General features: G+C 72.5%; 56 protein-coding genes (2 of these 56 running past the window's edge). 30 read left to right on the top strand and 26 right to left on the bottom strand.

Going from position 1 to position 55,866, the window contains the following annotated elements; translation table 11 throughout:
• Both ACPPVX_RS04640 and ACPPVX_RS04635 read left to right on the top strand, forming a co-directional pair.
• Nucleotides 1–1,263 carry the 3' portion of an aldehyde dehydrogenase gene (locus ACPPVX_RS04640; RefSeq protein WP_426573723.1) on the top strand. The gene continues 174 nt to the left of window position 1, outside the view, so the window shows 1,263 of its 1,437 coding nt (coding positions 175–1,437); its start codon lies beyond the left edge, outside the window; its stop codon occupies nt 1,261–1,263.
• 168 nt (nt 1,264–1,431) lie between these two features.
• Nucleotides 1,432–2,640 carry a cytochrome P450 gene (locus ACPPVX_RS04635; protein ID WP_426573722.1) on the top strand — a complete coding sequence of 403 codons (1,209 nt, stop codon included), beginning with the start codon at nt 1,432–1,434 and terminating at the stop codon, nt 2,638–2,640.
• 40 nt (nt 2,641–2,680) lie between these two features.
• On the opposite strand, the gene ACPPVX_RS04630 is transcribed toward ACPPVX_RS04635, so the two are convergent.
• On the bottom strand, nt 2,681–3,748 hold the full coding sequence (locus ACPPVX_RS04630; protein WP_426573721.1) for a phosphotransferase family protein: 1,068 nt from the start codon (nt 3,746–3,748) through the stop codon (nt 2,681–2,683).
• 62 nt (nt 3,749–3,810) lie between these two features.
• Here ACPPVX_RS04630 and ACPPVX_RS04625 point away from each other — a divergent pair, with 62 nt between their 5' ends.
• Together ACPPVX_RS04625 and ACPPVX_RS04620 are read left to right on the top strand one after the other, a co-directional pair.
• A complete protein-coding gene (locus tag ACPPVX_RS04625; protein WP_426573720.1) occupies nt 3,811–4,626 on the top strand; it encodes a hypothetical protein in 816 nt (271 codons plus the stop codon).
• The gene (locus ACPPVX_RS04620; RefSeq protein ID WP_426573719.1) at nt 4,623–6,107 is read left to right on the top strand and encodes an acetyl-CoA synthetase; all 1,485 of its coding nucleotides are present in this window, start codon (nt 4,623–4,625) and stop codon (nt 6,105–6,107) included. Before ACPPVX_RS04625 ends, ACPPVX_RS04620 begins: the two co-directional genes overlap by 4 nt.
• A gap of 15 nt (nt 6,108–6,122) precedes the next feature.
• On the opposite strand, the gene ACPPVX_RS04615 is transcribed toward ACPPVX_RS04620, so the two are convergent.
• Nucleotides 6,123–6,533, bottom strand: coding sequence for a VOC family protein (locus tag ACPPVX_RS04615; protein WP_426573718.1), 411 nt, complete (start codon nt 6,531–6,533; stop codon nt 6,123–6,125).
• 175 nt (nt 6,534–6,708) lie between these two features.
• Here ACPPVX_RS04615 and ACPPVX_RS04610 point away from each other — a divergent pair, with 175 nt between their 5' ends.
• The gene (locus ACPPVX_RS04610; RefSeq protein WP_426573717.1) at nt 6,709–7,686 is read left to right on the top strand and encodes a TauD/TfdA dioxygenase family protein; all 978 of its coding nucleotides are present in this window, start codon (nt 6,709–6,711) and stop codon (nt 7,684–7,686) included.
• Nucleotides 7,687–7,722: 36 nt separating this feature from the next.
• Here ACPPVX_RS04610 and ACPPVX_RS04605 read toward each other — a convergent pair whose 3' ends face one another.
• Genes ACPPVX_RS04605 through ACPPVX_RS04590 form a run of 4 tightly spaced genes read right to left on the bottom strand, consistent with a single transcriptional unit; the run spans nt 7,723 to nt 11,433 of the window.
• Complete coding sequence (locus tag ACPPVX_RS04605; protein WP_426573716.1) at nt 7,723–8,604, bottom strand: TauD/TfdA dioxygenase family protein; 882 nt, start codon at nt 8,602–8,604, stop codon at nt 7,723–7,725.
• Complete coding sequence (locus ACPPVX_RS04600) at nt 8,601–9,410, bottom strand: ABC transporter ATP-binding protein (RefSeq protein WP_426573715.1); 810 nt, start codon at nt 9,408–9,410, stop codon at nt 8,601–8,603. Before ACPPVX_RS04600 ends, ACPPVX_RS04605 begins: the two co-directional genes overlap by 4 nt.
• The gene (locus ACPPVX_RS04595) at nt 9,407–10,354 is read right to left on the bottom strand and encodes an ABC transporter permease (protein WP_426573714.1); all 948 of its coding nucleotides are present in this window, start codon (nt 10,352–10,354) and stop codon (nt 9,407–9,409) included. The genes ACPPVX_RS04600 and ACPPVX_RS04595 overlap by 4 nt, the downstream gene beginning before the upstream one ends.
• Complete coding sequence (locus ACPPVX_RS04590) at nt 10,351–11,433, bottom strand: ABC transporter substrate-binding protein (RefSeq protein WP_426573713.1); 1,083 nt, start codon at nt 11,431–11,433, stop codon at nt 10,351–10,353. The genes ACPPVX_RS04595 and ACPPVX_RS04590 overlap by 4 nt, the downstream gene beginning before the upstream one ends.
• A 233-nt stretch (nt 11,434–11,666) precedes the next feature.
• Between ACPPVX_RS04590 and ACPPVX_RS04585 the strand changes: the two genes are divergently transcribed.
• The 3 genes from ACPPVX_RS04585 (at nt 11,667) to ACPPVX_RS04575 (ending at nt 14,378) form a co-directional block, all read left to right on the top strand.
• Nucleotides 11,667–12,836 carry an LLM class flavin-dependent oxidoreductase gene (locus ACPPVX_RS04585; RefSeq protein WP_426573712.1) on the top strand — a complete coding sequence of 390 codons (1,170 nt, stop codon included), beginning with the start codon at nt 11,667–11,669 and terminating at the stop codon, nt 12,834–12,836.
• Nucleotides 12,837–12,942: 106 nt separating this feature from the next.
• Complete coding sequence (locus ACPPVX_RS04580) at nt 12,943–13,494, top strand: NAD(P)H-dependent oxidoreductase (RefSeq protein ID WP_426573711.1); 552 nt, start codon at nt 12,943–12,945, stop codon at nt 13,492–13,494.
• Nucleotides 13,495–13,544: 50 nt separating this feature from the next.
• Nucleotides 13,545–14,378, top strand: coding sequence for an LCCL domain-containing protein (locus tag ACPPVX_RS04575; RefSeq protein ID WP_426573710.1), 834 nt, complete (start codon nt 13,545–13,547; stop codon nt 14,376–14,378).
• Nucleotides 14,379–14,441: 63 nt separating this feature from the next.
• Here ACPPVX_RS04575 and ACPPVX_RS04570 read toward each other — a convergent pair whose 3' ends face one another.
• The gene (locus ACPPVX_RS04570) at nt 14,442–14,636 is read right to left on the bottom strand and encodes a ferredoxin (RefSeq protein ID WP_426573709.1); all 195 of its coding nucleotides are present in this window, start codon (nt 14,634–14,636) and stop codon (nt 14,442–14,444) included.
• A complete protein-coding gene (locus tag ACPPVX_RS04565) occupies nt 14,636–15,856 on the bottom strand; it encodes a cytochrome P450 (RefSeq protein WP_426573708.1) in 1,221 nt (406 codons plus the stop codon). Before ACPPVX_RS04565 ends, ACPPVX_RS04570 begins: the two co-directional genes overlap by 1 nt.
• A 138-nt stretch (nt 15,857–15,994) precedes the next feature.
• On the opposite strand from ACPPVX_RS04565, the gene ACPPVX_RS04560 reads away from it, so the two are divergent.
• Nucleotides 15,995–16,705 carry an acetoacetate decarboxylase family protein gene (locus ACPPVX_RS04560; protein WP_426573707.1) on the top strand — a complete coding sequence of 237 codons (711 nt, stop codon included), beginning with the start codon at nt 15,995–15,997 and terminating at the stop codon, nt 16,703–16,705.
• A gap of 117 nt (nt 16,706–16,822) precedes the next feature.
• Here ACPPVX_RS04560 and ACPPVX_RS04555 read toward each other — a convergent pair whose 3' ends face one another.
• From ACPPVX_RS04555 to ACPPVX_RS04510, 10 genes are all read right to left on the bottom strand, one after another.
• On the bottom strand, nt 16,823–17,764 hold the full coding sequence (locus tag ACPPVX_RS04555; RefSeq protein ID WP_426573706.1) for a hypothetical protein: 942 nt from the start codon (nt 17,762–17,764) through the stop codon (nt 16,823–16,825).
• Nucleotides 17,761–19,443, bottom strand: coding sequence for a DUF885 domain-containing protein (locus tag ACPPVX_RS04550; RefSeq protein ID WP_426573705.1), 1,683 nt, complete (start codon nt 19,441–19,443; stop codon nt 17,761–17,763). Before ACPPVX_RS04550 ends, ACPPVX_RS04555 begins: the two co-directional genes overlap by 4 nt.
• A gap of 197 nt (nt 19,444–19,640) precedes the next feature.
• Nucleotides 19,641–20,255 carry a TetR/AcrR family transcriptional regulator gene (locus ACPPVX_RS04545; protein WP_426573704.1) on the bottom strand — a complete coding sequence of 205 codons (615 nt, stop codon included), beginning with the start codon at nt 20,253–20,255 and terminating at the stop codon, nt 19,641–19,643.
• Entirely contained in the window at nt 20,252–21,358 is a 1,107-nt protein-coding gene (locus tag ACPPVX_RS04540) for a Zn-dependent alcohol dehydrogenase (protein WP_426573703.1), read from the bottom strand. The genes ACPPVX_RS04545 and ACPPVX_RS04540 overlap by 4 nt, the downstream gene beginning before the upstream one ends.
• An 82-nt stretch (nt 21,359–21,440) precedes the next feature.
• A complete protein-coding gene (locus ACPPVX_RS04535) occupies nt 21,441–22,196 on the bottom strand; it encodes an alpha/beta fold hydrolase (protein WP_426573702.1) in 756 nt (251 codons plus the stop codon).
• Nucleotides 22,197–22,198: 2 nt separating this feature from the next.
• Nucleotides 22,199–22,483, bottom strand: a complete 285-nt coding sequence (locus ACPPVX_RS04530) for a hypothetical protein (protein WP_426573701.1) — start codon at nt 22,481–22,483, stop codon at nt 22,199–22,201.
• Between the two features lie 39 nt (nt 22,484–22,522).
• The gene (gene folP / locus ACPPVX_RS04525; RefSeq protein ID WP_426573700.1) at nt 22,523–23,452 is read right to left on the bottom strand and encodes a dihydropteroate synthase; all 930 of its coding nucleotides are present in this window, start codon (nt 23,450–23,452) and stop codon (nt 22,523–22,525) included.
• A 76-nt stretch (nt 23,453–23,528) separates the two neighbouring features.
• Nucleotides 23,529–23,690, bottom strand: a complete 162-nt coding sequence (locus ACPPVX_RS04520; protein ID WP_426573699.1) for a hypothetical protein — start codon at nt 23,688–23,690, stop codon at nt 23,529–23,531.
• A gap of 306 nt (nt 23,691–23,996) precedes the next feature.
• On the bottom strand, nt 23,997–25,007 hold the full coding sequence (locus ACPPVX_RS04515) for a hypothetical protein (RefSeq protein WP_426573698.1): 1,011 nt from the start codon (nt 25,005–25,007) through the stop codon (nt 23,997–23,999).
• Between the two features lie 83 nt (nt 25,008–25,090).
• On the bottom strand, nt 25,091–25,480 hold the full coding sequence (locus tag ACPPVX_RS04510; RefSeq protein ID WP_426573697.1) for a hypothetical protein: 390 nt from the start codon (nt 25,478–25,480) through the stop codon (nt 25,091–25,093).
• Between the two features lie 81 nt (nt 25,481–25,561).
• On the opposite strand from ACPPVX_RS04510, the gene mrdA reads away from it, so the two are divergent.
• Both mrdA and ACPPVX_RS04500 read left to right on the top strand, forming a co-directional pair.
• Nucleotides 25,562–27,595 (top strand): penicillin-binding protein 2, encoded by a 2,034-nt coding sequence (gene mrdA, locus ACPPVX_RS04505; RefSeq protein WP_426573696.1) that lies wholly within the window; start codon nt 25,562–25,564, stop codon nt 27,593–27,595.
• 44 nt (nt 27,596–27,639) lie between these two features.
• Nucleotides 27,640–28,056, top strand: coding sequence for a PPOX class F420-dependent oxidoreductase (locus ACPPVX_RS04500; protein WP_426573695.1), 417 nt, complete (start codon nt 27,640–27,642; stop codon nt 28,054–28,056).
• Nucleotides 28,057–28,144: 88 nt separating this feature from the next.
• On the opposite strand, the gene ACPPVX_RS04495 is transcribed toward ACPPVX_RS04500, so the two are convergent.
• Nucleotides 28,145–29,683: a xylulokinase gene (locus ACPPVX_RS04495; protein ID WP_426573694.1), complete on the bottom strand. Its 1,539-nt coding sequence runs from the start codon at nt 29,681–29,683 to the stop codon at nt 28,145–28,147.
• Between the two features lie 246 nt (nt 29,684–29,929).
• Here ACPPVX_RS04495 and ACPPVX_RS04490 point away from each other — a divergent pair, with 246 nt between their 5' ends.
• From ACPPVX_RS04490 to ACPPVX_RS04470, 5 genes are read left to right on the top strand one after another with little or no spacing between them, the layout of a single operon-like run.
• Nucleotides 29,930–30,940 (top strand): endonuclease/exonuclease/phosphatase family protein, encoded by a 1,011-nt coding sequence (locus ACPPVX_RS04490; protein WP_426573693.1) that lies wholly within the window; start codon nt 29,930–29,932, stop codon nt 30,938–30,940.
• Nucleotides 30,941–30,983: 43 nt separating this feature from the next.
• A complete protein-coding gene (locus ACPPVX_RS04485) occupies nt 30,984–31,964 on the top strand; it encodes an AAA family ATPase (RefSeq protein WP_426573692.1) in 981 nt (326 codons plus the stop codon).
• Nucleotides 31,961–32,908 (top strand): DUF58 domain-containing protein, encoded by a 948-nt coding sequence (locus ACPPVX_RS04480; RefSeq protein ID WP_426573691.1) that lies wholly within the window; start codon nt 31,961–31,963, stop codon nt 32,906–32,908. Before ACPPVX_RS04485 ends, ACPPVX_RS04480 begins: the two co-directional genes overlap by 4 nt.
• Nucleotides 32,905–34,743 (top strand): transglutaminaseTgpA domain-containing protein, encoded by a 1,839-nt coding sequence (locus ACPPVX_RS04475; RefSeq protein WP_426573690.1) that lies wholly within the window; start codon nt 32,905–32,907, stop codon nt 34,741–34,743. The genes ACPPVX_RS04480 and ACPPVX_RS04475 overlap by 4 nt, the downstream gene beginning before the upstream one ends.
• Nucleotides 34,744–34,776: 33 nt before the next feature.
• The gene (locus ACPPVX_RS04470; protein WP_426573689.1) at nt 34,777–35,529 is read left to right on the top strand and encodes an enoyl-CoA hydratase; all 753 of its coding nucleotides are present in this window, start codon (nt 34,777–34,779) and stop codon (nt 35,527–35,529) included.
• A gap of 10 nt (nt 35,530–35,539) precedes the next feature.
• On the opposite strand, the gene ACPPVX_RS04465 is transcribed toward ACPPVX_RS04470, so the two are convergent.
• The gene (locus ACPPVX_RS04465; protein WP_426573688.1) at nt 35,540–36,577 is read right to left on the bottom strand and encodes a class E sortase; all 1,038 of its coding nucleotides are present in this window, start codon (nt 36,575–36,577) and stop codon (nt 35,540–35,542) included.
• Nucleotides 36,578–36,692: 115 nt separating this feature from the next.
• On the opposite strand from ACPPVX_RS04465, the gene ccmA reads away from it, so the two are divergent.
• Genes ccmA through ACPPVX_RS04420 form a run of 9 tightly spaced genes read left to right on the top strand, consistent with a single transcriptional unit; the run spans nt 36,693 to nt 43,532 of the window.
• Nucleotides 36,693–37,355, top strand: coding sequence for a heme ABC exporter ATP-binding protein CcmA (ccmA, locus tag ACPPVX_RS04460; RefSeq protein ID WP_426573687.1), 663 nt, complete (start codon nt 36,693–36,695; stop codon nt 37,353–37,355).
• Nucleotides 37,348–38,043: a heme exporter protein CcmB gene (locus tag ACPPVX_RS04455; RefSeq protein WP_426573686.1), complete on the top strand. Its 696-nt coding sequence runs from the start codon at nt 37,348–37,350 to the stop codon at nt 38,041–38,043. The genes ccmA and ACPPVX_RS04455 overlap by 8 nt, the downstream gene beginning before the upstream one ends.
• Complete coding sequence (gene ccsA, locus ACPPVX_RS04450) at nt 38,040–38,831, top strand: cytochrome c biogenesis protein CcsA (protein WP_426573685.1); 792 nt, start codon at nt 38,040–38,042, stop codon at nt 38,829–38,831. Before ACPPVX_RS04455 ends, ccsA begins: the two co-directional genes overlap by 4 nt.
• On the top strand, nt 38,828–38,986 hold the full coding sequence (locus ACPPVX_RS04445) for a hypothetical protein (RefSeq protein WP_426573684.1): 159 nt from the start codon (nt 38,828–38,830) through the stop codon (nt 38,984–38,986). Before ccsA ends, ACPPVX_RS04445 begins: the two co-directional genes overlap by 4 nt.
• Complete coding sequence (locus ACPPVX_RS04440; RefSeq protein WP_426573683.1) at nt 38,983–39,504, top strand: cytochrome c maturation protein CcmE; 522 nt, start codon at nt 38,983–38,985, stop codon at nt 39,502–39,504. The genes ACPPVX_RS04445 and ACPPVX_RS04440 overlap by 4 nt, the downstream gene beginning before the upstream one ends.
• Complete coding sequence (locus ACPPVX_RS04435) at nt 39,501–41,519, top strand: heme lyase CcmF/NrfE family subunit (RefSeq protein ID WP_426573682.1); 2,019 nt, start codon at nt 39,501–39,503, stop codon at nt 41,517–41,519. Before ACPPVX_RS04440 ends, ACPPVX_RS04435 begins: the two co-directional genes overlap by 4 nt.
• Nucleotides 41,516–42,088, top strand: coding sequence for a TlpA family protein disulfide reductase (locus ACPPVX_RS04430; RefSeq protein WP_426573681.1), 573 nt, complete (start codon nt 41,516–41,518; stop codon nt 42,086–42,088). The genes ACPPVX_RS04435 and ACPPVX_RS04430 overlap by 4 nt, the downstream gene beginning before the upstream one ends.
• The gene (locus ACPPVX_RS04425; RefSeq protein WP_426573680.1) at nt 42,085–42,579 is read left to right on the top strand and encodes a cytochrome c-type biogenesis protein; all 495 of its coding nucleotides are present in this window, start codon (nt 42,085–42,087) and stop codon (nt 42,577–42,579) included. Before ACPPVX_RS04430 ends, ACPPVX_RS04425 begins: the two co-directional genes overlap by 4 nt.
• Entirely contained in the window at nt 42,576–43,532 is a 957-nt protein-coding gene (locus tag ACPPVX_RS04420) for a tetratricopeptide repeat protein (RefSeq protein ID WP_426573679.1), read from the top strand. Before ACPPVX_RS04425 ends, ACPPVX_RS04420 begins: the two co-directional genes overlap by 4 nt.
• A gap of 97 nt (nt 43,533–43,629) precedes the next feature.
• Here ACPPVX_RS04420 and ACPPVX_RS04415 read toward each other — a convergent pair whose 3' ends face one another.
• The 6 genes from ACPPVX_RS04415 to ACPPVX_RS04390 form a co-directional block, all read right to left on the bottom strand.
• Complete coding sequence (locus ACPPVX_RS04415) at nt 43,630–44,478, bottom strand: SCO6745 family protein (RefSeq protein WP_426573678.1); 849 nt, start codon at nt 44,476–44,478, stop codon at nt 43,630–43,632.
• A 14-nt stretch (nt 44,479–44,492) separates the two neighbouring features.
• Entirely contained in the window at nt 44,493–44,972 is a 480-nt protein-coding gene (locus ACPPVX_RS04410; RefSeq protein WP_426573677.1) for a SixA phosphatase family protein, read from the bottom strand.
• A gap of 28 nt (nt 44,973–45,000) precedes the next feature.
• Complete coding sequence (locus ACPPVX_RS04405; protein WP_426573676.1) at nt 45,001–46,167, bottom strand: cysteine desulfurase family protein; 1,167 nt, start codon at nt 46,165–46,167, stop codon at nt 45,001–45,003.
• Between the two features lie 155 nt (nt 46,168–46,322).
• A complete protein-coding gene (locus ACPPVX_RS04400) occupies nt 46,323–48,077 on the bottom strand; it encodes an N-acyl-D-amino-acid deacylase family protein (RefSeq protein ID WP_426573675.1) in 1,755 nt (584 codons plus the stop codon).
• Between the two features lie 69 nt (nt 48,078–48,146).
• Complete coding sequence (locus ACPPVX_RS04395; protein ID WP_426573674.1) at nt 48,147–49,211, bottom strand: class E sortase; 1,065 nt, start codon at nt 49,209–49,211, stop codon at nt 48,147–48,149.
• A 5-nt stretch (nt 49,212–49,216) separates the two neighbouring features.
• On the bottom strand, nt 49,217–51,271 hold the full coding sequence (locus ACPPVX_RS04390) for a hypothetical protein (protein ID WP_426573673.1): 2,055 nt from the start codon (nt 51,269–51,271) through the stop codon (nt 49,217–49,219).
• Nucleotides 51,272–51,366: 95 nt separating this feature from the next.
• On the opposite strand from ACPPVX_RS04390, the gene ACPPVX_RS04385 reads away from it, so the two are divergent.
• The 5 genes from ACPPVX_RS04385 to ACPPVX_RS04365 form a co-directional block, all read left to right on the top strand.
• A complete protein-coding gene (locus ACPPVX_RS04385; RefSeq protein ID WP_426573672.1) occupies nt 51,367–52,515 on the top strand; it encodes a substrate-binding domain-containing protein in 1,149 nt (382 codons plus the stop codon).
• 93 nt (nt 52,516–52,608) lie between these two features.
• On the top strand, nt 52,609–53,601 hold the full coding sequence (gene pstC, locus ACPPVX_RS04380) for a phosphate ABC transporter permease subunit PstC (RefSeq protein ID WP_426573671.1): 993 nt from the start codon (nt 52,609–52,611) through the stop codon (nt 53,599–53,601).
• A complete protein-coding gene (pstA, locus tag ACPPVX_RS04375; protein WP_426573670.1) occupies nt 53,598–54,773 on the top strand; it encodes a phosphate ABC transporter permease PstA in 1,176 nt (391 codons plus the stop codon). Before pstC ends, pstA begins: the two co-directional genes overlap by 4 nt.
• A gap of 5 nt (nt 54,774–54,778) precedes the next feature.
• Entirely contained in the window at nt 54,779–55,594 is an 816-nt protein-coding gene (locus ACPPVX_RS04370; RefSeq protein WP_426574990.1) for a phosphate ABC transporter ATP-binding protein, read from the top strand.
• Nucleotides 55,591–55,866: the start of a substrate-binding domain-containing protein gene (locus ACPPVX_RS04365; RefSeq protein ID WP_426573669.1), read on the top strand. Its footprint extends 1,329 nt past the window's final position; 276 of the gene's 1,605 nt are visible here — the first part of the coding sequence; the start codon lies at nt 55,591–55,593; the stop codon falls past the right edge of the window. Before ACPPVX_RS04370 ends, ACPPVX_RS04365 begins: the two co-directional genes overlap by 4 nt.

Genomic DNA, 55,866 nt, shown 5'->3' with positions numbered 1-55,866 from the left:
GACTGGTCGACCCAGCCGCTTGAGGAGCGCATCGCCGCGGTCGAGCGGATCATCGCAGCCTTCGCCGCGCGCAGCGACGACCTGGCCCAGGCGATCACGTCCGAGGTCGGCTGCACGTCGGGCTTCGCCCGCGTCGGCCAGGTCGGTGCCCCGCTCGACATCATGCAGTCGTTCGTAGACCTCGCCCGCACGTTCCCCTGGGAGGAGCAGCGCCCCGGGCGCTACCTGCCGTTCATCCTGCGGCGCGAGCCGGTGGGCGTGGTGGCGGCGATCGTCCCGTGGAACGTGCCGCAGGTCCTGATCGCCACCAAGCTCGTGCCCGCCCTCCTGGCCGGCTGCACCGTGGTGGTGAAGGCGGCGCCCGAGGCCGGGCTCGACGCCGCGATCCTCGCCGAGGTGCTGGTGGCGGCCGATCTTCCGCCCGGCGTGGTGTCGGTCCTCACGGGCGGCCCGGCGGCCGGCGCCGCGCTCGTCGCCCACCCCGGCATCGACAAGGTGGCGTTCACCGGATCGGCGGCGACGGGGCGCGCCATCGCCGCGGAGTGCGGCCGCCAGCTCAAGCGGGTGGGCCTCGAGCTCGGCGGCAAGTCCGCCACCATCGTCCTCGACGACGCCGACCTCGACGCCTTCCGCGCCGGCCTCCGGTACACCTCGTTCATGAACAACGGCCAGGCCTGCGCCGCCCAGACGCGGGTGCTCGCCCCGGCCTCCCAGTACGGCGAGATCGTCGACGCGGTGGCCGGCGTCGCCGCCGGGTTGAAGGTCGGCGACCCCTTCACCAAGGGGACCGCCATCGGTCCGATGGTGAGCGCCCGCCAGCGCGACCGGGTCCGCGGCTACATCGACCTCGGCGTGCAGGAGGGGGCCCGCCTCGTGACCGGGGGGTCGTCGGCCCCCGACGACCAGCCCGTGGGGTGGTTCGTCCGGCCGACGGTGTTCGCCGACGTCACCAACGACATGCGCATCGCCCGGGAGGAGATCTTCGGACCGGTGCTCGTGGTCATCCCCTACGACGATCAGGACGACGCCATCCGCATCGCCAACGACTCCGAGTACGGCCTGGCCGGATCGGTCTGGACCACCAGCCCCGACCGTGCGCTCGCCGTCGCCCGGCGGGTGCGCACCGGTGCGTTCGGGATCAACGGGTACGCGCCCGACACCGAGATGCCCTTCGGCGGCTACAAGGCCTCGGGCATCGGCCGCGAATGGGGCGAGGCCGGCCTCGACGAGTACGTCGAGCTCAAGGGCATCAACGGCATCTGACCCGCCGGCGGGCTACGGGTGCGGGAGGTGGGGGACGATGACCGAGCGGACGACCTCGCCGTCGGCCATGGCCCGCGACGGGCGCTTGACGGCAAGTCGAACACCGTACGAAACTCCGGGGCGACCAGCAAGGACCCGTCCTCGCCGGATCCGATCCGAGGAGCACCGATGGCCACCGCTGAGCTCGACGACCTGCAGCTCGACCTGACCAGACCCGGGTTCTACCTGCGTCCCGACTACTTCGAGATCCTGGCCGCCCTCCGCGCCGCCGGGCCGGCGCACCGCACCGTCGACGGCAGCTGGGCCGTCACCCGGTACGACGACATCCGCGCCATCAGCCGCGATCCGGCCCGGTTCGTGTCGAGCCGCGGCGTGCTGATCAACGACCCGATGCGCAACGACGGGAGCGCCGTGCCGAACACGTTCTCGATCCTGCACCTCGACCCTCCGGTCCACGCCACCTACCGCCGCGTGGTGAACCGCCAGTTCACCCCGCGAGCCGCCGCCCGCCTGGAGGGCACCGTGCGCGCCGCGGTCGACGAGGCCCTCGACCGGGTCGATCCCACCGTCGAGCTCGACGCGGTCGACGAGCTGGCCTCCACCGTCCCGATCGCGGTGATCGCCGAGCTGTTCGGCGTGGGCGACGCCGACCGCGACCTCTTCCGCCGCTGGTCCGACGCGGTCATCGCGACCCCCGACGCTGCCGGCGATCCGCTGGCGGCCGGGGCCGACGAGCTCGGCCAGATGGCCGACGTCCTGCTGGCCCACATCGACTCGCCCGCCGGCGACGGCAACGACCTGCTCGCCATCTTGAAGAACGCCGACCTCGACGGCCGGCCGCTCAACCGCTTCGAGATCATGGGGTTCTGCATGACCCTGCTGGTGGCGGGCAACGAGACCACCCGCACGCTCATCTCGGGCGGCATGGAGGCCCTCCACGACCACCCCGACCAGCGCGCCGCCCTGGCCGACGACGCCGACCTGCTCCCCGGTGCGGTCGAGGAGATGCTCCGGTGGGTGACCCCGATCCAGGCGTTCGGGCGCACCGCGGTGGTCGACGTCGATCTGGGTGGCACCACCGTCGGTGCCGGCGAGTTCGTGGTCCTGCTCTACGCCTCGGGCAACCGCGACGAGGCCGCGTTCGGCCCCACCGCCGACCGGTTCGACATCCGTCGCGACAGCACCCCGACCCACGTGGCGTTCGGATTCGGTGAGCACCTGTGCCTCGGCGCCGCCCTGGCGCGGCTCGAGGCCCGGCTGTTCTTCGAGGGCCTGCTCGCCCGCTTCCCGGACTACGAGCTGACCGGCCCGGTCGAGCGCACCCGTTCCACGCTCATCAACGGCGCCGCCCGGATGCCGGTCCGGCTGCGTCCCTGACGGCCCGTCCGCCCCGGGGGCGCCGGTGGGTGCGGGGCCCTCAGCGCGCCGATGCCGGGTGGGCGGCGATCCAGCCCTCGACGATGGCGACCATCGGGTTGGCCTCGCCCGGCGGGAGCGGGTAGCTGACGCCGGCCGCCGCCGAGATCTTGGCCTGGCGGACGTTGATGCAGATCGAGCGCAGCACGCCGAAGATCTCGTGCCAGGCCGGGTCCTGCAGCGGGCGGCCCAGCGCCTCCTCGAGGTCACGGGCCACCTCCTCGGGCGGCGCGAACCCGGGCAGCGGGCCCTGCTGCACCAGCGCCCACAGCACCCGCTCGAGGCCCAGGAACCAGCCGAGGTCCATCTCCGCGGGGCCGATCGTCGCCAGCTCCCAGTCGAGCACCGCGATCGGGTGCCGCTCGTCGTCGAACACCAGGTTCTCGAGGCGGGGGTCGCCCCAGACCAGCGAGGGCGGCGCCACGTCGGCGGGGGCGTGGGCGCGGCACCACGCCAGGATCGCTTCGATGCGCGGCAGCGGCTCGCCGTCGGCGGCCCAGGCCAGGTAGGCGGCCCAGGTGTCGAGCTGGTCCTGCACCCGTCCCTTCCCGTTGCCCAGCAGCTCGTCGAGGCCGACGGCGGCCCAGTCGACGGCGTGGATGGAGGCGAGCACGCGGACCATCTCGCGCTGGGCATCGCGACGCTGCGCCTCGGTGGCCTCGGTGAGCCAGGGGTCGAACAGCGAGGCCGGGCCGGGGATCTGGCCGTCGACGAACGGCATGACGATGAAGGGCACGCCGAGCCAGCGGTCGTCCTCCTCGAGCACGATCGGCCCGGCGGTGGGGATGCCCGCCATCGCGGCCGCCGTCTGGATGCGGGCCTGCAGGCCGAAGTCGTGGTCCGGGAACGACGACGACAGCGGTGGCAGGCGCACCACCAGCCGGGGTCCGGGCGACCCGTCCGCGTTGGGGTGGCAGCGCACGATGATCGTCTCGTTGGAGAGCCCGGCCTTCGGGTGGACGAGCTCGTCGATGCCGGCCGCCACCACGTCGGGCCGGTGCTCGGCGCACCACGCCAGCAGGCCGGATCGCACCTCGGCGAGCTCACGCCGCCCTCCGCTGGTGGTCATCCCGGGGTCCTCCTCGTCGAACTCTGACACTGTACTAATCGGCGTCTAGGGTGGTGAGGGCCATGGTGCAACCTGGATCGCCACCCGGAGCCTCCTCGGCCGGACGTCCGTCCGACGGCGTCGATGCGATCGGCGCCTGCGGTGCGGGCGACGTGGTCGCCGCGGTCCTCTCGCTCTCGGAGGCATCGTCCACGGGCGACGATGCCGGCTACCTCGACTGGCACCTGCACGACCACCTGCCCGAGCAGCACCGCCTCGCCGGCCTGCGCCACGGGGCCCGGTTCGCGTCCACGCCGGAGTGCCGGGCCGCCCGCCTGGCCGAGGGCGGCGAGCTCGACGCGGTCGACCACGTCGTCACCTACCTGTTCGCCCCGCCCGTCGACGTCGCGCTCGACGCGTTCTTCGCCCTGGGGGCGGCCCTGCGCGGTGCGGGCCGCATGCCGGTCTCGCTCCCGTCGGTGCAGGTCGGGGCCTGGTGGGTCGACGCCGCGGTGGCGTCGCCCGCCGCGCTGGTCGGCGCGGCCGTGGTGCCGTGGCGCCCGGCCACCGGGATCCTGCTCGTGGTCGAGCAGGTCGCTGCCGACGCGCCGGCGCCAGGGCTGGCGGCGCTGGTCGACGTGCCCGGCGTGGCGGGCGCCTGGTCGCTGCGGGGGAGCGGCTCGTGCCGGGCGCCCCTCGCCGACACCTCGGGGTACGAGATCACCCTCGCCTACCTCGACGCGCCGCCGCCCGAGGTGGCCGAGCGCGCCGCGCCGGTGCTGCGGGCGCGTTGGGCGCAGGGGTCTCGGACACCGGTCCTCGCCGCTCCGTTCCACACCGTCGACCCGGCCGCCATAGGGCGCTTCCTGCCGAACCAGAGCGCGGAGATCGCTTCGTGACCACCGATCCCCGATCCACCTGCATCATCGGCGTCGCCCAGGGGATCGTCCGCCCCGACGACGGCCCGTCGCCCGAGCCGCTCGACCTCTGGGCCGATGTCGTCACCCGGGCCTTCGCCGACACCGGGGCCGACGGCGTCGGGGCCCGGGTCGACGGGCTGCAGGTCGTGTTCTGCCAGAGCTGGGACTACGACGACCCGACCGGGCGCCTGGCCGCCCGGCTCGGCATCGCCCCGCGCCTGCGTCGCTACTCCGGCATCGGCGGCACCACCCCGCAGCTCCTCGTCGACCAGGCGGCCGCCCGCCTCGCCGCCGGCCAGACCTCGGTCGAGGTGGTCTGCATGGGTGAGGCCATCGCCACCGTCAAGAGGTCGTACCTGGCGGGCGGTCCGCCGGCCTGGAGCTACCCGCCCCCGGTGAAGGTCCGCTTCCCGTTCGAGGCTCCCGCACCCGCCGGCGAGAAGGCCCACAAGATCCGTGATGCGTGGCTCACGTTCGCCCTGCGCGACGTGGCCCGGCGCGCCGCCGCCGGCGTCGACCCCGCCCGCTACCAGGCCGACCTCGCCGTCATGATGAGCCGGCTCACCGAGGTGGCCGCCACCAACCCGTACGCCTGGTTCCCGTTCGAGCAGGACGCCGCCCAGGTGGGCGAGGTCCGCGCCGACAACCGCTACGTGGCCGAGCCCTACACCAAGCGCATGTGCTCGATGCTCGACGTCGACCTGTCGGCCGCCGTGGTGGTCACCACCCACGAGGTGGCCGATGAGCTCGGCGTGCCCGCCGATCGGCGGGTGTACCTCCACGCGTCGGCGTACGGCGAGGACCCGCTGGCCATCGCTGCCCACCCCGACCTGGCCCGCTCCGAAGCCCTGCCGCTCGTGACCGGGCGTGCCTTCGGCGATGCCGGCGTGGGGATCGACGACGTCGCCCACCTCGATCTCTACAGCTGCTTCCCGGCCAGCCTCGGGTTCGCCAAGGACGCGCTCGGCCTCGCCGACGACGATCCCCGGCCGCTCACCGTCACCGGTGGCCTGCCCTACGCCGGCGGCGCCGGCAGCGGGTACCTGGTCAACGCCCTCGCCGCCATGACCACCACCCTGCGCGACGACGCCGGGTCGACCGGGCTCGTCACCGGCATCGGCATGCACCTGACCAAGCACATCGCCGCGGTGTACTCCACCCGACCGCCCGCCTCCGGCACGCGCACCGCCGACCTCGGGGCCGTGTGCGAGGCCCCGGTCCAGATCGTCGATCAGCACGAGGGCGAGGCCACGGTGGCCGCCACGGCCGTCGTCCACGGCCGCGACGGCGAGCCCGCCTGGGCCCCGGTCATCGTCGACGTGGCGCCCGGCGTGCGGACCTACGCGATCAGCACCGATCCGTCGTGGCTCCTGCGGGCCGGCACCGACGAGGTGGTCGGAACCACCGTCGGCGTCCTCACCGACCCCCGCGGCTTCAACCTGGTGCACCCGATCGACTGACCGGGCGCACCGCGGTCAGCGCCGGGCCGCCACCAGCTCGAGCAGCTGGCCGTCGGGGTCCCGGACGAGCACGGCCGCCTTCACGTCGGTGTCGCGGAGCACCTCGCCGCCGAGCTCGACGATGCGCTCGCACGTCTCGGCCAGGTCGGTCACCGTGAACGAGATGTGGGTGAGGCCGGGCTCGGTCATCGACCGCTCCCGGTACGGGGCGTTGCCCTCGCGGTCGAAGTGGAGCAGCTCCAGCACGAACGAGCCGCTCCCGAGGTAGACAGCGGTGAGGTGCGGGTCGGCGACCTGCAGGAGCGTGCCGGTCACCCCATCGGGGGGTGACAGCTCGCGCAAGCGCTCGAAGCCGAAGGCGCCGACGTAGAAGCGCTCGGCGCGCTCCAGGTCGGTGACGCAGATCCCGAGGTGCGACACGGTCATCGGGCGAGCGTACGGCGCCGGCCGCTCGCCGGCCGCGACCAGCCCGACGGCATGGTGCGGGCAGAACGGTGTAGTCGGCACACGGTCGTGCCCCCCACCTGGCCGGTCGTCGGGCAGCGCCGTTGCGCCGCCCCTAGCGTTGGCCCATGGCCCGCACCGCAGCAACGGATCCCCGATGAGCACCACGGTCCCCGAGGCCGAGGCGTCGACCACCGCCGCGCCCTACGGCGCCGCGCCGATGAAGGCGGTGCGGGTGCACTTCCCCGGGCGCGACGTGACCGTCGGCCCACTCGGTCACCTGGCGGCCGAACGGCACCGGCTGGCCGAGCTGACCTGGGAGCACTTCGACGCCGCGCCGCAGAGCGCCACCATCGGCGCCGAGATCAGCGGCATCGACCTGCGCGCCGACCTCTCCGATGCCGTGATCGCGGAGCTGCGCCGGGCGCTGTGCGACTACAAGGTCCTCTTCTTCCGCGACCAGGCCGTGACGCCCGCCGAGCACGTGGCGTTCGCCCGCCGGTTCGGCCCGCTCGAGCTCCACCCCTTCATCACCGGTCACGACGAGCACCCCGAGCTGGTGCGCTTCGCCAAGTCGGCCGACGTGGGCGGGTACGAGAACGGCTGGCACAGCGATGTGAGCTGGCGCGAGTGCCCGTCGATGGGGGCCATCCTCCACGCCACCCAGGTGCCGCCCACCGGCGGCGACACCCTGTTCGCCGACATGTACGCGGCCTACGAGGGCCTGGACGACGACGTGAAGGAGCAGATCGACGGGCTCACCGCCGTGCACGACTTCGTCCAGGTGTTCGGCCGCACGCTCGACGACGAGGCCCGCGAGAAGATGCGCGCCGAGTACCCGCCCGTGGAGCACCCCGTGGTCCGCACCCACCCGGAGACCGGGCGCAAGCTGCTCTACGTCAACCACTTCTTCGTCCGCCACATCGTGGGGATCGAGGCGGACGAGAGCGACCGCCTGCTGATCCAGCTGTGCCGCGAGGCCGCGCAGGTGGAGTACCAGTGCCGGTTCCGCTGGACCCCCGACGCCGTCGCCTTCTGGGACAACCGCGCCGTGCAGCACTACGCCTCGTCCGACTACTGGCCCGACGTGCGGATCATGGAGCGCGCCAGCGTCGTCGGCGACCGCCCGCACTGATCGCCGTCCCAGCGGAACCGCAGGCAGCCGCCTGGGTCAGCGGGGCTCGTCGCCGCGGAGGGTGACGCGCTGGATGACGCGGTGAGCGTCGCCGAAGTCTCCGGTGACCGCGTGCTGGGTGGAGCGGTTGTCCCAGAAGCCGATGTCGCCCGCGCCCCAGTGGTAGCGGACCGTGTACTCGGGCTTCACCGAGTGGGCGTAGAGGTAGGCGAGCAGGGCATCGCTCTCGTTGAGGGTGAGCTCCTTGATCCGGGAGGTGAAGCCCGGGTTCACGAAGAGGATCTCCTCGCCGCTCTCGGGATGGGTGCGCACGACGGGGTGCTCGACGGGCTCCAGCGCCGTGAAGGTCTCGCCCTCCCACCGGCCTTCGCCCACGAGGTCGAGGATGCCCTGGAACTGGTCCTTGCCGTCGTGGACCGCGGTGAGCGTGCGCAGGAGCCCCTGGAGGGCCGGGCTGAGCCCGGCGAAGGCGGCGATCTGGTCGGAGAACAACGTGTCGCCGCCGTACTCCGGGACCACCACGGCCCGCAGGATCGAGCCGAGCGGCGGGCGCTTCACGAACGTCACGTCGGTGTGCCAGGCCACGCCCCGCTCGTAGGTGGCCACGTCGCCGTAGGTGGCGTAGAGCTGGCCGGCGGCGGTGTAGTCGATCTCGAAGACCTCGGGGTTGCCGGCCACGCCGGGGATGACCGGGTGCCCTTCGGTGGGCTCGCCGAAGAGGCGGGCGAACGCCAGGTGCTCGGCCGGATCGAGGTGCTGGCCGGGGAAGAACACCACCCGGCGCTCGATCCACACCTGGCGGATGGCGGCGACGGTGTCGGCGTCGAGGTGGCGCACGTCGACGCCGCGGATCTCCGCGCCGATGGTGCCGGACAGGTTGCGCACGTCGAGGTCGACGCGCGGCGTGGTGAGGGTCATGGCTGGATCTCCTGGAGGGGTTGGTGGGAGGCGGGGGCCGGATCGGCGGAACGGGTGCGGTGGGAGCCCTCGGCGGCCTCGTCCACGCCCAGCTCGACGAGCAGGCGGGAGCGGAGGGCGATGACCTCGGCGTGGCTTCGCAGCCGGGGGCTCGGTGCGTCGACGGTGGCGTCGAGCGAGAAGCGGCCGTCGGTCAGCACCAGGACGCGGTCGGCCAGGAGCACGGCCTCGTCGACGTCATGGGTGACCAGCAGGACCGCGGGCGCGTGGCGGGCGTGGAGCTGCTGGACCAGGGCGTGCATGCGGATGCGGGTCAGGGCGTCGAGCGCCCCGAACGGCTCGTCGAGCAGCAGCAGCTTGGGCGACCGGACCAGGGCACGGGCCAGGGCGGCGCGCTGGGCCTCGCCGCCCGACAGCGTCTTGGGCCAGTCGCCCTCGTGCCCGCCGAGCCCGACCTCGTCCAGCGCGGCGCGCCCGGCGACGGCGGCATCGGCCCCCGACCCGTCGAGACCGAGGGTGACGTTGTCGAGCACCTTGGCCCACGGCAGCAGGCGGGGGTCCTGGAACACGACCGACCGGGCGACCGGGACGGTGATCTCGCCGGTGACCCCGCGATCGAGTCCCGCCAGCGCCCGCAGCAGCGTGCTCTTGCCCGAGCCGCTGCGCCCGAGCAGGGCCACGAACTCCCCAGGTCGCAGGTCGAGGTCGAGGCCGCGCAGCACCTCGCGCTCGCCGAAGGTGCGGCGGACGACGCGGATCGACACCACGGTGCCGTCGGCGGTGAGGGCCTCGCTCGTGGTGCTCATCGGCCCGGCTGCCAATCGAGGAGGCGGCGTTCGACGAGCCGCACGGCGCCGTCGGTCAGGAGGCCGAGGGTGGCGTAGATGAACAGGCCGAGGATCAGCACGTCGGTGTGGCCGAAGAGCGACGCGTCCGACATCACCTTGCCGAGCCCGCTGGTGGCGTTGATGGTCTCGGCGAACACCAGGAGGAGCCACGCGATCGCCACCGACATGCGCAGGCCGACGAGGAAACCGGGGAGGGCGCCGGGCAGCACGACCTTGCGGATGAGCTGGCGCTTGGAGAGGCCGACCACGTCGGCCAGCTCCCGGTACCCCGGGTTCAGGCTCTTGATGGCCGTCGTGGTGTTGATGTAGATCGGGAAGGCCACGCCGAGCACGATCATCGTGACCTTCACGGTCTCGCCCACGCCGAGCCACACCACCAGCAGCGGCTGGAGGGCGATGATCGGCACGAAGCGGAAGGCCGAGATGTTGGTGTCGATCAGGTCGTCGCCCAAGCGGGAGAGCCCGGCCACGAGGGCCAGCGCGGTGCCGATCGGCACGCCGACCGCCAGGCCCCAGCCGACCCGCTGGATCGACGCCCACAGCGCCGCCGGCAGGGTGCCGTCGCGCCACAGGTCGATGCCCACGGTGATGACCGTGCCCGGCTTGGGCAGGGTGTTGGTGCTGATCCAGCCGACGTTGGTGGCCAGCGCCCAGCCACCGACGATGAGCAGCACGCCGAGCAGGCGCTCGACGCCGCGGGGGATGCCCCAGCGGCGCTGGGCGTCCTCGTCGCGGCGGCCCGTGGGGAGGGCGACCAGCTCGACGCCGGTCTGGCCGTACCGGCCGTTGGGCTCGGGCTCGGGGTCGCGGGTGGTGGGGGGCACCGGGTCGGGCGCGCCTCCGGGTGCGTGGGCCAGGCGGTGGCTCGGGCCGGCCACCGCGTCTCGCAGGGTGCCGGTCATGAGCCCTGCGCCTCGGCGACGATGTCGTTGAACCGGCCGTCGAACTCCGGCCCCACGTCGATCTTGTTCGGGATCTGGCCGGCGGCGACGAACTGGTCGGCCAGCTGCTGCTGGGGCTCGAGCACCTTGCCCGGGAGCGGGAAGAAGGTGGTGTCGCCGTTGCCGCCGTTGACCAGCTCGGTCGCCCGGTCCGGCGTGAGCCCGTACTGCTTCACGAACACCGCGGTGGCCAGGGCGGCCTTGTGGTCGTTGAGGTACTGGAACGCCTTGACCAGGCGCCCGGTGTAGTCGGCGAGGGCGGCGGTCTTGCCGGCGTCGTCGAGCGTGGCCTGGGCGGCGATGAGGAACGATGCCCGGTCGGTGATGGCGCTGGGGCTGATGCCCACCGTGGCCTTGGGGTGGTCGGCCAGGAACAGGCTGATGAGCGGCTCGGTGGTCACGCCAGCATCGGCAGAGCCGCCGGCGAGGGTGGCGTTGATCTGCGTGATCGGCACGTCGACCGTGGTGATGTCGTCGAGGGTCAGCCCGGCCTCGTCGAGGCCACCAAGCACGGCGGCCTCGGCCGAGGTGCCTCGCTGGTAGGCCACCTTCTTGCCCTTCAGGTCGGCCCAGCTCTTGACGGAGCCGTCGACGCTGATGACGCCGCCGAGTCCCTTCTCGGGGGCCCAGCCCGCCACCGCCGTGATGTCCTGCCCAGAGGCCTGGGCGAAGATGAGCGGCGTGCTGGCCACGAAGCCGGCGTCGACGGATCCGCCCTTGAACGCCTGCAGCATCGGTGGCCCGCCCACGAACGAGGCGTAGTCGACCTTGTAGTCGAGGCCCTGGTCCTGCCCGGACACCTCGAGCACCGTCTTGAGGTAGTCGAGCTGGTCGCCGATGTGCAGCGTGGTCCCGGCGGGGATGGTGGCGGGCACGGTCACCTGGGCAGCCGTGGTGGTGGGGTCGTCGGTCCCCGCGTCAGCGCGGGTCGAGGCGTCGGAGCTGCTGCAGGCGCTGAGGAGGCCTATGGCGAGCGCACCCACGAGGAGCAGCGCGGAGGCAGAGCGGGAGGGGCGGGCGAGGGGAAGGGGGCGGTGCAAGGAACTATCTCTCTATTCACGATGGGATTGGTCGGGTTTTATCGGGACCAAGACCGGAACGCAAGCGCCAGGTGTCACACGGTGGCGCCGTCGGGCGCTGGCCCCAACGGTTCACCGGCGACCGGACAGCCCTCGTGACCTGCGGTTCTCCCTGGTAAGGCCCTCGGGTGGTGGTTCAACTGTTCAAACCGATAGAAATACTAGGAATAGGCCCCTCGACTCGGAGCACTGCCATGCCGCTCGACCTCCACTGGTTCCTCCCCACCGCCGGCGACAGCCGCGACGTGGTGGGGTTCGGCCCCACCGTGTCCCGGCGCGAGCCGGATGTCGACTACCTGGCGCAGGTGGCCCGCGTGGCCGAGCGCGTCGGGTTCGACGCCGTCCTCACGCCCACCGGCACCTTCTGCGAGGACGCCTGGCTCAGCACCGCGGCCCTGATCCGCGAGACCACGCGGCTCCGGTTCCTGGTGGCGTTCCGGCCCGGGCTCATCTCGCCCACGCTCGCCGCGCAGCAGGCCGCCACCTTCCAGCGCCTCAGCGGGGGCCGGCTCCTGCTCAACGTGGTCACCGGCGGCAGCGCCGTCGAGCAGCGCCGCTTCGGCGACCACCTCGACCACGACCGCCGCTACGACCGGTGCGACGAGTTCCTCACCGTGCTGAAGGGGGCGTGGGGCGGGAAGCCGTTCGACTTCACCGGCGAGCACTACCAGGTCGAGAACGCCATGGTGGCCAAGGCGCCGGATCCGCAGCCGGCCATCTTCTTCGGCGGCTCCTCCGACGCCGGAACGAGGGTGGCGGCCCGGCACGCCGACGTCTGGCTGATGTGGGGCGAGCCGCCCGCCTCGGCTGCCGCCGAGATCGCCAAGGTGCGGGCCCAGGCCGAGGCGCTGGGGCGCGAGGTGAAGTTCGGGATCCGCCTCCACACCATCACCCGCGACACCTCGAAGGCGGCGTGGACCGAGGCGGAGCGCCTCCTGGAGAACATGCCCGACGACGTCATCGCCCGGGCCCAGGAGCTGGTGGCCGGCCAGAGCGACTCGATCGGCCAGGCCCGCATGACGGCCCTCCACGGCGGCGACCGCAACGACCTGCTCATCGCGCCCAACCTGTGGGCCGGCTTCGGCCTGGTGCGCGGGGGAGCCGGGACGGCCCTGGTCGGCAGCCACGAGGAGGTGGCCGAGCGCCTCGCCGAGTACCACGAGATCGGCTTCGACCACGTCATCCTCTCGGGCCAGCCCCACCTCGAGGAGGCGTACTGGTTCGGCGAGGGCGTCATCCCGAAGCTGCGCGCCGCGGGCATCGCGGCCGAGCCGGGGCTCCCCATCCCGAGCGCCGGGCCGCTCGCTGCCGACCCGCGCACCGGTCGGTCGGCCCCCGCGGGCTCGCTCACCTCGGCCAGCTGATGGCCGTCGCCCCGCCCCCCGGCGAACTTCCTGTAGCTGCCGTTGCCGGGCAACGGTTCGCACAGGAAGTTCGAGGGCTGGCGGGGACGCGCGCAAGGATCACCGCATGACCGGAGCACCAGCGTCCCCGTTGCGAACCGTCGTCGTGAACGGGAGTCCGTCGCACCCGTCGCGCAGCCGCACGCTCGCCGAGCACGTCGTCGGCCTCCTCGAGGACGGGCGATCCGGCGGCGCCCGGTTCGTCGACCTCGCCGAGCTCGATCCGGCTGCCCTGCTGGCCCTGGGCTCGGACCCGGGGGTCGACGAGGCGGTCGCTGCGGTGGCCGACGCCCAGATCCTCGTGGTGGCCACCCCGGTGTACCGGGCCACCTACACCGCGCTCACCAAGACCATCTTCGACCTGCAGCCCCAGGGCGCCCTCGCCGGCAGCGTGGTCATCCCCATCGCGACCGGGTACGGGGCCGACCACCGCCTGGCGATCGACCACGGGCTGCGGCCGCTGGTGGCCTCGCTCGACGGCTGGACCACGCCCACCGGCATCTACGCCACCCGCGCCGACCTCGCCGATGACGGCACGATCGCCGAGGCCGTCCGGGCTGCGGCGAGGCGCGCCGTCGACGAGGCCGTGGCGCTGGCGGCCGCGTTGGCACCTCGCTGACCAGGGGAGATCACCCAAACCTCGCAGGTGCGAGGCATAGGCTCCCGCCCATGCTGAACCACCCCGAACCCGGTCGTGCCCGTCCCTTCGTGCGGCTGGCGGTGCTCGGCGCTGCGGCCGCCATGCTCCTGGCCGGGTGCGGCAAGTCGGGCGGCGACGACTCCTCGACCACCACCACCGCTGCGAAGGCCGCCGTCACGACCACCACCGCGGCCGCCACCACCACCGCCGCCGACGGGGGAGGCGGTGCCAGCGACCCGTGGGCGGCGGACGCCAAGCAGTACCGCGGCAAGGACGGCCAGACCTTCGACTTCGACTGCCCGGCGGGCGGCGAGGCCAACACCATCTGGGGCACCGAGACCTACACCGACGACTCGTCGGTGTGCACCGCGGGGGTGCAGGTCGGCCTCATCACGTTCGACGAGGGCGGCAAGGTCACCATCGAGATCGCAGCCGGCCAGGACAGCTACGACGCGGGGACCGCCAACGACGTGACCTCCGTGGCGTACGCCTCGTGGGACGGCAGCTTCACCTTCCCCGATGCCCCTCCCGGCAGCGGCACGTTCGAGGCCTCGACCGCCACCTGGTCCGTGACGGCCCAGTCGCTCCAGCTCGCGGAGGGCGACACCCGGGACGTGGTGTGCTCGAAGGCCGGCGAGCTCGGCTCGGTGTGGGGCACCGACACCTACACCGCCGACTCGTCGATCTGCACCGCGGCGGTGCACCAGGGCCTCATCACCCAGGCCGCCGGCGGTGGCGTCCGGATCAAGGTGACGGCGGGTGCGGACTCCTACGAGGGCACCACGGCGCACGGGATCACGTCGAACAGCTACGGATCGTTCGCGCTGAGCTACACGTTCCCCGACGACCAGCCCCAGAACTGATCCGGGGCGCCGGGTCCGTCCGCTCGGCCTCGGGGCCAGGCGGCGGGCCCACCCTCGGGCCGGTCAGGCCTCGACGGTGATCGCGTACTCGGGGCAGTTGTCGGCGGCGAGCTGGGCGGTGGCCACCTGGTCGTCGGTGAGCTCGCCGGACACCAGGACGACGGCGTAGCCCTCGTCGTCGGCGTCGAAGAGCTCGCCGGCCAGGGCGTAGCAGCGGCCGTGCCCCTGGCACTTGTCGCGATCGAAGACGATGTGCATCAGGCCTCCACGGTGCGAAGGATGCGGACGGGCAGTTCGCGCGGGCCGCGCACCTGGCCCGTCGACCAGCGGACCGTAGCCGGATCGGAGAGCTCGAAGTCCGGGATCCGCTTCATCCACTCGTCGACGGCGACGGTGAGCTCCATGCGGGCCAGGTTGGACCCGACGCAGCGGTGGATGCCGAGGCCGAAGGCCACGTGCCGGTTGCGCTGGCGGTCGATCACGAACTCGTCGGCGTCGTCGAACGCTTCGGGGTCTCGGTTGGCGGACGGGAAGGGGAGCAGGACCCAGTCGCGCTCGGCCACGGGGCAGCCGCCGATCTCGGTGTCGGTGGCGGCGATGCGGGCCATGGTGACCGGCGCGTAGAACCGGAGGAACTCCTCGATGGCGAAGGGCAGGACCTCGGGGTCGTCGATCAGGCGCCGGCGGTCGTCGGGGTGCTGGGCGAGGTGCCAGAGGCTGGCGCCGATGGCCGACCAGGTGGTGTCGATGCCGGCGATGATCAGCAGACCGATCGTGCCGAAGATCTGGGCGTCGGGCAGCGGCTCGCCGTCGACCTCGATCGACATGAGGTAGCCGATCAGGTCGTCTTGGGGCGGCTGGTCGCGCCGGGCCTTGAGCGTCTGCTCGATGTAGTAGATCAGCGTGTCCTCGGGCGACACCGTGCCCGAGTACTCGCCCGGCTTCTCGATGATGCGGTGGATGAAGAGGCGGAACCGGTCGCCGTCTTCGCGGGGGACGCCGAGCATGTGGGCGATCACCCGGACGGGGATGTGCTGTGCGTACTGGACCGCGGCGTCGGCCATGGTGGCCCCCGATGCCAGGAGCTCGTCGAGGAGCTCGCGGCAGGTCTCCCGCGTGGCCTCCTCCAGCTTGTCGATGGCCTTCGGGGCGAACGCCGGAAGCAAGATGCGGCGGGAGTCGTGGTGGAACGGGGGGTCGGCGGTGATGGGCGGGGCGTAGCCCATGGGGGCCAGGCCCTGGGGCTTGAAGATGCTGACGATCACGCCCTCGGAGCTGAAGCTCTCGGTGTCGTTGGCGATGGCGGAGATGTCGTCGTGGCGGGTGGGCATCCACACGCCGCCGTGGGCCTCGCCGTGGGCGACCGGGCACCGACCCCGCAGGTCGTCCCAGATCTCCGGGGCTGCCTGGGCGTAGTCGTCGGAGGTGTGGTCGAAGTCGATGGCCCAGTCACGCGTGGGCTGCTGCAGATCGGTCATGTTGGGTTCCCCTGGAGGCCTGGTTCGTCCGGGCCGACACCTTCGATAATAGTCGTTATCGCGTCGCCGCTCGACCCATGTGACGGACGACCTCGGCCGGCGGTGCTTCACTGGTGCGACCCGAGCGAGGAGCGAGCAGTGAGCGAGACCATGGAACCCACGGTGTGGGGCGACATCGACGGCCAGACGATCACCTTCCCCATGGAGGTGACCGACTTCGACGCCGCCACCTTCGTGTTCTCCGTGCCCGCGGCCGCCGCGCAGGCGCTGCTGCCGGGCGCCGACTTCGAGGTCATCGAGATGGTCGAAGGGGTGGCGCAGCTGGTGGTGGCGTTCTGCGACTACCACGAGAACCCGTGGGGCGACTACCTCGAGATCAACCTCGGGTTCCTGGCCCGGCCGAAGGGCGCGGGCGACGAGGTGCTGGGGTCGTTCGTGTACCGGATGCCGGTCGACCAGGAGTTCACCTGCAAGGCCGGCAACCAGGTCATGGGCTTCCCCAAGACGGTGAACGACCTGACCGTGTCGAACCGGGACGGCCGCATCCGCTTCGGGATCGACGTCGACGGGCGCACCGAGTTCGCCCTGTCCTTCACCGAGCCCCGCGAGACCGGCGAGGCCACCCGCGTCGAGACCGGGAGCTACTCGTACCTCGACGGCGAGCCCCACGAGACCCCCCTGTCGATGGACATGGGCTCGGGGGCCATCGACGTGGGCACCGTCGAGATCGAGCTCGGCGGGGGCCTCCTCGCCTCGGAGCTGAGCACCCTCGGCCTGCCCGCCCGGCCCGACTTCGGCTCCTGGGGCACCCACCTCACCGCCACCTTCCAGCTCGGCCACCCGATCTAGGCGGTCCCCGGCTCGAGCACCGGACCGGTTGCGAGCCCCGGGCGGTCCAGCGCACCGATGGTCCTGAACAACCCGACCGGCTGACCGGCTGCACGCCACCCGATCCGGGCGGCGCGGTCAGCCGGCGGTGTCGGCGCTGTGCCGCAGGGCGCGGCGGCGGGAGCGGGCGACCAGCAGGTACGCCACCATCACCACGACGGCGGCGGCCACCGCCACCCAGGCCACCGCGGGCGGGCTGCCGTCGTCGACGGGGGGCGGTCGGGGGGCGGCGGGCGCAGGCGCATCGGCCACGGCTGCCTCCAGCACGGCGGTGGTGGTCGCCACCGGCTTCGTCGTCGTGGTCGTCGGCGGGTCGGTCGTGGTGGTGGGCGGGGTCGTGGTGGTGGTGGTCGGCGCCGCGGTCGTGGTGGTGGGCTTGGGGCCCAGCTCCCGCTCGGCCTGGGCCACCTGGTCGGCCACCAGCGTGGCCATCAGGTCGGCGCCCTGGCCGTTGAGGTGCAGCCCGTCCGACGACATCGCGTCCGGGTGCTGGTTGGCGATCGCGTTCCAATCGCCGATGCGGAGGTTGGGGTACTGCGCCGGGAGGGTGGCGAGGAAGCGGTTGACGTCGGCGTAGTACGGCCGGGCCTCGTGGATGGTGAGGAACACCACCCGCGGGACGCCCTTCACCTCGTCGAGGATCTGGCGCATCGCCGGCTGGTACACGCCGGGGCTGCCGCCGTCGTTGTGCCCGATCAGCACGACGACCACGTCCCAGTCGGTGCCGTGCTGGGCGACCACGTCGGCGGCCTGGTGGGTGCTGCGGTTCACCATGGCGTCGACCGTGACGTCGCGGCCCGGGAGGTGGGCGGTGTCCTGGGGGGCGGCGCCGAGCATGACCGAATCGCCGACGATCAGGACCCGCGTCGGCCGGTCGGGCGGGAACGAGCGGACCGAGTGCGCGGACGCCGAGCCGCTCGACGCGCCCGCGGGGGCCACCAGGCCCGCCAGCACCCCGAGCGCGCCGACCACGAGGGTGGCCGTGAGCGCGAGGAGCCGCCGGGTGGAGGGTGCGGTCACGCGCCGGTCCAGGCGTCGACGCGCTCGGCGAGCACGGCGAGGCTGACGGTGGCGGCTGACAGCACCACGTCGTGGAACCCGGGGAGGGTGAACGCATCGCCCAACCGGGCCTCGGCGTCGGCCCGCAGGCGGAGGATCTCGCGCTGGCCGACCTTGTAGGCGAGCGCCTGGCCGGGCATGCCGATGTAGCGGTCGATCTCGGTGACGATCTCGTCGCGGCTCACGGGCGCGTGCTCCACCATGAAGTCGATGGCCTGCTGGCGGGTCCAGCGCAGGGCGTGCAGACCGGTGTCGACGACGAGGCGGCAGGCCCGCCACGAGTCGCTCGCCAGCATCCCGAGCCGGTCGATGTCGGTGGCGTACAGGCCCATCTCCTCGGCGAGCCGCTCGGTGTAGAGGGCCCAGCCCTCGACGTACGCGGTGTGGCCCCACGAGAGGCGCCGGAACGCGGGGAGCTCGGTCTGCTCGCTTGCGATGGCGAGCTGGAGGTGGTGGCCGGGGATGGCCTCGTGGAACGCGATCGACGCGGTCTCGCCCCGGCCGCGGCCGGTGGGGTCGTGGAGGTTGACGTGGTACTCGCCGGGCCGGCTGCCGTCGGGCGCGGGGGGCGTGTAGTACGCAGCGGGCGCGTCGGCGGCGAGGAAGTCGGGGATGGGCGTCAGCACGCAGGGCGCCTGCGGCAGGATCCCGAACCAGTCGCCCATCGCCGCGGTGGCGGCATCGAGGTTGCGGCGGGCGTCGTCGAGGATCTGGTCGGCGTCGGCGTAGCGGAGGTCCTGGTCGTTCAGGAGGTGGTCGAAGATCTCGGCCAGGTCGTCGGTGCCGAACGCGCGGGCGCCGATCTCGCGGTACTGGGCGGGCAGCTGCTCGGTGACCTGCTCCATGCCGATCGCGTGGAGCTCCTCGGGCGTGAGGTCGAGCCCGGTGTGGAGGCGGATGAGCTGGCGGTAGAGCTGGTTGCCCTCGGGGAGCCAGCACAGGCCCGGCTGGTCGTCGGGTCGGGCCGCGGGCGCCAGCTCGTCGGCCAGGACCCTGCGGTAGCGGTCGAAGGCAGGACGGAGGTGCTCGGACACCGCGGCGGCGAGCTCGGTCCGCCACGCCGCCTCGCCGTCCCAGTCGGCGGGGCCGGCGAGGTTGGCGAACGGGTCGGCGTCGAGCGGGGAGCTCAGGTAGCCGTCGATCTGGTTGATCGAGCGGTCGATGCACGTGCGGGCCGGGGTGCGCCCGACGGCCAGGCCGGCCCGGTAGCGGTCGGCGGCCTGGTCGAGCATGGTGCCCATGGCTCGGACCCGGAGGACGGCCAGGGCGGCGTGCTCGGGCTCGGCGGCGCGCAGCTGGCCGGCCATGGTGAGGAGCTCGGCGTGGATGCCCTGCATCTGATCCGAGGCCAGCTCGATGAGCCGGGCGTCGATGCCGGTGACGGCATCGCCGATCTCCTCGATCAGGAGCTGGCGGGTGACCCGATCGGTCTCGTCGAGGCCGTCGGCGGGGATCGCCTCGGCCTCGGCGAGGAAGCCGAGCCACGTGGCCCGCTGCCGCGCTTCGCCCTCGGCGGAGAGGTCATCGACTCGGTCGTCGTAGCGGTGGTCACCGAGGAACGTGGCGAACAGGGGGCTCGCTTCGAGCCGCGCCTCCCAGTAGCGGTCGGCGACATCTCGAAGCACGGGGGAGTCGGACATGGGGTCCATGGTGGCCGATGCCGCCGCCCCCGTTCGGCTCAGACGTGGCGGCCACCGCTCCGGACGACGTTCAGCACGATGACGGCGAGGATGATGGCGGCGATGATGACGATCAGTGTGTACAGCATGCGATCCGGTACCCGCCGCGCCGATCCCCAAACCCAGCGGCGGTCACCGGTGCCCGCCGGCGCACCGATCTAGGGCGTGATGCCGCGCAGGCCCGACCACGCGAGGCGAGCCACCTTGTCGGCGAACTCGTCGGCATCGGTGCCCGAGCCGAGCCCGAGCTGGAGCCAGTGGCGGCTGGTCGATTCGGCGATGCCGACCACCCCGAACGCCAGGACGTGCCGCTCGTCGTCGCTGAGGCCGGGGATGTCGATGAGCGAGGCCACCCGGTCGGCCACCACCGACTCGACCCGCGCCACCGCGCCCGCCAGCTCGACGTCGGCGCGGTTGCGGTCGCTGAACAGCACGCGGAACGCGGAGCCCTGGCCGATGGCCCACCGGAAGTAGGCCCGGAACCCGGCCTCGACCTGCTGGCGCGGCCCTTCGGCCACCGCGGCGGCGTCGAAGATGGTGCGCTCGAGGCGAGCGCCCATCTCGTCGACCAGCTCGTTGTAGAGCGCCTTCTTCGACGCGAAGTGCTGGTACAGCACGGGCTTGGTGACGCCGGCGGCCTCGGCCACCTCGTTCATCGACGTCTCGTGGAAGCCCTTGGCCGCAAAGGTCTCCAGCGCGACCTGGAGGAGCTGCTCGCGCCGCTCAGCGGCGGGGAGCCGGGTGGTGACCGCTCGGTCGCTCGTGTCCGTCATCCGTGATCGTGCACGATCACCGAGCGGGCGACCGTGCCGGCCTTCATGTCCTCGAAGGCCTCGTTGACGTGCTCGTTGTCGATCTCCTTGGAGATGAGCTCCTTGAGCTTGAGGTCGCCGTTGCGCCAGAGGTCGAGCAGCTTGGGGACGTCCTGGTACACGTTGGACGATCCGTACCAGCAGCCCTTGATGGTCTTGGCGAGGTAGAGCCAGGTGAAGGCGGCGTTCAGGTTGAGCATGACGTCCATGCGGGGCACGCCGACCAGCACGACCTCGCCGCCGGGGCGGGCGGTGTTGATGGCCTGCTCCATGGTGGCGCCGAGGCCGATCACCTCGAAGGCCACGTCGGCCCCGCGGCCGTTGACGGCCATGGCTGCCGCGACCGGGTCTCCCTCGGAGGCGTTGACCGTGTGGGTGGCGCCGAACTCCTTGGCCATCTCGAGCTTCGAGTCGAGCATGTCGATGGCGATGATCGTGGTGGCTCCGGCGATCTTGGCGCCCTGGATGACGTTGAGGCCGACGCCGCCGCAGCCGATCACGGCGACGGTGTCGCCGGGGACGATGTTGGCCGTGTTGAGCGCCGCGCCCACGCCGGTGAGCACACCGCAGCCGATGAGCGCAGCGATGTCGAGCGGTACGTCGTCGGGGATCTTCACCGTGGAGATGGCGGGGACGATGGCGTAGGGCCCGTAGGTGCCGAGGCAGGCCATCTGGTGGAGCGGGGCGCCGCCGCTGGTGAGGCGGGTGGTGCCGTCGAGGAGGCCGGCCGCGGCCTGGGCCGCCGACTTCTCGCACAGGTACGCCTGCTGGTGGCGGCACTGGTAGCACTCGCCGCAGGCCGGCACGAACGACAGCACGACGTGGTCGCCGACGGCCACGGTGGTGACCCCTTCGCCGATCTCCTCGACGATGCCTGCGCCCTCGTGGCCCAGCACGATGGGGGTGGGCAGCGGGATGGTGCCGTTCATGACCGACAGGTCGGAGTGGCAGACGCCGGAGGCGACGATCTTGATCTTGACCTCACCGGCGGCCGGGGCGGCCACCTCGATGTCGTCGCGCATCTCGAGCGGCGTGTCGTAGGCGGTGAGCACTGGTGCCTTCATGGGGGTCCCCTTCGCGAGATCTTCGGTCGGGTGCCGACGATACCTTGACCGCCCGGTCAAGTCTCTGCCGACGGGGCTGGGGTCAGTGGACGGTCGTGAGGAACGACACCAGCAGGGCCGTGAACGCCTTCGGGTCGTCGTCGTAGCAGGCGTGCCCGGCGCCCTGGATGAGGTGGGTGCTGTCGCCGTCGCCGCCGCGCATCTGGGTCAGCAGGTGCGCGGCGCGCTCGGGGCTGTAGGTGGGGTCCTTGGAGCCCCAGATCGACATCGCCTGCACGGGGAACGCCGAGGCGGGCCGCTTGAAGTCGTCGATGCCGACGGGGGCCACGGGCACGAAGCCGAGCAGCGCGTCCTTCGGGTACTGCTCGAGGTAGCCGAGGCTGTAGCGGCCGGACATCGACGGCGACACGATCACCACGTGCGCCGGACCGCCCAGCTTGTCCACGAGCGACCGCAGCCAGGTCCCGTCGGAGACGGCGGATTCCGAGCCGGACTTCCGCTCGTCGGTGTCGCCGTGGCCCGGGAGGTCGATCGCCACCGCCCGGAAGCCCGTCTTGTTCGCGACGGCGTCGAGGATCCCGCGCTCGAGCCAGATGTCGGACGTGTACGACTGGCCGTGCAGGAAGAGGGCGGTGAGCGGGGTGCCGTCGACGTACTGGAGGTCGGTCGGCGTGCGCACGATGGCGTTCACGTCGACGCCGCCCGCCGAGATCATCGTGGCGCCCACCACCGGGTCGGGGTCGCTCTTCGAGCAGCCCGCCAGCGACGCCAGGGCGAGGACGGCCGCGAGGGCGGCGACGAAGGCCCGCTGCCGGGACCGGTGGGTGGTGGTGGCCATGGTCAGTGCCCGGAGGGGAGCCCCTGGTCCTCTCGCTCGGCGGCCTTCACCGCGTAGCCGAACACGATGGCCGGGGCGAGCACCGCCGAGCCGATGAGCAGGCTGCCGATGACGACCCGCACCAGGCCCGGGGTGTACCCCGTGACCAGGCCGAAGAAGAACGCCACGGTGGCCACGCCGAACAGCGCGTACCCGACCCGCTGGCCGATGGTGACCGCCCGGGCGATCTGCGCCCGGCGCACGAGCACCGGATCGGTGGGCGCAGGTTCGGGGGCGGTGGGCGGCACGCGGCCGATCGTACCCGTCGCCCCCATCGCCTCCGGGGGTCAGACGGCCTTGGTGCCGTCGGGGCGGCCGGCGGCCCAGCGGAGCTCGTCGACGAGGCGGAGGTCGGGGTCGACGGGGTCGTCGCTGCGGAGCGCGTCGAGCACGGTGAGGAACCGGCGGACCTCGCCGACGTCGTGGACCCGCAGGATCACGCCGGTGCCGCTGCCGACCGCGGCCACCGCCGCGAGCGTCCCCGCCATCCGCTCCTTGGGCCGGGTGTGCGTGAGGGCGCCGATGAAGTCCTTGCGCGAGATGGCCAGCAGCATCGGCAGGGCCTGCGGGTTGAGCGCCGGCAGGTGGCGGAGGACCTCGACGGTCTGGGCGGGGGTCTTGGTGAAGTCGGGCCCGGGGTCGGTGACGATCGCCTCTGGGTGGACGCCGGCGGCGGTGGCCTCGGCCACCTTGGCGGCGAGGAAGGCCCCCACCTCGTCGACGATGTCGTCGTAGAGGCCGGACTCCTGGAGCCGGGTCTTGGGCGGCGCGGCCGTGTGCATGATCACGAGCGCGGCGTCGAACTCGGCCACGAGCGGGGCCAGCTCGGGGGCGCGCAGCCCGGAGACGTCGTTGACGATGTGGGCGCCCGCCTCGAGCACGGCGCGGGCGACCGCCGGCTTGTAGGTGTCGACCGAGATGACGACGTGGGGGAGCTCGGCCACGATCGCCTCGACCACGGGAGCGACGCGGTCGATCTCCTCCGACGGGTCGACCTCGGGCACGTTGGTGATGCCGGACTGGCCGCCGACGTCGATCACGGTGGCGCCCTCGTCGACCATCGCCCGGACCTGATCGACGATCGCCTCGAGGGGCCGGTGGCCCGGATCGGAGAACGAGTCGGGGTTGGCGTTGACCACGCCCATCAGGGCGGGCCGGTGCAGGTCGAGGGTGCGATCGGCCAGGCGGAGGGTGGGCCGGAAGTCGGGGGCGGTCACCGGGCCAGGTTCGCGCAGCCGGCCACCGGGACCGGTCCACCGACCACCGGCGCACGCCGCGGTGCCGAGGCGGTGGTCACCCGACGATGTCGGCGGCGTGGTCGAGGATCCAACGGAACAGCGGGAGCAGGTGCTCGACCAGCTCGTCGCCCAGCGGGGTGAGCGAGTGCTTGACGTAGGGCGGGATGACCGGCTCGGCCGCCCCGGAGCCCCCGACCCCCCCCCGAACTTGTTGCACCGAGTGTTGGGTGGAGCACTGGCTGCAACAAGTTCGGGGTGACGGGGTCGGGGGCTCGATCGAACTTGTTGCACGGAGTGTTGGGTGGAGCACTGGTTGCAACAAGTTCGGGGTGACGGGGTCGGGGGCTCGATCGAACTTGTTGCACGGAGTGTTGGGTGGAGCACTGGTTGCAACAAGTTCGGGGTGAGGGGTCAGCGCTGGCGCGAGAAGCGGGTCTCACCGAGGCAGCGCGCCTGCCACCGGTGTGTCCGACTGGAACCCACCAACCTCGAGGACGGGCTCTGGCCCGGGTGCCCTCGCTGATCAGGGGCGCCGGGCCCGGCCGACGGTCCGCCGGGGCTTGCCCGCCCGGGTCGCCGCCTTCGGCTCGGGCGTGCCGTCGGGCCCGGCCGCGGCCGCCGCTGCGGCGCGGTCGGCATCGGCGGCCGCGGCATCGGCGGCCTGGCGGGCGGCGACCGCCGCCGCCTCGGCCGATTCGGCGGCTCCGAGCAGCTCAGCGGCGGCAGCCTGGGCGGCGGTCGCGGCATCGTCGAGCTCGGCCTGGCGGCGGCGGCGCTCCTCGGCTCGGCGCTCCTCCTCGGCCCGCTCGGCCGCCTCCTCCTCGGCCTGGCGCGCGGCCTCGGCGGCCTGCTGCTGCTCGAGCTCCTTGGCCCGCCGCCGGGCTTGGACCTCGTCGGCCGGCTTCGCCAGCTCGGCGGCCTTCGCCTTCGACCGGCCGACGGTGCGGGCCTTCCGCTTGGCCGGTGCCTCGGTGGGGGGTGCGGCGATGACGTCGGCCGCCTTCGCGCCGCGGGTGCGGGCGCGAGCGGCCGGGGCCGGCGCGGCCGCGGTCTCTGCGGTGCCGCCGAAGCCCACCGGGGGCGGCTCGAGATCGGCGGCGAGGAGCCCGGCGACGAGCAGTTCGCGGGCTTCGTCGTCGAGCACGGCCGCTCGGAGGGTGGCGGCCATCTTCTCTCGGTGGGCAGCGGTGGCCGAGGGGAGGTGCGCGGTCCCGGCATCGAGGACGGCGTCGGCCGCCTCCCGCTCGGCCGCGGTCGCGGCACGCAGGTTGGACGCGTCGCCGCCGAGCGTCTGCTCGGTCGCCTCGCGGAGGGCGTCGCCCGCGGCGAGCGCGGCGTCGATCAGGTCCGGCTCGTCGTACGCCACCTGGTCCAGGGCCCACGCCGGGAGCGTCGGCTTGCGGACCTTGACCACCGTGCGGGCGTCATCGGTGCGGCCCTCGGCGCGCAGCGCCTTCACGAGCGCGGCGCGCGCCTCGACGAACTCCGCCGGGTCGATCCGGTACAGGTCGTGGATCTCCTCGATCTCAGCCATGGCCCCGATGCTTGCGCGTCTCGGGCGCCGCGTGCGCCACACCGGGACCAGGACGATCAGCGGTGGCTTGCGAGCACGAGCGGTCAGAAGTCGATGCGGCCCTCGAGCTCAGCGGCGCGGTCGGGCCGGGTGCGCTCGTAGATGGCGATGCGCTGCGGCCCGGGGAGCTCGATCTCCGAGGCGTCGCCATCGGGGAACCCGAACCGCGGTCCTACCGTCGCGCCTCGGCCCCGCAGCTCCTCCTCGGCGGCCGCCAGGTCGGGCACCCGGTAGACGAGCACGGGCTGGTCCCCGTGCAGGTGCTGGGCGAGGAGCAGCTTCGGCCCGTCGGCGGTCAGCCGCAGCATGGCGACGCGCGTGGCGAACGCCTCGATGGCGAACACCACGGCGGCCCCCAGCTCGTCGACGTAGCGCGCCAGCTCCACCGCCACGTCGTCGCTCGGCAGGTAGATGAACTCGAGCTCCTCGAACACGTCCCCAGGCTGCCGCACCCCGCTCGTGGATGCGTTCCGGCCGCCGAGAACTCGGCGAGGGGCAGGCCTAGGGTGATCGAGGTGGACAGAGGCGGCGAACGGCAGCGGCTCGGGTTCCTCGCCGTGCTCGGGCTGTCGCTCTTCGGTGCCCTCTTCGCCCGCCTCTGGTTCCTCCAGGTGGTCGAGGGCGAGACGCTCGGGACCGAGGCAGCGGGGCAGACGATCCGCACCGTCGTGATCCCCGCGCCCCGGGGCGAGATCTTCGACCGCAACGGCGTCGTGCTCGTCGGCAACCGTCCCTCCGAGGTGCTGAGCATCGACCTGCAGCGGTACCAGGACCTCGGCCCGGCGAAGCAGGACGCGCTCCGGGCCCGGCTGGTCGCCGCCCTCGCCGTCGGGCTGGCGCCGGCCGACCAGGTCACCGACAAGCAGATCGTCCGCCAGCTCAACAGCGATCGGTTCAGCCGGTACCGGCCGATCCCCATCGTCGAGGACCTCTCCGACGAGCAGACCATCTACTTCGGAGAGCAGGCGGACCGGTTCCCGTCGGTGGAGGTGGAGGAGACCACGGTGCGCGACTACCCGCACGGATCGCTGGCGGCCCACGTGCTCGGCTACGTCGGGGCCTTGAACGACACCCAGTGGAAGCGGCTCGAGCACCACAACGACAGGGCGAAGCCCTACGCCCGCTCCGACGAGATCGGCGTGTCCGGGGTGGAGGCCAGCTACGAGTCGAGCCTGCGCGGCACGCCGGGCAAACGGGTCTACGAGGTCGACCGCACCGGGAAGATCGTGCGGGAGCTGACGGGACAGCGGGTGGCGCCCCGAGCCGGCGACGACGTGTACCTGTCGATCGATGCCCGGGTGCAGGCCAAGACCGAGGAGACGCTGCGCGCCGAGGTGGAGGCGAGGCGGGCGACCACCGGGCACCTCGGGTACTACCCGGCGGAGTCGGCGGCCGCGGCCGTCGTCGACCCGGCGAACGGCCAGGTGGTGGCGATGGCGTCGTACCCGACCTACGACCCGTCGGCTCTGGTGGGCGGGATCAGCCAGGACCTGTGGGACTACCTCGGCGACCCCGTCAACGGCTACCCCCTCAACAACCGCGCCATCGCGGGGCAGTACCCGCCCGGCTCCACGTTCAAGCTGGCGAGCGCCTACGCCGGGCTCAAGCTCGGGCTGATCACGACCACCACCCCCAAGTACGACGGCGGCGTGTTCAACATCCCCGGCTGCACCGGCGGCGCCGACGCCTGCCAGGTGCGCAGCCCGTCCGCCGAGTCCTCGGGCATCGGCAACGTCACGCTCGGCCCTGCGCTCACCGCCTCGAGCGACGTGTACTTCTACAGCCTCGGCAACGATGCCTGGGCGGCCTACAAGCAGCAGGGGAGGGTCGGCCCCGACGCCTTCCAGCACGAGGTGGCGAAGCTCGGCTTCGGCGCCAAGACGGGCATCGACCTCCCTGGCGAGGCGAGTGGCCGGCTGCCCGATCCCACGTGGCTGGCGACGTTCGACAAGGAGCTGAACGGCAAGGCCACCGAGGCGGGGGTGTGGGGCTCGGGCGCCAGCATCAACCTGGCGATCGGCCAGGGCGACATGCTCGCCACCCCGCTCCAGCTCGCCAACGCCTACGCCGCGTTCGCCAACGGCGGCACCCTCTACCGCCCGTCGGTGCTCGACCGGATCGTCCCCAACGGCGGCACCAATCCCACCGTCACGTACGAGCCGAAGGTGATCGACAAGGTCGACTGGGGCGCCGATGCCCACGCCGTGATGCTCGACGGGTTCGAGGGCGTCACGCAGGACCGGCCCCACGCCACCGGCCGGGACGCCTTCGCCGGCTTCCCCCAGGACGCGTGGCCGGCGGCCGGCAAGACCGGCACCGCCCAGACCGGGACCAAGACGAAGCCGAAGGAGGACAACTCGCTGTTCGTGGGCTTCGGCCCCGGCACCGACCCCCGCTACGCGGCCGCCGTGGTGATGGAGCACGCCGGCGCCGGCGGCTCGGCGAGCGCGCCGGTGGTCCGCCAGATCTTCGAGACCATCGCCACCGGCCAGCTCCCCGCCGTCGACCTCGACGCCGTGAAGCAGCCCGGCCTGCCCGGCGGCGGCTGAGCCTTCCCCGACGCTCCGGGCGCCGCCGGTGGTTGGATGGGCGCATGGACATCGACCAGGCCCTCACGTATGCCGAGCAGCACCGCAAGGGGGTGCTGCTCACCCTCAAGGCCGACGGCCGCCCGCAGGCGTCGAACATCATGTACGGCGTCGGCGACGACGGGATCATCCGCATCTCGGTCACGGCCGATCGCGCCAAGGCCAAGAACGCCCGGCGCGATCCGCGCGTGTCGCTCCACATCACCGCCGACGACTTCTGGTCCTACGTGGTGATCGAGGGCGACGCCGAGGTCACCCCCACGGCAGCCGCTCCCGACGACGCCACGGTCGACGAGCTCGTCGCCCTGTACCGCTCCCTCTCCGGCGAGCACGACGACTGGGACGACTACCGCAAGACGATGGTGGCCGACGGCCGCCTGGTCGTGCGGATCCACCCCACCCACGCCTACGGCATGGGCTGAGGCCCGGCCGTTCTCTGGTCGATCTTCCCCCTCACGCGGGGAACATCGACCACAAGGAGCGGTGGTGTGGCGGGTGGGGGAACAACAGCTAGCCGTTGAGGCGGGCGTGGATCGGCTTGTGGGCCTTGTAGAGCTTGCCGAACTCCTTGTAGAGCGGGGCGTACGCCGCTCGCCCATCGGGGTGCGGGTGGAACTCCTGCTCGATGGTGACGGCGCGGTTGAGCTCGTCGAGCGACTGGCGGCCGAGGGCGAGCCAGGCCACGAACGCCGCGCCGCGGGCGTTGGCGTGCTGCGGCTCCGCCACCCGCCGGATGACCCGGTCGCACACGTCGGCGTGCATCTGGCACCACAGGTCGGACCGGGCGCCGCCGCCGATGAAGTTCAGGCCGTCGAGCGGGCGCTTGATGAACTTCTCGACCGTGTCGAGCAGCCAGCGGCTGTTGTAGGCGACGCCCTCGAACACCGATCGGACCAGGTCGGGACGGTCGGTGGTCAGCGACAGGTTGTTCCACCCGCCGCGGATGGTGTGGTCGTCGACGGGGGTGCGCTCGCCGTTGAGCCACGGGGTGAAGATCACGCCGTTCGACCCGGCGGGCGCCGCCTCGGCCAGGCCGTTGGCCTCGTCGACGTCGCTGATCATCTGGGCCTGGTCGCGCAGCCAGAGCAGGGCACCGCCGCCCACCTCGTGCTCGTTGGCCAGGAAGTAGCGGCCGGGCACCGCCGAGGGGAGGGCCGCCTGGTTGTTGAGCAGGTCGGTGCGCTTGGTGGGCAGGTGGCACGACAGCCACGAGGAGGTGCCCATGTACAGGTGGCCCTCGTAGTCGCCGAGCGCGCCGGAGCCGACGACCGCGGAGTGCACGTCGCCGGTGGCGGTGACGACCTTGGTGGCCGGCGTGAGCCCCCACTCGTCGGCCACGGCCGGCTGCAGGGTGCCGACGACCGATGCCGACGGGACCAGCTCCGGGAGCTGCTGCTCGGTGAGCCCGCACCAGTCGAGGAGCTGCTGGTCGTAGTGGACGTTGGTGAGATCGCGGTTGTCGGTGAGCCAGTGCGCGGTGATCGAGTCGAACGAGGCGCACTGCCGGCCGGTGAGGCGGGCGTTGAGGTAGTCGCACGGCTCGAGGAAGGCGTGGGCGGCGCGGTAGACGTCGGGCTGGTGGTGGCGCAGCCAGAGGATGTGGCCCAGCGGGTCCTTGCCCGAGTGGCTCGGGATGCCGCCCGTCTTCTGGATCCACGCCTTCAGCTTGAACGCGTCGTAGCCGGCCACGTTGAGCCTGCCGGTGACGAGCTCCTCGACGTACGGGGCGCCGCGCGAATCCATCCAGATCACCGCGGGGTAGAGGTGCTTGCCGGCGTGATCGACGGCCACCGTGCCGGACCACTGGCTGGTCACCGAGACCGCCACCACGTCGTCGGGCGCCGCGTGGCCGCCCGCCAGCAGGCGGCGCACGGCGGTGGTGATGGCGTCCCACCACGCATCGGGATCCTGCTCGGCCCCGCCGTCGCCCAGGAGCTCGATGGGTGTCGGCTCGAACTCGTGGGCGGTGATGCGCCCTTCGGGCGTGACCAGGGCGGCTTTGGGCCCACCGGTCCCCAGATCGATGGCCAGCACGTGCTCGGTTCCCATGGCGTCCTCGTCTCCCCGTGACCGTCGGTGCACGTTACCGATCCGCCGGAGGCGCGAAACTCAGGCCCATGGACGTCGCGATCGTGCTGGTGCTGGTGCTCATCATCGCCGTCGTGCAGATCCGCCGTCGCGGGTCCCGGCTCCAGCGCGGCGACGATCCGGGGCCTGACCGCACCTGATCGCCCCCCATCTCTACGGGTGAGGAAATCCCTCCACTGCAGGCCCGGGTGTGCCGATAGGTCTTGCATGGGGATCTCGTCCACGCGTCGTGCCGGCGCGCTGATCGCCGTGCTGGTGGGCGTGTCCGCCATCGCGGGGTGCAGCGGCGGCGACACGAAGGTGTCCACGGCGACCGTGCCGGCCACGATCGACCTCGCCGCCAACCCCGACGGCGGATCGTTCCAGGTGCTCAGCTACAACGTCGCCGGGCTGCCCGCCGAGATCTCGCGATCGCACCCCGACGTCAACCTGCCGCTCATCAGCCCGCTGCTCAACGACGACGACATCGTCCTCACGCAGGAGGACTACGACTGGTGGGCCCCCAACGGCCTGGCGGCCGGGTTCGACTTCGTGAACTACCACGGTCGGCTTCGGGCCGATGTCCGCCAGAGCTACCAGTCGCCGCAGCACCCGGGCCCGAAGGCCGTGGGCGTGAACCGCCCCGGGCTGGAGCTCGGCGACGGCCTCGGCCTGCTGTCGAACCTCCCGACGAAGGGTGATGAGCGGGTGCCGTGGACGGGGTGCTTCGGGGGCCTCAACCAGAACGACGGAGGCAAGGCCGACTGCCTGGCCATGAAGGGCTTCCAGGTCTCGGTGATCACGCTGCCGAACGGCGCGCAGATCCACCTCTACAACATCAACGCCGAAGCGGGCACCAACCCCCGCGACCAGGCGCTCCAGGTGGCCGACTTCGAGCAGCTGGCCGACCACATCGTGAAGCACGCCAAGGGCGCCGCCGTCATCGTGGGCGGCGACACCAACCTCCACCTCGATCCCGAGGACCCCGCCAGCAACCACGGCCAGGACGGTCGGGTGTGGGGCGACTTCCTGAAGCGGACGGGTCTCACCGACGCCTGCGAGGCCGGCAGCTGCCGCGACCTGGGGCTCATCGACCGGATCGTCTACCGGTCGGGGAAGGGCGTCGACCTCGAGGCCACCTCCCAGCAGCTCCGAACCGACCGCTTCGTCGATGCCGACGGCCAGCCGCTGAGCGACAACCCGCCCGTCGAGGTCACCTTCGGCTGGAAGCCGGCCTGACCGACGCTGCGGTGCGAGCCGTGCCGTGCAAGGCTTCGCCACGATGACCCAGGTGACCAGCGAACCGGCCGACGCAGGCGCGAGCCCCCGACCCGACGAGGCGATCGTCCTCTCCCAGTCGCTGTTCCGGGCCGTGGCCGGCGCCGTGCGGGGCAAGGACGACGTGATCCGGCTGTCGCTGGTGGCGCTCCTCGCCGGCGGGCACCTGCTGGTCGAGGACCTGCCCGGCACCGGCAAGACGCTCCTCGCCAAGAGCCTGGCTGCCGCGCTCGGCGGCCGGTTCGGTCGCGTCCAGTGCACCCCCGACCTGCTGCCCACCGACATCACCGGCACCTCCGTGTACTCGCCGGCCGACGGGTCCTGGACGTTCCGCCCGGGGCCGCTGTTCGCCAACGTGCTCCTCGTCGACGAGATCAACCGGGCCTCGCCGCGCACCCAGTCCGCCCTCCTCGAGCCGATGGAGGAGCACCAGGTCACCGTCGACGGCGTCACCCACCGGCTACCCGACCCGTTCTTCTGCGTCGCCACCCAGAACCCGCACGGGCAGATCGGCACGTTCCCGCTGCCCGAGAGCCAGCTCGACCGCTTCGCCCTGGTCCTGTCGATGGGCATGCCCGACCGTTCCGCCGAGCGCGAGATCCTCACCGGTCAAGGCGGCCAGGACGCCTACGCGTCGCTGTCGCCCGTGGCCGATCCGGCCCAGGTGGCGGCCGCGGTCGGGGCGGTCCACCGCGTCTACTGCGCGCCGGCCCTGGTGGAGTACGTGCTCGACCTGACCGCCGCCACCCGCGTGCACCCCGACCTCACCGTCGGCGCGTCGCCTCGCGCCTCCGTGGGGCTCATGCAGGCGGCGCGGGCCCACGCCGTCGTCTCGGGTCGGGGCCACGTGACGCCCGACGACGTCCAGGCCGTGGTCGGGCCGGCGTTCGCGCACCGCGTCAGCGTCGGGGGCGTGGTCGACACCACCGCCGGCCGGGCCGTCATCGCCGACGTCGTCGCCCGCACGGCCGTCCCCCGGCCGTGAGCGTCGTGCGGCGCAGCTCGCACGACCGCGTGGGGGGCACCCGCCTCACCGCCCTCGGCACGCTCCTCCTGTTCGGCATCGTCGTCGGGATCGCCCAGCCGCCGCCGACCGCCGACCGCCAGATCATCGCCATCGTCTGGGTCGCCATGGTGTCGTGCTTCGTGGTCGGTGTGGTCTGGCCGCTGATCGGCGTGCGGCGGATCCAGGTGGCGGCCTCGTCGCCTCGGGACGCGATGGTCGGCACGTCGGTGCCGGTCGAGGTGGCGGTCTCGGGCCGGGGCGGGGCCTGCGAGGTCCGGACCCTCGACCCGACGGGTCCCTGGCACCGCATCTCCGGTCCCGAGACCGGCACCATCGACCACCTGGCCGACCGTCGCGGCGTGTTCCGGGCGCTGCGCGTCGAGGTGCGCGTCACGGCGCCGCTCGGTGTGCTGGCCGCGCACCGCGTGCTGCAGATCGAGCTGCCCCACGCCGTGTCCGTGGCGCCCAAGCCCCTGGCCGTGGAGTGGCTGCCGGCACCGGCGCCGCTGCACCTCGGGATCGACACGGTGGCGCTCGCGGCGCTGGGCGGCGACATGGTGCGAGCCGTCCGCCCCTACGCCCCCGGTGACCCGTCGCACCTCGTCCACTGGCCGAGCACGGCGCGCACCGGCACGCTCGTGGTGCGCGAGCTCGAGCCGCCGGCGCCCACCGGCCAGGCGCTGGTGGTCGACCTGCGCGACCTCGGGCCCGACAAGGAGCGCGCCGCGTCGTACGCGTACGGCGCGGCCCGGGCGGTCCTGGCCGCCGGGGGCGAGCTGGTCTTGTGCACCGCCGAGGTGGCCGGCCCGGTGACCGAGCGCGTGCGCACCTCGCTCGACGCCGGCCGGCGCCTGGCCCGGGCGGTGGCGGCGACGCCCGGCGAGCCGCCCAAGGGCTGGCCGGTCGTGGAGATCGGCCGATGAGCCCGGCCCGCCACGAGTACCGTCACCCCGATCGGGCCCAGACGCCGTCGTGGCTGAGCACCGCCCTGCTGGTCGCCACATGCGCCACCGCGGCGGTCGCCGGCGCCAACAGCGCCCACGGCCGCCTCACCGCCCCGATGGGTGCGGCGATCGGCGCCGGGCTCGCGCTCCTGGCCATGTTGGGGCTCCCCTCGTTGTCGGTCAGCCTGGTGTCGCGCGTGGTGCTGTTCGTGTCGGCCCTCGCCCTGATCCGCTTCGGCACCCTGGGTGCAGGTGGGGCCACGAGCCAGTGGCTCCTCGTGTGGCTGCTGGCCGGCGTCTGCGTCCTCGTGCTGTCCGATCGCGTGGGCACCGACGCCAACCGGCCGTTGCGTTCGGGCCCGGGGGCGAGCGCTCCTGGCCGGCCCGCCTCCGTCGCCCGGACGGTGGTGGCCGTCGCCGCGGTGGTGCTGCTGCTGACCGTCCTGCTCGCGCCGATGCTGCTGCCCTATGTCGGCAAGGCCGCCCAGGCGGGTCAGGGCGCCACGCTCGATCCTCGCCGAGGCGACACCACCGCGCTGCGGGCCACCGACTCGCTCGACATGACCCAGCGGCCCGACCTCACCGACAAGGTCGTCTTCACCGTCGACACCGACCGGGCGACCTACTGGCGGGGCGAGACCTTCGACGTGTGGGACGGCCGCCGCTGGACGCGGAGCGACTCGTCGAGCGCGCCGTTGCCGGCCGACGGCCGCCCGGTGATCAGCGCCGACGACCTCGGCGGCAGTGGCTCCGACGTGGTCGACCAGCGGTTCCGGATGCGCGCCGACTACGCCGACGTGATCTACGCCGCGCCCACCGCGGTGAAGGTCGAGGTCGATGGTCCGGTGCGCCAGGTCACCGGCGGCACCCTGCTGACCGCGCCGCTCGGCCCCGGCGCCACGTACTCGGTGCAGAGCCGCCGGGTCGCCTACACGCCCGAGCTCCTGCGTTCGCTCGACGGCGCCATCCCCGCCGACGTCAGCGCCACGTACGCGCAGGCTCCCGTCACCACCGACCGGGTGCGGAAGGCAGCCACGCAGGTCACGGCCGGCGCCACCAGCCAGTACGACAAGATCCTGGCGCTCGAGTCGTGGATGGGGGGCCGGGTGGAGTACTCGCTCGACGCCCCGCTGGCCCCGAAGGGGGTCGACGTCGTCGACCACTTCCTGTTCAAGGCGAAGCAGGGCTGGTGCGAGCAGATCGCCTCGTCGCTGGTGGTGCTGGCCCGGGCCAACGGCATCCCGGCCCGCCTCGCCACCGGGTTCGTCCCCGACGATCGGGATGCGATCACCGGTGTCTACGACGTGCGGGAGCGCGACGCCCACGCGTGGGCCGAGGTGTGGTTCCCCAAGGTCGGCTGGGTGCCCTTCGACCCGACCGCTCACGTCGCCATGGCCGGGTCGGACAAGGCCCGGCCCACCGTGCTCCAGTGGCTGGTCGACCACGCGGTCGTCATCGCCCTGGGCGTCGCGGTCGTCGTGCTCCTGATCGGCCCCGTCCGGGCGCTCGTCCGCCGCCGAGGCGCCCGGCGCCCGCGGCGGTCCGCCGACTGGGCGGTCACTGCCGATCGGCAGCTCGACGCCCTCGGCCGGCGGGTCGATCGGGCCCGCGGCTCACCCGAGACGGCGTCGGCCTACGCGGCCGCCCTAGCGCTCCGCTACGACGACCCGCTGCTCATCGAGGTGGGCCGGACGATCGACGACGGCCTGTACGCCGAGCACCCGCCCAGCGCCGAGCGCCAGGCCGAGGCCGCTGCCATCCTGCGCGCCGTCGCCGCTGCTCCGGTGCCCGAGCCGGTGCCGGCCCCCGCCTAGGGTCGGCCGGTCCCCGAGCCCCGGAGGTAGGCCATGACCGTGCACGTCGAGATCGTTGGCGATGGCGCCAGCAACGACCAGGCCATCACCGTGGTCACCCTCGATCGGCCCGAGCGCCGCAACGCGCTCGACCACGCCACCCTCACCGAGCTCACCGCGGCGCTGGCTGCTGCGGTCGAGCGCCCCACCCGGGTGCTGATCCTCACGGGTGCGTCCGGTCACTTCTGCGCCGGCGCCGACCTGCAGGGGGTCGAGGACGCGTCGTTCGCCACGCTGCTCCAGGGGGTGCTCGACCGGCTGGTCGCGGTGCCGTTCCCCACCATCGCCGCCATCGAGGGCGCGGCGCTCGGCGCCGGGACGCAGCTGGCCGTCGCCTGCGACCTGCGGGTGGCCACCGGCAGCGCCACGTTCGGCGTGCCCGCGGCCAAGCTCGGGCTCATGGTCAACCACTGGACGGTCCAGCGCGCCGCGACGCTCCTCGGCCCCAGCACGGCGCGGGCCGTGCTGCTCGCCGCCGAGGTGGTGACGGGGGAGCAGGCGCTGCGCCTCGGGCTGGTCAACCGCGAGGGCGCGCTCCCCGAGGCGCGGGCGTGGGCCGAGCAGATCGCCACCCTGGCCCCGCTGACCATCGCCGGCCACAAGCTGATGCTCAACAAGCTCGAGGGCACGCTGCCCGACGATCCCGAGGTGGCCGAGGCCTTCGCCCGGGCCTGGGAGAGCGCCGACTTCGCCGAGGGCATCGATGCCTTCCGGAACCGCCGCACCCCCACGTTCCGCGGGGTCTGACCTCCCGGCGTCAGTAGTTGCCGGGGAGCAGGCGCCCGAAGTTCTCGAAGAACACGTAGAGCGCCACCATGAAGATCGGGACGCCGATCAGGTACGGCGTCCAGGTCAGCAGGCGCTGACCCCGGCTCGGCGACCGGTCGTCGGCGGCGGCTCGCCGTCGCACCACCCGGCGGATGAACGTCTGCACCAGCCAGGTCAGCAACCAGATCAGGGCGGCGACGAGCCCCCAGAAGATGGCGGGAGACTTGGAGGCCTTCGCTCCGCTCAGGCCGCCGTCGATGCTCTCGCCCGCGGCCAGCCCGTCCTTGGTGTTGGCGGCGCGGGCCTTCGCCTGCGCCTCGGCCTGGCCGGTGATGACCGGTGCCGGCTGGCCCACCAGCTTGCCGATGACGATGATCCGCTTCGACGCCGAGTACTTGGGGTGGCAGGCGATGAGCGTGATGCGGTTGTCGCCCTTGTCCTCGAGGATCTCGGTCTGCTTGGGGGTGACGATCTTGGTCTCGGTGACCTCGTAGACGAACGTGCCCTGGGCGGTGTCGAAGATGACCTGGTCGCCGTTGCGGACCTTGTCGATGTTGTGGAACGGCTGGCCGTAGGTGGTGCGGTGGCCGGCGATGCTCACGTTGCCGGCCTGGCCGGGCAGCGGCGTCTCGGGGTAGTGGCCCGGGCCCCGCTTGAGCTGGTCGAGGCCGATCCCCTCCACCACGGTGCGGGTGACGCCGATCGACGGGATGCGGATCTTGGCCAGGGCATCGCCCACGGCCGGCAGCGGCAGGTCGGCCGTGCGGGGCGGGGTGACCTTGAGCGGCACCGTGGTGACCGGCTCCCCGTCGACGGAGGGAGCGGTGGTGGTGGTGGGCGGGGCGGTGGTGGAGGTGGAGGACACGTTCAGGGGCGCCACCTCGCGGTCGAACTCCTTGGCCAGCGCATCTTGCGACTTGGCCTCCTGGAGGCCGGTGCCCCACAGCTGGTACGCCACGAACAGCAGGATCAGGGTCCCCGCCGTGATCAGCGTTCTTCCGACTCCACCGAGGACCTTGGCCAGCACAGGGGGTGAGACTAAGCGGAACACCATCTGGTTCCCGCGCGCCGAGATCGGGGTCGTGGCCCGAACCAGCGGGTTCGTCGTTCGGCGGGAGGCACCGGTACCGTTTGTGGTGCTCATGGACGCCGTCGTCAGATTCCGCGCTGCGGTCTGTCTGCTCGGACGCTTTCCCGCACTGGCCGGCGTCGACCTCGACGTGGCTGCCGGCGAGATCGTGCTCCTGCAAGGACCGAACGGTGCTGGCAAGACCACGTTGCTGCGCGCCTGCGCGGGGCTGGTGCCGGTGGTCGACGGCGAAGCCTCGGTCCTGGGCGTCGACCTGGTCGCCGATCGCCGGCCGGTCCGCCCGCTGGTGGGCCTGCTCGGTCACAGCACCGGGCTCTACGACGACCTCTCCGTGGCCGAGAACGTGCGGTTCTGGTCTCGTGCGGGCCGTTCGAACCGGGCCGATGCCGACGCCGCGCTGGCCCGCTTGGGGCTCGACGGCCGCCTGGCCGGCGTCCCCGTCGCCATGTTGTCGGCCGGTCAGCGCCGCCGCACCGCCCTGGCCATCCTGGTGGCCCGCCGCGCCCGCCTCTGGCTCCTCGACGAGCCCCATGCCGCCCTCGACCAGGGCGGTCGCGACCTCGTCGACTCCTTGATGGCCGATGCGGTGGCCTCCGACGCCACCGTGATCTTCGCCTCCCACGAGCTCGACCGGGCCCGGTCCGTCGCCCACCGCACGGTCACCGTCGCCGGTGGCACCGTCGCCGGTCTCCTCGAGGAGGCCCCCGTTGTCTGAGGCCGCCGTCCCCGGCTCGATGCTGCGCGACGCCGCCCTGGTGGTGGGCAAGGACCTGCGCCTCGAGCGGCGGAGCCGGGTCACGCTGAGCCAGCTGCTGCCGTTCGCCCTGCTGGTGCTGATCCTGTTCGCCTTCGCGCTCGACCCCGACCGGCGCATCCTCGAGCAGGCCACGCCCGGCCTGTTCTGGCTGGCCGTGCTGTTCTCGATGCTCCTCGCCATCCAGCGGGCCTTCTCGGTGGAGACAGCCGACGGCGTGATGGACGCCCTGCGCCTCTCCGACCTCGACCCGGCCGGGATCTTCCTCGGCAAGGCCGCCGGCATCGGCCTGCACCTCCTCGTGCTGGAGGGCGCCCTGTTCATGGGGGTCACCGTCCTCTACGGCACCACGCCGTCGGGCTGGCTGCTGCTGATCGCCACCATCCTCACGGCCACGGCGGGCCTGGCCGCCGCCGGGAGCCTCTACGGCGTCCTCGCTGCCGGGCTCCGCGTCCGAGACACGCTCCTGCCCATCCTGATGCTCCCCGTGGTGGCTCCGGTGCTGATCGCGGGCACCGAAGCGTTCACCGCCGCCTACGAGCGCACCTCCGGTGAAGGGTGGCGCTGGTGCGCCCTGCTCGCCGCTTTCGCTGCGCTTTACCTGGTCATTGGGATCTTTGCCTTCGAACCCCTCCTGGAGGAATCTTGACGTCCCCACCCATCCACGCCGGCGCTGGCCCCCAGGGCCCGACGCCGGATGGCACCGCGTCGCGCGGGAGCCGCATCCTCGGCACCGTCGTGCTGGTGGGTTCGGCCCTGTTCCTGCTGGTCGCCCTGGTGGCGTCGAAGCCCGATGAGAGCCTCGACACGATGGGCCAGCTGGTCCGCATCATGTACGTGCACGTGCCCTCGGCCATCGCCTGCTACACCGCGTTCTTCGTCACCGCCGTGGCGAGCGGCATGTACCTGTGGAAGCGCACGGTGGGCTGGGACGCGCTGGCCGCGTCGTCGGCCGAGATCGGCGTGGTCTTCACCGCCCTCACCCTCCTCACCGGCTCGGTGTGGGGCCACACCACGTGGGGCACCTGGTGGGAGTGGGATCCGCGCCTAACCAGCACGGCGCTCATGTTCGTGCTGTACCTCGGCTACCTGGCCCTGCGCCGGGCGATCATCGATCCCACCTCTCGCGCCAAGCAGTCCGCGGTCCTCGGGATCCTCGCCTTCATCAACGTGCCGATCGTCCACTTCTCCGTCGACTGGTGGCGCAGCCTCCACCAGACGGCCACCGTCGCCAGCCTCGATCCGCAGATCGACGGCCTCCGCCTCTTCGCCCTCTTCTACGGGATGATCCTCGGCCTGCTGCTCTACGCCTGGCTGCTGCTCCACCGCTTCCGCCTGGAGTTCGCCTCCCAGGCCCTCGAGGCCAAGGGCCTCGACCTCGCCCTCGAGGAGCGCCGCGCCGAAGGCCGTGCCGACACCCAGGAGGTGGCGACGTGATCGCCCCCGTGCTCGCCCAGACCAGTGCCTGGACCTACGTCGGCGCCACCTACGCCGTCGCCGTCCTCCTGATCGGTGGCTACGCCGCCTCGATCATCGCTCGCGGCCGCAAGGTCACCCGCCAGCTGCCACCCGATGAACGGAGGTGGTCGTGACCCCCGCCGACCTGCCCGACGACCGCGACCTCGACGAGGGCGGCCTCGACCTCACCCCGCGCGCCGACGTCGCCGTCTCGCCCGGCCGCAAGGCCCGCCGTCGCTGGGCGCCCATCGTGGTGCTCTGCCTGCTCGGCGTCGCCGTGGCCGCCATCGCCTTCCAGGCCAAGGGCGCCTCGCTCTACTTCAAGAACGCCGACGAGGCCGTGGCCCAGAAGACCAGCCTGGGCACCAAGCGCTTCCGGCTCCAGGGCACCGTCGTCGGCAAGCCCAAGGTGGCCGAGGAGGCCACGGTCTTCAAGGTGCAGTACCACGGGGTCGACGTCACCGTCCGCCACACCGGCAGCGAGCCCGCCATGTTCAAGGCGGGCATCCCCGTCGTGGCGGAGGGCCACTGGAACGCGGCCGGCACCGAGTTCGACAGCGATCGCCTGCTGATCAAGCACGATGCCGACTACAAGGACTACGACAAGGAACACCCCACCCGGGTCGACGGCGATCAGAGCAACGACACGTGAACGCCGCCCTCGGCACGGGCGGCGTGGTCCTCGGCCTCGTCGGCTGCCTCGGTGCCATCGTCACCCTCGCCTTCGGGTTGAACAAGGGCCGCGGGGACATGCTGCGCATGTCTCGGCCGTATGCGTTCATGATCTTCGGCGCCGCCCTCCTGTGCTTCATCGCCATGGAGCGGGCGCTGATCACCCGCGACTTCTCGCTGAAGTTCGTGGCCGAGAACGGGTCGTCGAAGACCCCGGCGCTCTACAACTTCGCCACGCTCTGGTCGGCCCTCGAAGGCTCGATCCTGCTGTGGACGCTGATCCTCGCCGGCTACACGCTGGCCGTCGTCTTGAAGTTCGGCAAGCGCCTCGCCGACCCGCTCGTCGCCTGGGCGATGATCACCATGTTCTCGGTCGCCCTGTTCTTCTTCGGGCTGATGCTCGTGGCGGCCAACCCGTTCAAGACGGTGGCGCAGGTGCCGCTCGACGGGCCCGGCCCCAACCCGCTGCTGCAGAACCACCCGCTGATGGCGTTCCACCCGCCGATGCTCTACCTGGGCTACGTGGGCTTCACGGTGCCGTTCGCGTTCGCCATCGCCGCCCTGGTCACCGGCCGCCTCGGTGAGGGCTGGCTGGTCGAGACGCGGCGCTGGACCCTGTTCGCCTGGACCTTCCTCACCATCGGCATCATCCTCGGCGCCTGGTGGAGCCACGAGGTGCTCGGGTGGGGCGGCTACTGGGCGTGGGACCCGGTCGAGAACGCCTCGTTCCTGCCGTGGATCACGGCCACCGCGTTCATCCACTCCGTGATGGTGCAGGAGCGGCGCGGCATGCTGCGCGTCTGGAACCTGTCGCTGCTGTGCGCCACGTTCTCGCTCACCATCCTGGGCACGTTCCTCACCCGGTCGGGGGTGCTCGACTCGGTCCACGCGTTCAGCGACTCCAAGATCGGCCCGCTGCTGCTCGGGTTCTTCGCCGTCATCGTCGTCGTCTCGGTCGGGCTGATCGCCTGGCGCGGCGACCGGCTGCGGTCGCCGGCCCGGATCGACTCGCCGGTGTCCCGCGAAGGCGCCTTCCTGCTCAACAACATCGTGTTCGCGGCCTTCGCGTTCGTCGTCCTGCTGGGCACCGTGTTCCCCCTCCTGGCCGAGGCCCTCAACGGGCAGCGGGTCACCGTCGGCGTGCCGTACTTCCAGCGCATGACGATGCCGATCGGGATCACCCTGCTGTTCCTCATGGCCATCGCCCCGGTCCTGCCGTGGCGCAAGGCATCGGTCGAGACCCTGCGCACCCGCCTGATCTGGCCGGGCTGGGTCGGCACCGCCTGCCTGGTCCTCGCCGTGCTCCTGGGCGCCACCGGGTTCGCCCCGCTGGTGGCGTTCTTCCTGGCCGGCTTCGCCGCCGGGTCCGCCCTGCGCCAGCTGGTGCTCGCCACCCGCCGGCAGGGCATCCACGGCCTGCTCGGGCGCACCAACGGCGGGATGATCGTCCACCTCGGCGTGATCATGCTGGCAGTGGCGTTCACCGCCTCGAGCGCCTACCAGAGCGAGCGCGAGGCCAAGCTGTGCGTGACGCCCCGCGAAGGGTGCCCGTCCACCATCACGATGGCCGGGCACACCATCACCTACAAGGGCTCCAAGGACCTGTCCACGCCGGCGCGCGCCGAGATCGCCGCCCGCCTGGTGATCGACGGCAAGGAGTACACCCCGGGCATCCAGCAGTTCCCGAACGGCTCGCAGCAGATCGGCAAGCCCACGGTGCGCAACTCGCCCCGCGACAGCCTCCTGCTCGCCCTGCTCAACCCGCCCACCGGGTCGGGTGCCACCAGCAAGGTCGAGGTCCGCATCGTGCACCAGCCGATGATCGTGTGGCTCTGGACGGGCGGCGCCATCATGGCGTTCGGCTCGCTGCTCGCCGCCTTCCCCGGCCGGCGCCGCAACCCCACCGACCCGGTCTCGGCGCCCATCGCTGCCGGTGGCTCGGCGCCCGATCCCGATCCCGATCCCGACCTCGAGCCCGTGGGGGTGGGGGCATGACCGCCACGCAGCCCGCACCGCGGCGCTCGCGCACCGTCATGTTCGCCGCCATCGGCGTGGGCGTGGTCATGGCGCTGCTGGTCATCCTGCTCATCACCAGCAAGAACGCCGACGACGCGCCCAGCGCCAGCCCGGTCGTGGGCAAGGTCGCCCCGGCCCTCAACGGCAAGGCCATCCAGGGCGACGCGGTCGACATCGGCACCAACGACCGCTGGTTGCTGGTCAACTTCTTCGCCACCTGGTGCACCCCGTGCGTCCAGGAGCACCCGCAGCTGCGCAAGCTGTCCGAGGAGATGCAGAAGACCGGGCAGCTCAAGGTGGTCAGCGTGGTCTACGGCGACAAGGCCGCGGCCGTCCGGAGGTTCTTCGCCAAGAACGGCGGAACCTGGACCGTGCTCGACTCCGACAACGGGCGCACCGCGCTCGACTGGGGCGTGGCCAAGGTGCCGGAGTCGTTCCTGGTGTCGCCCACCGGCACGGTGGTCGTGCGGTTCCAGGGCGGCGTGGTGGCCACCGACGTGGAGTCGATCATCAACAAGGCCGAGGGCCAGGCCGAGGGCGGATCGTGAGCACGTCGCCGGCCTCCTCCTCCTCGTCTTCACGCGCCAAGCCCTGGCTGCCGTGGATCGCCATGGCCGTCGTCGTGCTGATCGCCCTGGCGGTCGGCACGCTCGGCCAGGCGCCGCCCACCGACGCCGAGCGGGCCCAGAACGTGGCCGAGACCATCCGCTGCCCCTCCTGCAAGAGCCAGTCGGTGGCCTCCTCCGACACCCCCGCGTCGCAGGGCGTCCGGGCGCTCATCAAGCAGCGCATCGCGGTGGGCGACTCCGACGAGGAGATCCGCGACTTCGTGGCCTCCCGCTACGGCCGCCAGATCCTGCTCGACCCGTCGGGCTCCGGCTTCGGCACGCTCGTCTGGGCGCTGCCGGTCATCTTCGTGATCGTGGCGATCGCCGGTCTCATCTACCGCTTCCGCGACTACCGGCCCAGCAGCCGGGGGGTCACCCAGGCCGACCGCGACCTGGTGGCGGTGGCGCTCGACGGCGAGGACCCGCCGTGAGCCCCGCGCCCACGCCCAGCAAGGGGGCCGGCCCGATCGCCCGCAAGGCGGCAGCCGACGCCGCCGCCAAGGATCAGGGCCCGGCCAAGGGCAAGGCGGCGCCGGGCAAGGGCAAGCCGCCGGCCAAGGCCCCCAAGGCCACCAAGCGGGTGCCCGTGCTCGATCCCGATGAGCTGGCGGCCCTCGAGGAGCAGCGCGACTTCCTGCTGCGCTCCATCGTCGACCTCGACCGGGAGCACGACGCCGGCGACCTCGAGGACGACGACTACCAGACCCTCAAGGACGACTACACCGCCCGCGCCGCCGACGTGCTGCGGGCCATCGACGAGCGCCACGCCGCCTTCGCCGATGCCCGGCGTCCTCGCAGCCTCGGCCGCACGATGGCTTGGGTGGCCGGCATCGCCGTGTTCGCCCTGGTCTCGGGCGTGATGGTGGCCAACGCGTTGGGCGGCCGGAAGGCCGGCGGGGTGTCGTCGGGCGGCATCACCGTCCAGCAGACCACCAGCCAGAAGGCCAACGACTGCCTCAGCAAGATGTCCACCAACGCCGACGCCGCCTACACGTGCCTCCAGAAGGTGCTCGACGACGATCCCGAGAACGCCGTCGCCCTCGCCTGGTCGGCGTGGCTGCTCTCCCTCAGCGCCGACAACTTCACGGCCGACCAGAAGGTGCAGATGCAGGCCCTCGCCGCCGTGCGGCTCGACGCGGCGGTGAGGTCGCAGCCCGACTACAGCTACGCCCGGGCCTTCCGGGCCGTGGTCGCCTACCGCAACGGGCGCTACGCCGACGCCCAGAAGTTCCTGCAGGACTTCGAGGACAACGACCCGAGCGCCGACGCCCGCCAGGTGATCGAGCAGCAGGACCTCAAGAACAAGATCGCCACGGCCCTGGCCGACCCGGCGAGCGCCACCACCACCACCACGGCAGCAACCACCACCACCGCCGGCAACTAGTCCCACCCGGCGCCGCGGCAGCGTCGGCAACGAGCCCAGCGACCTTCGGGTGGGATCGGTGCCTCGGGGCACCAGATCCACACGCGGTTCGTGCAGGTCAGGCGAGTGGTGGCAGGCCCATGGGGTTGGGGTAGCGGATCACGCCGGACGTGGCGACTGCTCGGGCCGCCGGGGTGAGCACGTCGATCAGCCGGGTCCGCTCCACCTCGCTGAGGTGCGCGAACGGCGCGGCGGCCAGGCGGTCGGTCGTGTCCTCCACCGCTTGGCGGAGGTCTCGGCCGTGATCGGTGAGGCCCCCGTCGGCGGTGATCAGCCCTCGGTGCTGGAGCCGGCGGACGGCCCCGGTCCAGTCGTCGGCGGTCCAGCCCCGCGTCCGCTGCAGGTCGCCGGGGTCGGCACCCTGGTCGGCCGCGATGAGCACGTGGGCCTCGATGCCGTCGATGCCCTCGGTGGCGAGGGCGGCGACGTGACCGTCGCCTCGGTGCTCGCGAAGCGTCGTGCACCGCTGCCACAGGTCCTCCACCGGATCGCCCGGCAGGGGCACGTTGCGGTTGGCGGCGAACAAGGGCCGACCGGGGCCCAAGCCCTCGGCGATGGCCAGATCGAGCCACGGCGCCGCGGCACGAGCGGCCTCGTCGACCATCGGTGCCACCCGCCGCAGGGTGGCCGCGGCCGCCTCGGACCGGCGAGCGATCAGCCCCGCCGGCGAGGCCACCTCCCACACCCCGGGCACCCAGCGAGCCACGAACGACGGGGCGAAGTTGGAGAACGTGGCCTCGACCACGCCGGCCGCCACCGCACCCATCGGCGCGGCGCGGAACCCGAAGTAGCCCATCCAGAACCCGCCCAGACCGGCGGCGGTGCCGGCCTCCTGGGTCTCTTCGCCGAAGTAGGTGAGGGCGTGGAGCGTCTCGATGCGGAGCCAGAGCGAGCGGGCGAAGTCCACGTCAGGGCCCCGGATCAGGTGTCGCCGTCGGGAGCGGGCACGGCGATGATGCGCGTGATCTGCTCGTCGCCGACCGTGCACACGTAGCGTCCGCCCTTGCTGATGGCCCGGGGCCCCTCGAGGTCGGCGCCGCGGCGGGTGGCGGTGGCCACCACCGAGGGGATCACGTCGCCGTGGCTGCACACCGCCACGGTCTTGCCCTTGGCCGCGGCGGCGAGGAGCGCGTCGAGCGCCGGCGGCCCGTCGTGGCCCTCGTCGAACACGTCGACCACCTCGACCTCCAGGCCGAGCTCCTTCGCCATCGGGGCGAGCGTCTGCTGGCAGCGCACGGAGGGGCTGGTCCAGAGGGTGTCGATCCCCGCGTCGGCCAGCGCGGCGGCGATGGCCCGCGCCTGGCCCTGGCCGCGCTCGGACAGCGGGCGCTTGTGGTCCGCCTTGTCCCAGGCCGATCGGCTGCCGGCGTGGGCGTGGCGGATGAGGTGGATCTTCATCATCGGTCCATGGGGGGTGGGAGGGATCGGGTCAGCCTGGCGCATCGGCAGCGGTCGTGCCCAACGCACGGAGCCGCTCGATGGTGGACGGGAGGGCGGTGAGCAGGCGATCGACGTCGGCGTCGGTGGTGGACCACCCGACGGAGACGCGCAGCGACCGGTGGGCGTCGACGCCCATCGCCTCGAGCACCGGCGACGGCTCGAGCGACTCGGTGGAGCAGGCGCTGCCGGAGTGGGCCGCCACCCCCGCCCGGTCGAGGCCGAGGAGCACGCCCTGGGGCTCGATCCCGGCGATGCCGAGGCAGACCAGGTGAGGCAGCCGGTGGAGCGGATCGCCGTAGGCCTCGACGCCATCGATGGCGGCCACCGCGGCTCGGATGCGGTCGGTGAGCTCGGTGGCAACGACGGCCTCGGCCCCACCGGTGGCCGCCACCTCGTCGGCCGCAGCCCCCAGGCCCACCAGTGCGGCCACCGGTTCGAGGCCGGCGCGGCGCGCCCGCTCCTGGTCGCCGCCGAGGAGCAGGGGAGCGAGCCGCAGGCCGCGGCGCACCAGCAGCGCGCCGGTGCCGGTGGGGCCGCCCAGCTTGTGGCCGCTCATCGACAGGAGATCGGCACCGAGGTCGTCGAACGCCACCGGCACCCGCCCGACGGCCTGGGCGGCATCGACGTGGACGAGCACGCCCCGCTCGCGACAGGCCGCCACCACCTCGGCCACCGGCTGGATGGTGCCGACCTCGTGGTTGCCCCACTGCACGTGGACGGCCGCGGTCTCGGGGCGGATGGCGGCGATGACCTGGTCGGCCTCGACCCGACCGTGGCGGTCGACGGGCACGAGCGTCACGGCCCCCGACCGCTCGGCCTCCAGGCGCACCGCCGAGTGCTCGACGGCGGTGACCACCTGGTGGGTGCGGCCGTCGGGGCCGATGCGGCCCTTGGCGGCCGCCCGGTCGGCGGCACCGAACACGGCCGCGGCGATGGCCTCGGTCGCCCCGCTGGTGAACACCACCTCCCGGCTGCGCGCGCCCAGCAGGGCGGCCACCTGCTCCCGGGCCTGCTCCAGCGCCACCCGGGCGGCCATGCCCTCTTCGTGGATGCGGCCCGGATCGCCGCTCAGCTCCCGGAGCGCGATCACCATCGCGTCGAGCGCGGCAGGCCGGAGGGGTGACGTGGACGCATGGTCGAGGTACGCCCGGCTCACGCCCGGAACCCTACCGACCCCCCGCCCCGATCCTCGCTGGTCGATCTTCCCCGCGTGCGGTGGAAGATCGACCACAAAACCCTGGGCCGCACTTGGGCTGGTCGATATTCCCCGCGTGAGGTGGAAGATCGACCACAAACGGCTTGGGGCGCGGGTCAGGTGGTGGCGCGGAGGAGGCGGCCGAAGCCGGTGCGGTCGCCGAGGCCGTCGGCGAAGGCACCGTCGTGCCAGGCGACGCGGCCGTTGACCAGGACGGCGGGGACGCAGGCGTCGTGACGGCGGACCAGGCGGTCGAGGCCGGGCATGCCGATCATCTCCTCCTCGGTGATGTCGTCGAGTCGGCCGTCGAGCGTGGCCGGGTCGACCACCACGATGTCGGCGCGGCGGCCGACCTCGAGGTGACCGGCGTCGATGCCGAGGTAGTCGGCGATCTCGCCGGTGACGCGGTGCACGGCGCGCTCGCGGGTCATGAGCGTGCGGCCGTCGGCCTCGGCGTTGACGACGAGGCGGAACAGGTGCAGCGGGAAGTCGTAGTACGCCATGTTCCGCAGGTGGGCACCGGCGTCGGAGAACCCGATGAGGACGGTGGGGTGGTCGACGACGTACTCGAGCTCCTTCACCCGGTCGTTGCCCACGACCGTGTACCAGCGGAGGTCGTTGCCGAACTCGGCCTGCAGGTCCAAGAAGCAGTCGAGCGGCTCGATGCCGCGCTCGGCGGCGACCGAGGCGAACGACCGGCCGATCAGGGAGGCATCGGGGCAGTCGATGATCTTGGGCTCGTCGAGGTCTCGGTGCCAGGCCTTGGGGGAGAGCGGGTTGGTCCACTGCTTCTTGAACATCTCGCGCCACGCCGGGTCGGCCAGCAGGGCCTGGCGGGTCTCGAGGTCGGTCTCGTGGAGGGCCTGGGTGCCGGCGCCGAGCTCCTCCATCACGGGGACCTCCATGCCGTCGACCCACAGCTCGAACGGGAGCGGCAGCGACTGCCAGCGCATCTCGGCGTGGAGCTTGTCGTTGAGGAACGAGGTCATGGCGCCGGCGATGCGGTGGGTGCCCCGCATGGCGACCGAGTCGACCATCGAGATCACCATCATCTTGAGCGACTTCCGCCCGACGCCGGTGGACATGACCCCGATGAGCGGGATGTTCCAGCGGCCGGCGAGGTCGGGGACCATCTGCATGACGCGCTCGCGGGCGCGGAGCACCTTGGCGAAGTGCCGGTACTCCTTCCACTTGGCGTAGACGGACGGCGTGCTCTTGGAGCGGAAGCGGTCGCCGTCGAGCTTGTCCCAGGGGAGCGTGTTGAAGCTCATGCCGAGGTAGCCGGCGTCGAGGGCGCCGTGGAGCTGCCGGGTCATCTCGTCGAGCTCGCGGGCGGTGGGCCGGGCCTTGTCGTCGACCGAGCGGCCGAGGCCCATCACGGCCGAGCGCACCGCCGAGTGGCCGAACATGGCCGTGACGTTGGGTCCGAGCGGCAGGGCGTCGAGGTGGTCGAGGTACTCGGCCGGGGTCTCCCAGTCCTTGATCTTCTCGAGCAGGGGCAGGACGGTGTCGTACGGGACGGCCTCGACCCGGCAGAACTGGTCGGCCAGGTCCTCGGGGGTGCCCATGGCGAACGACAGGCCGCACGACCCGACCAGCACCGAGGTGACGCCGTGGCGCACCGACTCGCCGAGCGCCGGCGCCATCTCGATCTCGGCGTCGTAGTGGGTGTGGAGGTCGACGAAGCCCGGGGTGACCCACTGGTCGGTGGCGTCGATGACCGCGGCGCCGTCGGGGGCGACCAGGTCGATGCCGATCTGGGCGACGATCCCGTCTCGCACCAGCACGTCGGCCCGCAGCCCCGGCCGCTGCCCGGACCCGTCGAACACGGTGCCGCCACGGATCAGGACAGGGGGATCGAGCTCAGCCATGGGCTCAGGGTACGACCGGCCGCAGAACTTGACCAGCCGGTCAAGTCGGCCCTGGTGGGAGCGCCGGGATCAGCTCCAGGCCGGCAGGAGGCGGCTGAGCGACTCGGCCACCAAGATGGCCAGCACGACGAGGGCGGGGGTGGTGACGAGGTAGGCGGTCACCGGCCGCCACCGGCGGTGGGCGTTCGACGTCTGCCACGCCACCCAGCCGAACAGCACCAGGAAGAAGGCGAGCTGGGGGAGGACGCTGTGGTCGCCCGAGGTGCCGATCGAACCGGCGGTCCGGCCCTGCTGCGGCGTGGGCTCGAACGGCCGGTCCTCCACCTCGGCGACCACCACGACGGCCCGCGTCGCCGACCACGGTGCCGCCGACGCGCTGGTGATCAGGGTGAGCCGGTCATCGGATGACGGCGCCGCGAGGGCCGGGCGCATCGCCTGGTGGCGGACGCTCTTCACCCGGTAGACGGTCTGGCCCTGGAGGGTGGTGACCACGACCGGCTGGCCCTTGCGCAGGCCGTCGAGGTGGGCGAACGGGCCGCCCCACCCGGTGCGGCGGGCCACCACCACGGCGTTGCCCGGCTGGCCGAGCCCGGCCGTGCCCGGGACGTGCCCGGGGCCCTGCCAGGTCTGGCTCGAGGTGGCGCCCTCGCGCACCACCTGGCGCACCGGCGAGGAGCCGCCGATGTCGAGGATCCCCACCGGGTCGCCGATCGACGGCGCCGTGGGCTCGGCGGTCTCGAGCCGGCCGGCGAGGCCCTGGGTGGCGTTGGCCGCCTGGTAGGTGCTGCGGCGGAACTGCTGGAGCGCCCGGTGCTGCGCGCGGTGCTGGAGGGTGGGGCCGAGCGGGTACACCACCACGAGGGTGGCGAACACGAGGAGCAGGCTCCACCCGGCCGCGAGCAGCGCGATCCGGCCCGGCGTCAGCGGGGGACGGGTCCCCGGCTCGGCGGTGGCGAAGCGCTTCGGGCGGGGCTCGGCCGCCTCGGAGTCGCCGGCCTCGGCATCGACCGCCGGCGTGGCCTCCGCCTCCGCCTCGGCGATGGTCGCGCCCTCGGCCCCGTCTTCGGGGGCGAGCCGCACGAGCGCAGGATCGATGCCCGACGTTGACACGGTCACGTCGGTCACGTCGGTCACGTCGGTCACTTCGGGCCGGGCGGACGGAGCCGCTTGGGGAAGGGGCGGCCGGTCGACAGCCAGCCGTTGGCCGACGCCAGGCCGATCAGGCCGGGGAGGGCCACCATGCCCGCGGCCAGCGGAGACCCGAGCGGGTTGGCGAAGCGGGGGATGTGGGTGGCGGTGGCCACCTCGTCCGCCTGGGCGACCGAGTGCCGGCCGGGGGTGCGCGTCGCGCCCAGCGAGGTGCTGCCGGCGGTGAGGTCGTTCCCGCCGAGCGAGCCGGTCGCGAGGTCGCCGAGCGGCAGCGTGCCGGCGCCGCCGCCGTTGGGTGCGTCGGGGATCGTGTCGGTCGGCGTCGAGGGTGGTGCTGCAGTCGTGGTCGTGGTGACCGGGGCGCACGGGCCGGTGGTGGGCGCCGCCGCGCCGATCTTCGCCAGCGAGGCGGTGGCCTCGTCGGCGAGGTCGGCCGTCAACGGCGCCACGCCCGACGCGGCCAGCGTGGCAGGGGCCTGGCCCGCTCCGGTCACGTAGCCGAGCCAGTCCTTGATGGCGGCGAGCTCGCCGGTCTTCGGTCGGCACGACTCGTCGAGCAGCTGCTCGGACGGGGTGAGGGCGTACTCCACGAACGTGAGCGGGTAGGCCTCGGCTGCGGAGTCGCCGGCGTGGGGGAGCCGGAAGCCGGACGCGTCCGCCTTCAGGGCCGGCACGGCGGCCTGGAGGGTGCCGGCGGTGGGGGCGACGAACGGGCCGCGGCCGTCGCCGAGGGCCACCGGCGCCAGGCCGAGCTGGCGGGCCGTGGCCAGGTCGGTCAGGTAGAAGGTCACCAGGCTGACCGACTCGGGCTTCTCGGCGAGCTTCCGGTACATGTCCCCGACGATCTGGGGCTTGCCGGTGGCCAGGTCGACCATCGCCAGGCTGTTGAACACGGCGTTGTAGTCACCGAACGCGCCGAGGGGCTGGCCGGCGTGGTCCTCGTACTTGGACTTGGAGTTGGGGTAGGTCCAGCCGCCGGCCTGGGTGGCGGCGAAGAAGCTCGAGGCCACCTGCGTGGTGGCCTGGGCCCCGGCGAGCCCACCCGGCGACGTGAACCCGATGGCACCCGACTGCACCGCGAACTCGGGGTTGCGGGCGATGAGCGAGCCCTGCAGCTCCTCGTCGAGCGAGAGGTGGCCGCTCAGCAGGGCGGCGGCCTCCTGGTAGCTCATGTCGACGTGGTCGACCCGGCGCCACAGCTTCACGCCGGGCACCGACGAGGTCGACGGGTAGTAGCCGGCCGCGGCGATGACCGTGGCGTTGAGGGCGACGGGCGTCGCCACGGCCGGACGCGTCGCGGGGGCGAACCCCGGCGTGCCCGGGGGGACGGCGCTGTACGCCAGGTCGACGGCACCGTCGGTGAACTCGGTGTCCGCCCGCCCGTCGTTCTCGAACGACGCGGACGTGGCCTTGGGCTGGCCCCCGCAGTGGTCGACGGTCCACGCCGCCCACTGCTCGGTCAGGCGGTCGGGTGCCGAGCTGCCGACCTCGTCGGCGCGGGTGCCGAGGCAGGACGAGGTGAGGTCGTCGGTGCGGTAGGTGAGGAGGGTCGACACGTCGAACGCCGATGCCGTGCCCGGGAAGTGGATGACCAGGGGGAGCTTGCAGGCCGACGTGGTGTCGCAGGTCCAGCTGTGGGTGGTGCCCAGCGCGGGGGAGGTCTTGGTGGCGGCGCCGGCGCCGGCGCGCACGGTGAGCTCGGCCACCCCGTCGGGGTCGGCGGGGGCCAGGCCGCCCGGGGTGCCGTTGCCGACGGTGTCGGTGCACCACTCGGTCAGGTCGTCCTGCGACGTGGGCTGGGGCATCGCGGGGTCGCAGAAGCCGCTGTTGAGCACGGTCATCCCCGGGGGGCCCGCCACCCGGACGGTGAACGCCTGCCCGTCGGCGAGGCCGGTCGCGGGGGTGACCGTGATCTGGTACTCGGGCGTCGCGGCGTCGGACCGGAGCGCCGGGAGGATGACGAGCGACAGCGCCGCCGCGGTGAGGGCGGACGCCACGATGCCGCGCAGCAGGGGATGGGTTCGCCTCGCCGATTCCGAGCTCATGCAGGTCCTCAGGTTGATTTCCGACTAACACGGTCAACTATAGTGTTTTCGTAGTAATTACTCCCAACCGAACCATCGAGAGGTCCGGCCGTCGCATGACACCCACCATCCCTGCCCACCAGCGCCGCGTGAAGCCCGCGATCATCGGCGTCGTCGCCGTGTCGCTCGCCCTGCTCGTCGGCCTTCCCGGCTCCGCCTCGGGCACCGTCCCGCCGCGGGTGCTCACCGCGGCCGGCGCCGATGCCACCGATGCGGTCTCCGCCGCGATCTTGAAGAACTACGCCACCAACCCGAAGAACACCAACGGCGACGTCACCGCCAACATCCCGGCGCTCCCGAGCTCGCCCTTCACCGTCCCGGCCGACAGCCTCTGCGAGGCGCGCACCTACGTGGTGGCCGGCTCGCCTCCCGCCACCTACACCGCCCCCAACTCCCACGGCGCCGGCAAGACGGCGCTGAAGGACCCCACCAACCTGGCCAACGGCTGCATCGACATCGGGCGCGGCTCGTCGGCCCCTGCTGTGGGTGACCCGGCGGCCTTCCGGTTCTTCGGCTTCGCCAAGGACGCCCTCTCCTGGTCGGCGTACTCGGGCGGCAAGGCCCCGGCCGCGCTGACCAAGTCGCAGCTCAAGGGCGTGTACGACTGCACGTACACCGACTGGAGCGAGGTGGGCGGCAAGGCCGGCCACATCCAGCGCTACTTCACCCAGGCCGGATCGGGTGCGGGCAAGGTCTTCCAGACCAACCTCCTCGACGGGTTCGACCCCACCACGGTGTCCAGCGCCACCTGCCCCGCCGTCATCCCGATCCAGCAGAGCCACGCCAACCTGATCGCCACGGCCGAGCGGCCCTACGCGATCTTCCCGTTCTCCACGGGTGACTGGGTGGCCGAGGCGAACGGCGTCAGCGCCAACAACCGCGCCGGCTTCACCGTCCGTTCGCTGACCGTGAGCGGCGTCAAGCAGAACCCGGTCCTGAAGACGAAGTTCGGCAAGTACGTGCCCAACGAGGCGGTCCTGAACGGCGGCTATCCCGGCACCCGCACCGTCTACTTCGTCCTCGACACGGACTCGGTGGCCTACAGCGCCGCCCTCGCCGCGGTCGGGTTCGACGCCAACAACCCGGTGAGCGGCGTCCGCAGCCCGCTGTGCAACGGCGATCTGGCCAGCACGCTGCGCCGCTACGGCTTCTTGCCCCTGGCGCCCGACGCCAACGGCGTCACCTGCACCCTGTCCACCATCTAGCCGGCTGAGGTCGGCCGGCGGCGATCACCCGCCGTCGGCCGACCCACCCGTCTGGCTCCACCCGCTCCTGCTCCTGCACCGGCAGAGGATCCCGTGTCGATCGTCGACGTCTCCAGCACAACCGAACCGAGCCGTCCCGTTCGCCGCGTCATCACCGACCCGCCGACGCGAGCCGACCGGGCCTACGAGGCGGCCACCTCGTCGGCCGGGCTGGTGGTCTTCGGGCTCCTCGTCCTGATCGGGGCGTTCCTCCTGCTGCGGGCGCGCGGCACGTTCGAGACGCAGGGCTGGGGCTTCTTCACCCGCGTCGAGTGGCGGGGCGACACCCACCCGCCGAGCTTCGGTGTGCTGGGCCTGCTCGTCGGCACGATCATCGTGGCCACCATCGCGGTGATCATCGCGATGCCGCTCGCGGTGATGACCTCGCTGTACGTCGTCGGCTACGCCCCACCGAAGGTGCGGGCCGCCCTCAGCACCTTCATCGACCTGCTGGCGGCGGTGCCGGCGCTGCTCTACGGGATCTGGGGCTCGCAGGTGCTCGCCACCCAGATCACCCCGCTCTCCTCGTGGCTCACCCGCCACTTCTCCTGGTTCCCGCCGTTCCGCACCGACCACGATGCCAACCTGACCGGCTCGTTCTTCGGTGCCGGCGTGGTCGTGGCGCTGATGGTGGTGCCGATCGTCGCCGCCATCACCCGCGAGGTGTTCGCCCAAGCGCCCGTCGGCGAGCAGGAGGCCGCGCTGGCCCTCGGCGGCAGCCAGTGGGCGATGCTGCGCCAGGTCGTGATCCCGTACGGGCGCGGCGGCATCGTCGGCGGGGCCATGCTCGGCCTCGGCCGGGCCCTCGGCGAGACCATCGCCGTCACCCTCCTCCTGCCCCAGGTGTCGGTGCTGTCGGTGCGCATCCTGCAGAACGGTGGCGGCACCATCTCGGGCCTCATCGCCCAGCGGGCGGGCAGCGATCCCATCACGGTGAGTGCCCTGATGGCCGCCGGCCTGGTGCTGTTCGGCCTCACCCTCGTCACCAACCTGATCGCCTCGGTGGTCATCTCGCGCAGTCGCACCGGCGCCGGGGTCGACCTGTGACCGCCCTCGACACCCGGCCCGAGCCGGCGCCCGCACCCGGAGCGCCTGACGCGGAGGCGCCCGAGCGCGCTGCTCCCGCCAAGCGCAAGATCACCCGCCGCCCCGGCGCCGACCGCGTGCTGGGCCTGGCCTGCGCCGCCAACGCCGTGCTGGTCACGTGGCTCGTCTACGCCCGCCTCACCGATGGTGTGGGCTGGTTGGGGTTCGTCCTCACGGCCTACGTGCTGTTCCTCGGGCTCTACTACGTCTGCACGCGCGAGCAGGTGGGGTCGAGCGCGGCGGGCGACCGCGTGGCCGCCGCCATCTTGTCGAGTGCGGCGGTGGTGCTGGCCGTGCCGTTCACCTGGCTCATCGGCTTCATCATCGTCAAGGGCATCCGCACGCTGCGGCTCGGGTTCTTCCTCCACGACATGGCCGGGGTGACCCCCACCCAGCCGGCCACGGCGGGCGGCGGGGCCCACGCCATCGTGGGGTCGATCGAGCAGGTGCTGCTGGCGCTGATCGTCACCCTGCCGCTCGCCCTGCTCACCGCCACGTTCCTGAACGAGACGCGCAGCCGGTGGCGCCGCCCGGTGCGCATCCTCGTCGACGCCATGAGCGGCCTGCCGTCGATCATCGCCGGCCTGTTCATCTACGCCTTCTTCGTCATCCCGTACGCCCAGACCTCCACGCTGTTCAACTTCAACGGCTTCCTCGCCTGCCTGGCCCTGTCGATCACGATGCTCCCCACCATCACCCGGACGCTCGAGGTGGTGCTGCGGCTGGTGCCCGACGGGCTGCGCGAGTCGGCGCTGGCCCTGGGCAGCTCGCGGGGGCGGATGGTCTGGTCGGTGGTGCTGCCGACAGCCCGCACCGGGGTGTCGACGGCCGTCGTGCTGGGCATCGCCCGGGCGGTCGGTGAGACGGCGCCGCTGCTCTTCACCTCCTTCGGCCTCGACTACATGAACTCCAACCCGTTCTCCCACCCCCAGGAGAGCCTCCCGCTCTTCATCTTCCGCAACATCCAGAAGCCCAACCACGCCGCCATCGACCGGGCGTTCACCGCTGCCTTCGTCTTGATGATCGTGGTCCTGTGCCTCTTCGCCGTGGCCCGGTTCATCGGCCGGCCCCGCACCCACCGCTCCTCTCGCCGGCGCTCCGATCGCCGCCTGACCTCGGAGGCCACCCCGTGACCGCCATCGACACCACCTCTGCGCCCCTCCTCGTCGGCGGTCCTCCGCCCGGACCGGCGGGCCTCACCGCGGTCGGGGTGTCGGCGTGGTTCGGCGACAACTACGTCCTCGACCGCATCGACCTCGAGATGGCGCCGGCGCAGGTGACCGCCCTCATCGGGCCGTCCGGCTGCGGCAAGTCGACGTTCCTCCGCATCCTCAACCGGATGCACGAGCTGGTGGCCAGCGCATCGCTCGGCGGCGAGGTCCTCCTCGACGGCCGCGACATCTACGCCGAGGGCACCCGGTCCCAGGACGTCCGCAAGCGCGTGGGGATGGTGTTCCAGAAGCCCAACCCGTTCCCGGCCCTGAGCATCCGAGACAACGTGCTGTCGGGCTTGAAGCTCGCCCGCATCAAGACCACCGATGCCGACGCGCTCGTCGAGCAGAGCCTCACCCGCGCCGGGCTGTGGCGCGAGGTGCGCGACCGCCTCGACGACGCCGGCGGCGCCCTGTCGGGTGGCCAGCAGCAGCGCCTGTGCATCGCCCGGTCGCTCGCGGTCGGGCCCAACGTGCTGCTGATGGACGAGCCGTGCTCCGCGCTCGACCCCACCTCGACACGCCGCATCGAGGAGACCATCGCCGAGATCGGCCACCAGATCACCGTGGTCATCGTCACGCACAACATGCAGCAGGCCCAGCGGGTGTCGGACCGGTGCGCGTTCTTCCTGGCGGGTGAGAACGAGCCCGGCCGGATCGTCGAGCAGGGCACCACCGACGTGATGTTCACCTCGCCGTCCGACCCCCGCACGCTCGACTACGTCTCCGGGCGGTTCGGATGATCCGAGCCCGCCTCCTGGGCGCCGTCCTCGCCACGGCCATCGTGGCCTCGATCGCCACGGCGGCTCCGCGTGCCGAGGCCACCGGGACCCTCGTGAACGGGGCCGGCTCGAGCTACGTGGCCCTCGCCATGCAGCAGTGGGTCACCGATGCGAGCGCTCAAGGCCTGCGCATCAACTTCACGCCGACCGGGTCGCCCGACGGGGTGCAGCGCTACGTGGGCACCCAGGTCAACTTCGCTGCCACCGAGGCCGAGTTCAGCTCCTTCGGCACA

Source organism: Aquihabitans sp. McL0605 (assembly GCF_049993875.1).
GTDB lineage: Bacteria > Actinomycetota > Acidimicrobiia > Acidimicrobiales > Iamiaceae > Aquihabitans.
The sequence above is the reverse complement of the archived record's forward strand: the minus strand, read 5'-3'. Positions and strand labels throughout refer to the sequence as shown.

Bases quoted from the DNA above. Each gene is read 5' to 3' on its own strand.
- ACPPVX_RS04515 (WP_426573698.1), bottom strand. From the start codon at position 25,007: ATGGCTGAGATCGAGGAGATCCACGACCTGTACCGGATCGACCCGGCG.
- ACPPVX_RS04490 (WP_426573693.1), top strand. From the start codon at position 29,930: ATGGGGATCTCGTCCACGCGTCGTGCCGGCGCGCTGATCGCCGTGCTG.
- ACPPVX_RS04565 (WP_426573708.1), bottom strand. From the start codon at position 15,856: ATGACCGATCTGCAGCAGCCCACGCGTGACTGGGCCATCGACTTCGAC.
- ACPPVX_RS04540 (WP_426573703.1), bottom strand. From the start codon at position 21,358: ATGAAGGCACCAGTGCTCACCGCCTACGACACGCCGCTCGAGATGCGC.
- ACPPVX_RS04535 (WP_426573702.1), bottom strand. From the start codon at position 22,196: ATGGCCACCACCACCCACCGGTCCCGGCAGCGGGCCTTCGTCGCCGCC.
- ACPPVX_RS04400 (WP_426573675.1), bottom strand. From the start codon at position 48,077: ATGGCTGAGCTCGATCCCCCTGTCCTGATCCGTGGCGGCACCGTGTTC.
- ACPPVX_RS04500 (WP_426573695.1), top strand. From the start codon at position 27,640: ATGGACATCGACCAGGCCCTCACGTATGCCGAGCAGCACCGCAAGGGG.
- ACPPVX_RS04550 (WP_426573705.1), bottom strand. From the start codon at position 19,443: ATGTCCGACTCCCCCGTGCTTCGAGATGTCGCCGACCGCTACTGGGAG.
- ACPPVX_RS04575 (WP_426573710.1), top strand. From the start codon at position 13,545: ATGCTGAACCACCCCGAACCCGGTCGTGCCCGTCCCTTCGTGCGGCTG.
- ACPPVX_RS04570 (WP_426573709.1), bottom strand. From the start codon at position 14,636: ATGCACATCGTCTTCGATCGCGACAAGTGCCAGGGGCACGGCCGCTGC.
- ACPPVX_RS04610 (WP_426573717.1), top strand. From the start codon at position 6,709: ATGAGCACCACGGTCCCCGAGGCCGAGGCGTCGACCACCGCCGCGCCC.
- ACPPVX_RS04545 (WP_426573704.1), bottom strand. From the start codon at position 20,255: ATGACGGACACGAGCGACCGAGCGGTCACCACCCGGCTCCCCGCCGCT.
- ACPPVX_RS04615 (WP_426573718.1), bottom strand. From the start codon at position 6,533: ATGACCGTGTCGCACCTCGGGATCTGCGTCACCGACCTGGAGCGCGCC.
- ACPPVX_RS04595 (WP_426573714.1), bottom strand. From the start codon at position 10,354: ATGACCGGCACCCTGCGAGACGCGGTGGCCGGCCCGAGCCACCGCCTG.
- ACPPVX_RS04580 (WP_426573711.1), top strand. From the start codon at position 12,943: ATGACCGGAGCACCAGCGTCCCCGTTGCGAACCGTCGTCGTGAACGGG.
- ACPPVX_RS04475 (WP_426573690.1), top strand. From the start codon at position 32,905: ATGAGCCCGGCCCGCCACGAGTACCGTCACCCCGATCGGGCCCAGACG.
- ACPPVX_RS04605 (WP_426573716.1), bottom strand. From the start codon at position 8,604: ATGACCCTCACCACGCCGCGCGTCGACCTCGACGTGCGCAACCTGTCC.
- ACPPVX_RS04625 (WP_426573720.1), top strand. From the start codon at position 3,811: ATGGTGCAACCTGGATCGCCACCCGGAGCCTCCTCGGCCGGACGTCCG.
- ccmA (WP_426573687.1), top strand. From the start codon at position 36,693: ATGGACGCCGTCGTCAGATTCCGCGCTGCGGTCTGTCTGCTCGGACGC.
- ACPPVX_RS04635 (WP_426573722.1), top strand. From the start codon at position 1,432: ATGGCCACCGCTGAGCTCGACGACCTGCAGCTCGACCTGACCAGACCC.
- ACPPVX_RS04485 (WP_426573692.1), top strand. From the start codon at position 30,984: ATGACCCAGGTGACCAGCGAACCGGCCGACGCAGGCGCGAGCCCCCGA.
- ACPPVX_RS04585 (WP_426573712.1), top strand. From the start codon at position 11,667: ATGCCGCTCGACCTCCACTGGTTCCTCCCCACCGCCGGCGACAGCCGC.
- ACPPVX_RS04390 (WP_426573673.1), bottom strand. From the start codon at position 51,271: ATGAGCTCGGAATCGGCGAGGCGAACCCATCCCCTGCTGCGCGGCATC.
- ACPPVX_RS04495 (WP_426573694.1), bottom strand. From the start codon at position 29,683: ATGGGAACCGAGCACGTGCTGGCCATCGATCTGGGGACCGGTGGGCCC.
- ACPPVX_RS04430 (WP_426573681.1), top strand. From the start codon at position 41,516: ATGACCGCCACGCAGCCCGCACCGCGGCGCTCGCGCACCGTCATGTTC.
- ACPPVX_RS04470 (WP_426573689.1), top strand. From the start codon at position 34,777: ATGACCGTGCACGTCGAGATCGTTGGCGATGGCGCCAGCAACGACCAG.
- ACPPVX_RS04600 (WP_426573715.1), bottom strand. From the start codon at position 9,410: ATGAGCACCACGAGCGAGGCCCTCACCGCCGACGGCACCGTGGTGTCG.
- ACPPVX_RS04630 (WP_426573721.1), bottom strand. From the start codon at position 3,748: ATGACCACCAGCGGAGGGCGGCGTGAGCTCGCCGAGGTGCGATCCGGC.
- ACPPVX_RS04385 (WP_426573672.1), top strand. From the start codon at position 51,367: ATGACACCCACCATCCCTGCCCACCAGCGCCGCGTGAAGCCCGCGATC.
- ACPPVX_RS04410 (WP_426573677.1), bottom strand. From the start codon at position 44,972: ATGATGAAGATCCACCTCATCCGCCACGCCCACGCCGGCAGCCGATCG.